General features: G+C 70.4%; 56 protein-coding genes, 1 tRNA gene and 1 pseudogene (2 of these 58 cut by a window edge). 26 read left to right on the forward strand and 32 right to left on the reverse strand.

Annotated features, from left to right (window positions below; all coding sequences use genetic code 11):
- Positions 1-213, reverse strand: partial view of a helix-turn-helix domain-containing protein gene (locus RJT50_RS09620; RefSeq protein ID WP_313691036.1) — the beginning only. Its footprint begins 510 nt before the window's first position; the window shows 213 of its 723 coding nt (coding positions 1-213); it begins with the start codon at positions 211-213; its stop codon lies off the left edge, out of view.
- Between the two features lie 80 nt (positions 214-293).
- On the opposite strand from RJT50_RS09620, the gene RJT50_RS09625 reads away from it, so the two are divergent.
- Complete coding sequence (locus RJT50_RS09625) at positions 294-938, forward strand: metal-dependent hydrolase (protein WP_313691037.1); 645 nt, start codon at positions 294-296, stop codon at positions 936-938.
- A gap of 78 nt (positions 939-1,016) precedes the next feature.
- On the forward strand, positions 1,017-1,508 hold the full coding sequence (locus RJT50_RS09630; RefSeq protein WP_313691038.1) for a GNAT family N-acetyltransferase: 492 nt from the start codon (positions 1,017-1,019) through the stop codon (positions 1,506-1,508).
- A gap of 7 nt (positions 1,509-1,515) precedes the next feature.
- Here RJT50_RS09630 and RJT50_RS09635 read toward each other — a convergent pair whose 3' ends face one another.
- On the reverse strand, positions 1,516-2,091 hold the full coding sequence (locus tag RJT50_RS09635) for a DUF7978 family protein (RefSeq protein ID WP_313691039.1): 576 nt from the start codon (positions 2,089-2,091) through the stop codon (positions 1,516-1,518).
- Positions 2,092-2,191: 100 nt separating this feature from the next.
- Between RJT50_RS09635 and RJT50_RS09640 the strand changes: the two genes are divergently transcribed.
- On the forward strand, positions 2,192-3,424 hold the full coding sequence (locus RJT50_RS09640) for a metal-dependent hydrolase family protein (RefSeq protein WP_313691040.1): 1,233 nt from the start codon (positions 2,192-2,194) through the stop codon (positions 3,422-3,424).
- 392 nt (positions 3,425-3,816) lie between these two features.
- On the opposite strand, the gene RJT50_RS09645 is transcribed toward RJT50_RS09640, so the two are convergent.
- A complete protein-coding gene (locus RJT50_RS09645) occupies positions 3,817-4,452 on the reverse strand; it encodes a GNAT family N-acetyltransferase (RefSeq protein ID WP_313691041.1) in 636 nt (211 codons plus the stop codon).
- Positions 4,453-4,610: 158 nt separating this feature from the next.
- Here RJT50_RS09645 and RJT50_RS09650 point away from each other — a divergent pair, with 158 nt between their 5' ends.
- The gene (locus RJT50_RS09650) at positions 4,611-4,868 is read left to right on the forward strand and encodes a glutathione S-transferase N-terminal domain-containing protein (protein WP_313691042.1); all 258 of its coding nucleotides are present in this window, start codon (positions 4,611-4,613) and stop codon (positions 4,866-4,868) included.
- A 22-nt stretch (positions 4,869-4,890) separates the two neighbouring features.
- Here the strand turns inward: RJT50_RS09650 and RJT50_RS09655 are convergent, their stop codons facing one another.
- Entirely contained in the window at positions 4,891-5,877 is a 987-nt protein-coding gene (locus RJT50_RS09655; protein WP_313691043.1) for a transcriptional regulator, read from the reverse strand.
- 158 nt (positions 5,878-6,035) lie between these two features.
- Here RJT50_RS09655 and RJT50_RS09660 point away from each other — a divergent pair, with 158 nt between their 5' ends.
- Entirely contained in the window at positions 6,036-7,364 is a 1,329-nt protein-coding gene (locus RJT50_RS09660) for a TiaS agmantine-binding domain-containing protein (RefSeq protein ID WP_313691044.1), read from the forward strand.
- A 21-nt stretch (positions 7,365-7,385) separates the two neighbouring features.
- Here RJT50_RS09660 and RJT50_RS09665 read toward each other — a convergent pair whose 3' ends face one another.
- From RJT50_RS09665 to RJT50_RS09675, 3 genes are all read right to left on the reverse strand, one after another.
- Positions 7,386-7,907, reverse strand: coding sequence for an NUDIX domain-containing protein (locus tag RJT50_RS09665; protein WP_313691045.1), 522 nt, complete (start codon positions 7,905-7,907; stop codon positions 7,386-7,388).
- 92 nt (positions 7,908-7,999) lie between these two features.
- Positions 8,000-9,085: a pyridoxal-phosphate dependent enzyme gene (locus RJT50_RS09670; protein WP_313691046.1), complete on the reverse strand. Its 1,086-nt coding sequence runs from the start codon at positions 9,083-9,085 to the stop codon at positions 8,000-8,002.
- A gap of 234 nt (positions 9,086-9,319) precedes the next feature.
- On the reverse strand, positions 9,320-10,279 hold the full coding sequence (locus RJT50_RS09675) for a succinylglutamate desuccinylase/aspartoacylase family protein (RefSeq protein WP_313691047.1): 960 nt from the start codon (positions 10,277-10,279) through the stop codon (positions 9,320-9,322).
- A 161-nt stretch (positions 10,280-10,440) separates the two neighbouring features.
- Between RJT50_RS09675 and RJT50_RS09680 the strand changes: the two genes are divergently transcribed.
- The 9 genes from RJT50_RS09680 to RJT50_RS09720 all read left to right on the forward strand — a co-directional run bounded on the left by RJT50_RS09680 (position 10,441) and on the right by RJT50_RS09720 (position 22,867).
- Positions 10,441-11,535 carry a M24 family metallopeptidase gene (locus RJT50_RS09680; RefSeq protein WP_313691049.1) on the forward strand — a complete coding sequence of 365 codons (1,095 nt, stop codon included), beginning with the start codon at positions 10,441-10,443 and terminating at the stop codon, positions 11,533-11,535.
- Positions 11,536-11,644: 109 nt separating this feature from the next.
- Positions 11,645-12,919 carry a DUF7544 domain-containing protein gene (locus RJT50_RS09685; protein ID WP_313691050.1) on the forward strand — a complete coding sequence of 425 codons (1,275 nt, stop codon included), beginning with the start codon at positions 11,645-11,647 and terminating at the stop codon, positions 12,917-12,919.
- 45 nt (positions 12,920-12,964) lie between these two features.
- Positions 12,965-15,217 carry an NADP-dependent malic enzyme gene (locus RJT50_RS09690; RefSeq protein ID WP_313691051.1) on the forward strand — a complete coding sequence of 751 codons (2,253 nt, stop codon included), beginning with the start codon at positions 12,965-12,967 and terminating at the stop codon, positions 15,215-15,217.
- Positions 15,218-15,386: 169 nt separating this feature from the next.
- On the forward strand, positions 15,387-17,033 hold the full coding sequence (locus RJT50_RS09695; protein WP_313691052.1) for an ABC transporter substrate-binding protein: 1,647 nt from the start codon (positions 15,387-15,389) through the stop codon (positions 17,031-17,033).
- Positions 17,034-17,040: 7 nt separating this feature from the next.
- Positions 17,041-18,030, forward strand: a complete 990-nt coding sequence (locus RJT50_RS09700; RefSeq protein WP_313691053.1) for an ABC transporter permease — start codon at positions 17,041-17,043, stop codon at positions 18,028-18,030.
- Positions 18,030-19,103: an ABC transporter permease gene (locus RJT50_RS09705; protein WP_313691054.1), complete on the forward strand. Its 1,074-nt coding sequence runs from the start codon at positions 18,030-18,032 to the stop codon at positions 19,101-19,103. The genes RJT50_RS09700 and RJT50_RS09705 overlap by 1 nt, the downstream gene beginning before the upstream one ends.
- A complete protein-coding gene (locus tag RJT50_RS09710; protein ID WP_313691055.1) occupies positions 19,104-20,396 on the forward strand; it encodes an ABC transporter ATP-binding protein in 1,293 nt (430 codons plus the stop codon).
- On the forward strand, positions 20,389-21,834 hold the full coding sequence (locus RJT50_RS09715) for an ABC transporter ATP-binding protein (protein WP_313691056.1): 1,446 nt from the start codon (positions 20,389-20,391) through the stop codon (positions 21,832-21,834). Before RJT50_RS09710 ends, RJT50_RS09715 begins: the two co-directional genes overlap by 8 nt.
- 82 nt (positions 21,835-21,916) lie before the next feature.
- Positions 21,917-22,867 carry a DMT family transporter gene (locus RJT50_RS09720; RefSeq protein ID WP_313691057.1) on the forward strand — a complete coding sequence of 317 codons (951 nt, stop codon included), beginning with the start codon at positions 21,917-21,919 and terminating at the stop codon, positions 22,865-22,867.
- A gap of 43 nt (positions 22,868-22,910) precedes the next feature.
- Here RJT50_RS09720 and RJT50_RS09725 read toward each other — a convergent pair whose 3' ends face one another.
- Complete coding sequence (locus tag RJT50_RS09725; protein ID WP_313691058.1) at positions 22,911-23,894, reverse strand: asparaginase; 984 nt, start codon at positions 23,892-23,894, stop codon at positions 22,911-22,913.
- 378 nt (positions 23,895-24,272) lie between these two features.
- Here RJT50_RS09725 and RJT50_RS09730 point away from each other — a divergent pair, with 378 nt between their 5' ends.
- Positions 24,273-24,506 (forward strand): DUF8028 family protein, encoded by a 234-nt coding sequence (locus RJT50_RS09730; RefSeq protein WP_313691059.1) that lies wholly within the window; start codon positions 24,273-24,275, stop codon positions 24,504-24,506.
- 109 nt (positions 24,507-24,615) lie between these two features.
- On the opposite strand, the gene RJT50_RS09735 is transcribed toward RJT50_RS09730, so the two are convergent.
- The 5 genes from RJT50_RS09735 to RJT50_RS09755 form a co-directional block, all read right to left on the reverse strand.
- Positions 24,616-24,753, reverse strand: coding sequence for a hypothetical protein (locus RJT50_RS09735; RefSeq protein ID WP_313691060.1), 138 nt, complete (start codon positions 24,751-24,753; stop codon positions 24,616-24,618).
- A 239-nt stretch (positions 24,754-24,992) separates the two neighbouring features.
- Positions 24,993-25,067: transfer RNA gene (locus RJT50_RS09740), tRNA-Val, on the reverse strand.
- An 85-nt stretch (positions 25,068-25,152) separates the two neighbouring features.
- A complete protein-coding gene (locus RJT50_RS09745) occupies positions 25,153-25,425 on the reverse strand; it encodes a ubiquitin-like small modifier protein 1 (protein WP_313691061.1) in 273 nt (90 codons plus the stop codon).
- 23 nt (positions 25,426-25,448) lie between these two features.
- Positions 25,449-26,645 (reverse strand): DUF8167 domain-containing protein, encoded by a 1,197-nt coding sequence (locus RJT50_RS09750; protein ID WP_313691062.1) that lies wholly within the window; start codon positions 26,643-26,645, stop codon positions 25,449-25,451.
- Positions 26,642-27,937, reverse strand: a complete 1,296-nt coding sequence (locus tag RJT50_RS09755; RefSeq protein WP_313691064.1) for a potassium channel family protein — start codon at positions 27,935-27,937, stop codon at positions 26,642-26,644. The genes RJT50_RS09750 and RJT50_RS09755 overlap by 4 nt, the downstream gene beginning before the upstream one ends.
- Before the next feature lie 134 nt (positions 27,938-28,071).
- Here RJT50_RS09755 and RJT50_RS09760 point away from each other — a divergent pair, with 134 nt between their 5' ends.
- The gene (locus RJT50_RS09760) at positions 28,072-29,271 is read left to right on the forward strand and encodes an NAD-binding protein (RefSeq protein ID WP_313691065.1); all 1,200 of its coding nucleotides are present in this window, start codon (positions 28,072-28,074) and stop codon (positions 29,269-29,271) included.
- Between the two features lie 35 nt (positions 29,272-29,306).
- Here the strand turns inward: RJT50_RS09760 and RJT50_RS09765 are convergent, their stop codons facing one another.
- The 3 genes from RJT50_RS09765 to RJT50_RS09775 all read right to left on the reverse strand — a co-directional run bounded on the left by RJT50_RS09765 (position 29,307) and on the right by RJT50_RS09775 (position 33,454).
- Positions 29,307-30,032 carry a guanosine phosphorylase gene (locus tag RJT50_RS09765; protein ID WP_313691066.1) on the reverse strand — a complete coding sequence of 242 codons (726 nt, stop codon included), beginning with the start codon at positions 30,030-30,032 and terminating at the stop codon, positions 29,307-29,309.
- 91 nt (positions 30,033-30,123) lie between these two features.
- Positions 30,124-32,685: a polyphosphate kinase 1 gene (gene ppk1, locus RJT50_RS09770; protein WP_313691067.1), complete on the reverse strand. Its 2,562-nt coding sequence runs from the start codon at positions 32,683-32,685 to the stop codon at positions 30,124-30,126.
- On the reverse strand, positions 32,672-33,454 hold the full coding sequence (locus tag RJT50_RS09775) for a metallophosphoesterase family protein (RefSeq protein ID WP_313691068.1): 783 nt from the start codon (positions 33,452-33,454) through the stop codon (positions 32,672-32,674). Before RJT50_RS09775 ends, ppk1 begins: the two co-directional genes overlap by 14 nt.
- 153 nt (positions 33,455-33,607) lie before the next feature.
- On the opposite strand from RJT50_RS09775, the gene map reads away from it, so the two are divergent.
- The 3 genes from map to RJT50_RS09790 all read left to right on the forward strand — a co-directional run bounded on the left by map (position 33,608) and on the right by RJT50_RS09790 (position 36,182).
- Positions 33,608-34,501 (forward strand): type II methionyl aminopeptidase, encoded by an 894-nt coding sequence (map, locus tag RJT50_RS09780; RefSeq protein ID WP_313691070.1) that lies wholly within the window; start codon positions 33,608-33,610, stop codon positions 34,499-34,501.
- 113 nt (positions 34,502-34,614) lie between these two features.
- On the forward strand, positions 34,615-35,160 hold the full coding sequence (locus RJT50_RS09785) for an HIT family protein (protein ID WP_313691072.1): 546 nt from the start codon (positions 34,615-34,617) through the stop codon (positions 35,158-35,160).
- An 89-nt stretch (positions 35,161-35,249) separates the two neighbouring features.
- Entirely contained in the window at positions 35,250-36,182 is a 933-nt protein-coding gene (locus tag RJT50_RS09790) for a winged helix-turn-helix domain-containing protein (protein ID WP_313691073.1), read from the forward strand.
- A 19-nt stretch (positions 36,183-36,201) separates the two neighbouring features.
- On the opposite strand, the gene RJT50_RS09795 is transcribed toward RJT50_RS09790, so the two are convergent.
- Positions 36,202-37,788, reverse strand: coding sequence for an amidohydrolase (locus RJT50_RS09795; RefSeq protein ID WP_313691075.1), 1,587 nt, complete (start codon positions 37,786-37,788; stop codon positions 36,202-36,204).
- 211 nt (positions 37,789-37,999) lie between these two features.
- On the opposite strand from RJT50_RS09795, the pseudogene RJT50_RS09800 reads away from it, so the two are divergent.
- Together RJT50_RS09800 and hmgA are read left to right on the forward strand one after the other, a co-directional pair.
- Positions 38,000-38,428: pseudogene (locus RJT50_RS09800) on the forward strand (outer membrane protein assembly factor BamB family protein); the annotation flags it as partial.
- A 91-nt stretch (positions 38,429-38,519) separates the two neighbouring features.
- Complete coding sequence (gene hmgA / locus RJT50_RS09805; RefSeq protein ID WP_313691076.1) at positions 38,520-39,743, forward strand: hydroxymethylglutaryl-CoA reductase (NADPH); 1,224 nt, start codon at positions 38,520-38,522, stop codon at positions 39,741-39,743.
- Between the two features lie 42 nt (positions 39,744-39,785).
- On the opposite strand, the gene RJT50_RS09810 is transcribed toward hmgA, so the two are convergent.
- Together RJT50_RS09810 and RJT50_RS09815 are read right to left on the reverse strand one after the other, a co-directional pair.
- Positions 39,786-40,148, reverse strand: coding sequence for a hypothetical protein (locus tag RJT50_RS09810; RefSeq protein WP_313691077.1), 363 nt, complete (start codon positions 40,146-40,148; stop codon positions 39,786-39,788).
- 60 nt (positions 40,149-40,208) lie between these two features.
- Positions 40,209-40,736, reverse strand: coding sequence for a DUF5817 domain-containing protein (locus RJT50_RS09815; protein WP_313691078.1), 528 nt, complete (start codon positions 40,734-40,736; stop codon positions 40,209-40,211).
- 113 nt (positions 40,737-40,849) lie between these two features.
- Between RJT50_RS09815 and RJT50_RS09820 the strand changes: the two genes are divergently transcribed.
- Entirely contained in the window at positions 40,850-41,194 is a 345-nt protein-coding gene (locus tag RJT50_RS09820; RefSeq protein ID WP_313691080.1) for a cupin domain-containing protein, read from the forward strand.
- 69 nt (positions 41,195-41,263) lie between these two features.
- On the opposite strand, the gene yciH is transcribed toward RJT50_RS09820, so the two are convergent.
- Positions 41,264-41,551 carry a stress response translation initiation inhibitor YciH gene (yciH, locus tag RJT50_RS09825; RefSeq protein WP_313691081.1) on the reverse strand — a complete coding sequence of 96 codons (288 nt, stop codon included), beginning with the start codon at positions 41,549-41,551 and terminating at the stop codon, positions 41,264-41,266.
- 105 nt (positions 41,552-41,656) lie between these two features.
- Positions 41,657-42,919 carry an isocitrate dehydrogenase (NADP(+)) gene (icd, locus tag RJT50_RS09830; protein ID WP_313691082.1) on the reverse strand — a complete coding sequence of 421 codons (1,263 nt, stop codon included), beginning with the start codon at positions 42,917-42,919 and terminating at the stop codon, positions 41,657-41,659.
- A 278-nt stretch (positions 42,920-43,197) separates the two neighbouring features.
- Between icd and RJT50_RS09835 the strand changes: the two genes are divergently transcribed.
- On the forward strand, positions 43,198-44,055 hold the full coding sequence (locus tag RJT50_RS09835) for an isoaspartyl peptidase/L-asparaginase (RefSeq protein WP_313691083.1): 858 nt from the start codon (positions 43,198-43,200) through the stop codon (positions 44,053-44,055).
- An 88-nt stretch (positions 44,056-44,143) separates the two neighbouring features.
- Here RJT50_RS09835 and RJT50_RS09840 read toward each other — a convergent pair whose 3' ends face one another.
- Positions 44,144-44,956 (reverse strand): DUF63 family protein, encoded by an 813-nt coding sequence (locus tag RJT50_RS09840; protein WP_313691084.1) that lies wholly within the window; start codon positions 44,954-44,956, stop codon positions 44,144-44,146.
- Positions 44,957-45,072: 116 nt separating this feature from the next.
- Between RJT50_RS09840 and deoC the strand changes: the two genes are divergently transcribed.
- The gene (gene deoC, locus RJT50_RS09845; protein ID WP_313691085.1) at positions 45,073-45,708 is read left to right on the forward strand and encodes a deoxyribose-phosphate aldolase; all 636 of its coding nucleotides are present in this window, start codon (positions 45,073-45,075) and stop codon (positions 45,706-45,708) included.
- Between the two features lie 38 nt (positions 45,709-45,746).
- Here the strand turns inward: deoC and RJT50_RS09850 are convergent, their stop codons facing one another.
- Positions 45,747-46,904 carry an outer membrane protein assembly factor BamB family protein gene (locus RJT50_RS09850; RefSeq protein WP_313691086.1) on the reverse strand — a complete coding sequence of 386 codons (1,158 nt, stop codon included), beginning with the start codon at positions 46,902-46,904 and terminating at the stop codon, positions 45,747-45,749.
- Between the two features lie 172 nt (positions 46,905-47,076).
- Between RJT50_RS09850 and RJT50_RS09855 the strand changes: the two genes are divergently transcribed.
- Both RJT50_RS09855 and RJT50_RS09860 read left to right on the forward strand, forming a co-directional pair.
- Positions 47,077-48,363, forward strand: coding sequence for a tRNA (N(6)-L-threonylcarbamoyladenosine(37)-C(2))-methylthiotransferase (locus tag RJT50_RS09855; RefSeq protein ID WP_313691087.1), 1,287 nt, complete (start codon positions 47,077-47,079; stop codon positions 48,361-48,363).
- Positions 48,364-48,480: 117 nt separating this feature from the next.
- Complete coding sequence (locus tag RJT50_RS09860; protein ID WP_313691088.1) at positions 48,481-48,858, forward strand: hypothetical protein; 378 nt, start codon at positions 48,481-48,483, stop codon at positions 48,856-48,858.
- A 50-nt stretch (positions 48,859-48,908) separates the two neighbouring features.
- On the opposite strand, the gene RJT50_RS09865 is transcribed toward RJT50_RS09860, so the two are convergent.
- From RJT50_RS09865 to RJT50_RS09905, 9 genes are all read right to left on the reverse strand, one after another.
- Positions 48,909-49,679, reverse strand: coding sequence for an SDR family oxidoreductase (locus RJT50_RS09865; RefSeq protein ID WP_313691089.1), 771 nt, complete (start codon positions 49,677-49,679; stop codon positions 48,909-48,911).
- A gap of 50 nt (positions 49,680-49,729) precedes the next feature.
- Positions 49,730-50,656 (reverse strand): cation diffusion facilitator family transporter, encoded by a 927-nt coding sequence (locus RJT50_RS09870; protein ID WP_313691090.1) that lies wholly within the window; start codon positions 50,654-50,656, stop codon positions 49,730-49,732.
- Positions 50,657-50,699: 43 nt separating this feature from the next.
- Positions 50,700-50,972, reverse strand: a complete 273-nt coding sequence (locus RJT50_RS09875) for a DUF7314 family protein (RefSeq protein WP_313691091.1) — start codon at positions 50,970-50,972, stop codon at positions 50,700-50,702.
- A complete protein-coding gene (locus tag RJT50_RS09880; protein WP_313691093.1) occupies positions 50,965-51,432 on the reverse strand; it encodes a DUF7315 family membrane protein in 468 nt (155 codons plus the stop codon). Before RJT50_RS09880 ends, RJT50_RS09875 begins: the two co-directional genes overlap by 8 nt.
- 140 nt (positions 51,433-51,572) lie before the next feature.
- A complete protein-coding gene (locus RJT50_RS09885; RefSeq protein ID WP_313691095.1) occupies positions 51,573-52,331 on the reverse strand; it encodes a cytochrome b family protein in 759 nt (252 codons plus the stop codon).
- A gap of 4 nt (positions 52,332-52,335) precedes the next feature.
- Entirely contained in the window at positions 52,336-53,142 is an 807-nt protein-coding gene (locus tag RJT50_RS09890; RefSeq protein WP_313691097.1) for a cytochrome b, read from the reverse strand.
- A gap of 1 nt (position 53,143) precedes the next feature.
- Positions 53,144-53,530 (reverse strand): DUF7318 family protein, encoded by a 387-nt coding sequence (locus RJT50_RS09895; RefSeq protein ID WP_313691099.1) that lies wholly within the window; start codon positions 53,528-53,530, stop codon positions 53,144-53,146.
- A gap of 2 nt (positions 53,531-53,532) precedes the next feature.
- Positions 53,533-54,168 (reverse strand): plastocyanin/azurin family copper-binding protein, encoded by a 636-nt coding sequence (locus RJT50_RS09900; RefSeq protein ID WP_313691100.1) that lies wholly within the window; start codon positions 54,166-54,168, stop codon positions 53,533-53,535.
- A 78-nt stretch (positions 54,169-54,246) separates the two neighbouring features.
- Positions 54,247-55,007, reverse strand: partial view of a DUF7319 domain-containing protein gene (locus RJT50_RS09905; protein ID WP_313691101.1) — the 3' portion only. The gene runs 178 nt beyond the window's last position; 761 of the gene's 939 nt are visible here — the last part of the coding sequence; its start codon lies beyond the right edge, outside the window — the gene reads right to left on this strand; its stop codon occupies positions 54,247-54,249.

Consider the following 55,007-nt stretch of genomic DNA (forward strand, 5'->3'; position numbering starts at 1 on the left):
GATGCCGGGCGATTCCCGGCGGCCGCTCTCGTAGTCCGAGACGACCGACGAGGAGACGTCCATCGCGTCCGCGAGCGCCGTCTGTGAGACGTCGAAGTCGGTCCGCCACTTGCGAAGCGTCGCGCCCGGATCCGACGAGAGCGCGATCTCGCCGGCGATGCGGCGGGCGAGTTCGGCCCGCGGGCCGTCGCCATCGCCGGCTCCCGGATTCATGCTCCCCCGTCCGGTCACCTGCCCGATAAGCGTGTCGGAGGCGGGGAAAACGCCTTGCCCGACGGGAACCAAGATGGGGTGTGCCGTCCACGCTCGTCCACGTCGCGCTCGCCGGCCTCCTCGCCGCGGCGCTGCTGCCAGACCGGTACGCGACGCGCGGCGCGATGCTCGCCGTCCTGCTCGCCGCCGCGCTGCCGGACCTCGACTCGCTCGTCTCGCCGGTGCTCGCGGGCGCACACCGATCGCTCGGGCACAACGTCCTCCTGCCGGCCCTCGTCACCGTCGCGCTCGGATACGACCTCCGCGTCCGGGACTCCTCGCGGCTCCGCGACCGGTTCGGGACCGCCGCGAGTCCCGTCGCCTGGACCTGCCTCGCCGCGTTCCTGCTCGCGGGCGTCGGCCTCGATTACGTGAGTAACGGCGTGAACCTGTTCTGGCCGGTCCACGATCGGTTCTACTCGCTGAACGGCGACCTGCTCCTGTCCAGTCGGCGCGGCGTCGTCCAGAGCTTCGTGGACCTCTCGCCCCCGACCGAGTCCGAACCGGTACGGACGACCGAGAACCTCCACTACAGCACGGGCGTCGACCCGTCCCCGGGGGTCGAATCCGGCACCGTCGACCGCGTGTTTCCGGTCGTGAGCGCCGGCTGGCAGCTCCTGCTGGTCGCGGTCGGAGCCCTCGCCGTCGCGCTCAAACTCCGACGGGGGCCCACGGTTCGTGACTGACCGACGGCTCCGTCGCTCCCGACGGTCGCGGCCCGCCGACACCGGCGGATTGAACCCGGGCCACCTCGACCGTCCCGCATGGACGTGCGACCGTTCGAGGACGGCGACGGCGACGCGCTCTGGGAACTGAAGCGCGGGTTCGAGACCGGCCTCGGCGAGGGCACCGGCGGCCCCGACAAGGCGGCGACATACGAGGAAAAGCTGACCGACGAGTACCGGGTTCGCTGGCTCTCGTGGGTGAAACGCTGCGTCGCCGAGGACGCCCGGACGGTGTCGGTGGCCGCGGCCGGGGACGGGGCGGAACTTGTCGGGTACGCGTTCCTGCTCCCGGAGTCGCTCGCGTTCGTCTGGGACGCCGCGGTGCTGAACGAGATCTACGTGCTCCCCGAACACCGCGGGACGGGCGTCGCGGACGACCTGATGGACGCAGCGCTCGACGCCGCGAGCGCCCAGGACCTGCCGCTCGACCGGCTAGTGCTCGACGTGGATCGGACGAACGAACGGGCGCGGGCGTTCTACGAGCGGTACGGCTTCACCCACTGGGGCGAGATAGTCGCCCGCGACCTCTGAACCGCGGCTACTCCAGCAACGAACCGATCGCCCCGCCGGCGGCCCCGAACACCGCGGGGTAGACGATCCCCGCGAGCAGGACCCCCGTAACGTAGTCGGGGTGGACGCTGCTTCCGTCGCCCGTCCCGTACGCGAAGAGGAACGTCCCGACGAGCGCGAGCAGCGCGTACGCCGGGACGACCGCGAGCCCGGCAACCGCGCCCCCGCCCGCGTCGCCCGCGTTCGCGTACGCCGAGGCCGCGAACCCCGCGAGCAGCAGTGCGAGCGGCGGCAGCACGTACAGCAGCGTGAGCGACCCGCCGTCGGCGCTGGCGATGAAGTTCTCCGCCCGCCGGCCGCCAAAGCCCGGGATCAACACGTCGACGAAGTGGGCGTTGTAGAAGTACCAGCCTACCCCGGTCCAGACCGGGATCGGATCGCCCCCGAACAGGTCCACCAGCGCGTTGATCCCGCTCAGTCGCTCCCTGACCGACCCGGACTGCCAGACGTACGTGACCAGGTAGCCGAGGACGTACGCCCCCAGGCCGGCCGCCGTGCCTATCGCAAACGGTACGCGATCGCTAATCCCCCCTGAACGTGCCATGCCACCTCCTGGTCGGCACCGGGACAAATTCTTTCTGGCAGCTGTCACTGAATGATAACGAGTCGCAACCGTCTTGGTGGCCACGCCCACAGCATCGGGTATGCTCCTCCGGGAACTCACGCTGGTCGACGGAGACGGCAGCAGACGGGGGGACCTCCGGGTCGCGGACGGCGAACTCGTCGCCGTCGGCGACCTCGAAGCGCGTGACGACGAGAGCGTCGTCGACCTTCCCGACGTCGTCGCCCTGCCGGGGCTCGTGGACGCACACGTCCACTTTTCCCTGTCGGGCGAACGGACCGTGGACGAGGTCGCGGCGATGGGCGACGCCGAACTCGCGCTGGTCGAGGCCCGAAACGCGCGGGCGACGCTCGAATCCGGCGTCACGGGCGTCCGAGCGATGGGCGCGCGGGACGTGGACGTCCGGGTGCGCGACCGCATCGACGACGGCGACGTGCCGGGCCCACGCACGGTCGCCAACTGCCGCTCGATCACCGCCACGGGCGGTCACGGCCACCACCTCGGGCGGGAGATCACCGGCCCGACCGACGCCCGCCGCGCGGTCCGCGAGCAGTCGAAGCTCGGCGCGGAGTTCATCAAGTTCATGGTCACCGGTGGGGTGACGACCCCCGGAACGGATCCGGACGCCGTCGCGCTCACCGACGCCGAACTCGACGCGCTCGTCGACGAGGCGAACCGGCACGGGATGCACACCGCGACCCACGCTCACGGCGCCGCCGGCGTGAAAGCCGCGGTGGGGGCGGGGGTCGACACGGTCGAACACGGGACGTTCCTCGACGGGGAGGCGATCGACCTCATGCTGGCCGGGGACGTGACGCTCGTCCCGACGCTTTCGGCACCGTATCACATCGTCCGGAACGTCGAGGCCGCGACCGAGGACGTCCGGCGAAAGACCGAGCACGTGTACGAGCGCCACATCGACTCGTTCCGCCGGGCCGTGGAGGCCGGCGTCCGAATCGCGGGCGGGACCGACGCGGGGACGCCGTTCAACATGCACGGCGGCAACGCGGCGGAGGTCGCGTTCATGAGCGAGTACGGAATGACGACGTCGGAGGCCATCGAGGCGATGACGGCCACGGCCGCCGACGTGATCGGTCTCGACGGACAGGGGACGCTCGAACCGGGAACGGACGCGGACCTCCTGCTCTGTTCGACCGATCCCGTCGAGGACCCGACGGCGCTCAACGACCCGAGCGTCGTCATACAGGGCGGGGAAGTCGTCGCCGGCGGCGACCCGGAACTGCGTCGCGCCGTCGCCGACGCAGTCCGGGGCGAGGCCGACTCGGACCGGGAGCCCGTGACGACGCGACCCTAGTCGGGCACGGCGGTCCCGCCGTCGGTGGCGTCGAGCCATTCGTCCCGCAAGGGGAGCATCCTTCCTCCTCCGAAACCGACCCGTCTTCCTCCGTGAGCCGGTTCCGGTAGCGGCTCTCGCGTACGCCGCCGAGTCGCTCGAGTAGTTCGTGATCGCCCGTTCGCTCCTTCCGTTCTCGGGGTCGTGGCCGACGGTGACGACGTCGGGGGCGAGCCGGTCGAACTCGCTGTTCGACCAGGGCGGTCGCACGTTCGCCGGGGGAGCCCCGGCTTCCGAACCGCTTCCTGAGCCAGCGGTCCAAACAGACACGGTACGGTGCGGCGAGGTCGACGGAGTCGGGCGACCGGTGCTCGGACCTGAGCCGCTCCGTCTCGATGGCCGCCGGGAACGGGCTACTCGTCGAGGTTCTCGACGAACCGCGCGACCGCCCCGTCGCCGACGGAATCGCGCCACTCTGCCTGCGACACCGAAAAGCGGAGGACGTCGCGAGGGTCCTCGCCGTCCGGGACGATCTCGTTCCGGAGGCGCCCCTCGCGGCGACCGCCCATCCGGTCGACGTACTTCTCGATGGCCCTCACCGACTGCTCGTTCTCCGGGAACACCGAGACGGCGAGCAGTTCGAGGTCGAGTCGGGCGAACGCGAGTTCGGCCAGCGCGAGCGCCCGTTCGCCCGAGTAGCCCCGACCCCAGAACGGCTTGCGGAGCCAGATGCCGAGCGTCCCGGTTCGTTTCTCCCAGTCGAGGTGGAGCCCGGTGTTGCCCGCGTACTCGCCCGCGCCGGCCTCGCCCTCGCGCGGGAACACGGCGTAGGCCGCGCTCTCGCGCTCCTCCCAGCCCTCCCGGAACCCCTCGAGCACGTCGTGTGACTCCTTCGGGTGCCGATGTGGCTGCCACGAGAGGAACTCGCACTCCTCGGCGACGGTGCCGCTCCGTCCCGCTCCGGCGTGTTCGTAGAACGCCAGCGGGTTGACGGCGGCGTCGTGGCGGTCGAGGCGGAGGCGATCGGTGAGGATGCGCTCGGGGAACATACCGGGGTGGTCACGTCCGGGGACAAAAGACCTTCCTCGGGTGTGTCACGACGGGGCGCGGCGGGGGAGCAGTTATCCGACGCCGCGTCGCCTCGGCGGTCCCGACACACGACCGCTCCGAGGTTTAAGTGTCATCACCCCCTACGCGACGGTGACGCATGTCCGACATCACGCTGTACGAACTCGAAGGGTGCCCGTACTGTGCGAAGGTGAAGAACAAGCTCGCCGAACTCGACATCGACTACGACTCCGAGATGGTCCCCCGTTCACACGCCGAACGGACTGAAGTGGAGGAGGTGAGCGGGCAGACCGGCGTGCCCGTCATCGTCGACGAGGAACACGACGTGGACGGGATGGCCGAATCGGACGACATCGTCCGGTACCTCGAGGAGACATACGGGTCGGGTGCGGCGTAGCGCGGAAACCGAAACCCGGGGCTCAGGCTTCCTGCGGTTCCTCTGAGCGCTCCCGGATGAGTTCGCGGACGCGCTCGGGGTCGTCCGTCTCGGCGAGTTCCTCGACGGAAACGATCGCGGTGCCGTCGAGCGACTCCCGCTTCGAGCGTTCCTCGGTGAAGTAGACCGCCCGCGTGCGGGTGACCCGCCCGAGCGAGGCCATCAGCCTGGCGCGCTTGGCGGCCGTCTTGGTGAACGACGAGTGGCCGGTGAGCAGCGTGAACGGGACCTCCGGCCGGTCGTCCTCCTCGGCGTTTTCGCTCACCGCCTTGAACGGCGCGCGCTGGGTGGGGTGGACGACGAAGCCCGCGCGCGAGAGCACGGCGTGGACGTGTTCGTCGTCGGGGTCGACCGCCGGCGGCTCCGGGGTCGGGTCCGCCTCGCGGACCTCCTCTGCGCCCTCCATGACGTTCACCGGGTCCGAGAACGGGCGGTCGAACAGCTCCTCAAGCTGGACTGCGACCTCGACGGAGGCGTTCATCCCGTCCTCGTACTTGGCGACCGTGCGCCGGGAGACGCCGAGTTCGTCGGCCAGGCGGCCGAGGCTCCAGTCGCGCTCCTTTCGCTCGTCCGCGACGAGGCTGCCGTCGATGTTGACGTAGAGGCCCCCTGGCGCGGCGTAGATGAGCGGCGGCACCTCCTCGACGAGCAGGTCGTACAGCGTGTCGGGGTGGATGGCCGGCACGCCGTGTCGGAAGTACACGACGCCCGGATTGATGTCCTCGTCGCGGGTCCGGAGCCCGACCACCATCGGCGTCGCCGAGAGGTAGCTGCCGAGCCGACGCATCTCCGCGCCGGTCGGGCCGTCGAAGGCGTCGACGTTGCCGAGCACTTTCAGGAGGAGCAGGTCCTCGCCGCGACGGGCCGCCAGGTCGAAGCTCTTGGGTCGAACCGAACAGCGCTCGCTGACGAGGAACCCAGCGTCGCTGAGCATGGCCGTGACGTTGCCGACCACCGCCGTTCGGGACATGATGTATGGTAAGTCAACGCGCCCATATATGCGTTGTGCCGCGCTGGTCCCACCTGTTCCCGACGCCGTCCTGCCTTCGCGGCGTTCCGTCGGCGGTACGACTAAATACGAGTAATCGACGCGAAAGCCCCATGCCCGACCGCCGTCTCACTCCGTCCGTGACGGTCATCGGCCTCGACGACACGGACTCCCGTACGGCGGGGATGTGCACCACGTACCTCGCCGCGCTCGTCGCCGAAGCCATCGCTGACGCGGGCGGCGCAGTCGAGCGCCGCGTCCTCGTCCGCCTGAACCCCGCCGTCGAGCACAAGACCCGCGGCAACGCCGCCCTCGCGGTTCACGCCGACGTCGCCGCCGACCGCGCGTTCGAGATCGCGGCCGACCTCGTCGACGAGTACGCCGTCGCCGAGGACGCACGGACCAGTCCGGGTCTCGTCGTCGCCGACGCGGACCCCGAGTCGATCCCCGACCGAGTCGCCGAGTTCTCGCGGGCGGCGGTTCGGCGACGTCACGACCTGCCCGACGCGCTCGAACTGGCTGACGACGCCGGCTTCCGCCACCGCGGCTGGGGAGCGAAGACCGGAGACGGGACGCCGGGGCGCGGCCGGATCGGCGCCCTCGCGGCCGTCGGTGCCTGGCCGGCCATCGCCGACCGAACGGTCGAGCACATCAGCTACCGCGAGTTCGACCGCTGCGGGACGCCACGCGACGTCGACGTCGATTCCGCGTTCGCGGCCGCCGACCGGGAGTATCCGGACGCCTGGGACACCGTGGACCGCGGGACCGACGAAGCCGTCTGCGTGCCGAACGCGCCCGGCCCGATCCTCTTCGGCGTCCGCGGGGACGACGACGACGCTGTACGACGGGTCGCGGACGGCATCGACGCCGAACCCGTCGAGCGGACCGCGCTGTTCCACACGAACCAGGGAACCGACGCCCACCTCGCCGACGCCGGCCTCCACGAGGTCCGGGACGGACGGGGCTACCGAGTGACGGGCGAGGTCGTCGAGGCGCCGGAGACGCGACGGGGCGGCCACGTGTTTCTCACGCTCGGCAGCGGCCGTCCCGCCGGCGCGTCCGACGGCGATGACGGGGGGGACACCGTCGAACTCGACTGCGTCGCGTTCGCGCCGACCGGTCGGTTCCGCTGGCACGTTCGGAAGCTGATCGAGGGCGATCGCGTCACCGCCTGCGGGGAGGTCGACGAGGGGACGCTGAAACTGGAGAAGTTCGCGGTCCGCTCGCTCGTCGAAACGGAGCGGGTCGTCCCGTCGTGTCCCGACTGCGACCTCTCGATGGAGTCAGCGGGCGCGGACCAGGGCTACCGATGTCAGGACTGCGGGACGGCGCGCGCGGGGAAGGTGGAACGGGACCGGCCCCGCGAACTCGAACTCGGCTGGTACGAGGTCCCGCCGACCGCACGACGACACGTTTCGAAACCCCTGATCCGCGGCGGCTTCGACGCGCCGACCCACCCCGAGCGATGACGGCACCGCCGCCGGCGAGCGTCAGTCGAAGTGGCCGCTCGCCTCCCACAGCAGGTCGCCGTCGAGCGGGGCGACGCCACTCTCCGTCCCGACGAACCAGTCCGGTACGGCAAAGCGCGCGTCGCTCACTTCCCGGCCGGCGGTCGGGTCGCCCTCCGTGTCCGACCGGCGGACGACGTACCTGATCGCCACGACGCCCGTGCCGCCGCGTTCGACGTGGTCGGTGCGGAGCAGTTCCAGGTCCTCGACGTCGACGCTGACGCCCGTCTCCTCCCGGAGTTCCCGGGCCGCGCCGACGGCCGGCGGCTCGTCGTACTCAATGTTGCCGCCCGGGATCCCCCAGGTCCCGAAGTCGGGCTCGGTCGCGCGCTCGACGAGGAGCACGCGCTCGCCGTCGGCGACCGCGACGCCGGCGACGGGCTTGCTGTTCTGCCAGACGACGCGGTCGCAGTCGGGACAGTGCCGGCGGTCGCGGTTCTCGACGCGCACCCGGTCGAGTTCCGTCCCGCAGACCGGACAGTGGTCCCCGGGGACCGTGATCACGAGTCGTCACCCGAGGCCCGGCGCATACCATCCCCTGACGGTCGGAGCGAGCGGCTCATCAGCGGTCCCGTCGGGTGCCGCCGCCGAAAAGGCTACTTCTTCAGGCCGCTCCCGGTGAGCGGCACGACCACGTCGTCCCCGCGGTCGAGGACCCCGCGGTCGCGGTACTCGGCCAGGGCCGCGGGCGCGACCGCCGACGTCGGCTCCACGTAGAAGCCCGCCGAACGCAACCGGTCGAGTTCGCGTTCGACGGGGCCGGAACCGAGCGCGATGGCGTCGCCGTCGGTGTCCTCGATGGCGTCCAGGATCTGCCCCTTCCGAACCGGGTCGTCGATCCGGATGCCGTCGGCCGCGTCGTTCTCGCCGGCGACCGCGTCGGTCCCGTGGAGTTCCGCCGCGATGGGTGCGTGACCCGCCGCCTGCGCGCCGAACAGCCGCGGCATCGAGTCGGTCCAGCCGGCGTCCCGCAGCGCCCGGAACCCGCGATACGCGCCGAGGAACAGCGTGCCGTGCCCGAGCGGGAGCACCACGGCGTCGGGGACTGCCCAGTCGCGCTGGAGCGCCGTCTCGTATGCGAACGTCGCGGTACCCGCGAAGAACGCGGGGTTCCAGGCGTGGCTGGCGTACCAGCCGTCGCCCGCTTCCACCGCCTCGATGCAGGCCTCGGTCGTCGCCCGCCGCGGCCCCTCGGTCTTCACCGGCCTCGCGCCCGCACGGCGGATGGCGCGCAGTTTCGCGTCGGTCACCGACGCCGGGACGTAGATGTCGGCGTCGATTCCGGCCCTCGCCGCGTAGGTGGCGATGGCGGCACCGGCGTTCCCCGAGGAGTCCTCGACGAGCGTGTCGACCCCGAGCGCGGCCGCGCGCGAGACGGTCACGGTCGCGCCGCGGTCCTTGAACGACCCCGACGGGAACACGTACTCCAGCTTGAATCCCGCGTCCCAGTCCGTGGCGTCGACGAGGGGGGTCATCCCTTCACCCAGCGTCGCCGCCGGCGACTCGGGGATGAACGCCGAGAAGGACCAGAGCCCGTCGCGGGCGTCGAACGACGCCGGGTCCGGCGCGGGGCCGTCGGGGAGCGGTCGGTCGGCGTACTCCAGCGGCTGGCCGCACTCGCAGCGCCAGCGGTCGGCGTACTCGGTGCCGCAGGCGGGACAGCGGAGCGGCGGAGCGGTCATGGCGGTGGCTCGTGTCGGAGCGAACCAGTAGGTGACGGTTCAGGCTCGGGCAGCCGAATCCGGCATTCGACGAGCGACCGAGTCGGTTCTCCGTGAACGAGGCGTGGCGAAGCCACGCCGAGCGACCGAGCGGCATTTTGCACGGACGGTGGTTGGGGGGTCCGGCCGCAGCGCGTCGACTCCGCCGACGCGCGAGGAGATGGCCCCGAAAGGAGGTTCCCGCGAGCGGTCCGTTCAGAACTGGTCGACGTCGGTCCCGACCGAGCAGACGTACTCGCCGGTCGCGACCTGGGGCAGGCGACGCGTCCGCCAGAACACGCCGTCGCTGTCGGCGGTGACGCGACCCTTGACGGTGCCGAACGGGTCGCTCACCTCGAACAGGCTGTCGCCCGACTCGACGCGCTCGCCCAGTTCCGCCTCGAAGGTGACCAGTCCCCCGGAGGGCGACCCGTACTGGTCGAAGCCGTGTGCGCGGGTCTGCTTCGAGAGGGACACGTCGCCGTCGAGGAAGCCGTAGAACCGGAGGACGCGGAACATCCCCTCGACGCCGCGCTGGATGCTGGACTCGTCCCAGCCGACCGCGCCGCCGAGTTCGGGGTCGATGGTGGGAATGCCCTCGTCGGGAGCGACGCGGGCGAGCTGGCCGTCCGGGCCCTTCTGGTCGAGGACGTGGCCGACGCCGAACGCCTTGGCGAGTTCGAGACACTCGCGGTGGAGGCCGTGGCGGGGGCCACACCGGACCCTGACCTCGTCGATCATCCGGCTGGTCGACCCCTGGTGGAGGTCGACGACGAGGTCCGCGCGCCCTGCGACCTCGAACGTCGCGGCGGCGATGCGCTCGGAGGAGGTCCCGTTCGCGTCGCCGGGGTACGCCCGGTTCATCTTCGTGTCGTCGATGGGGTTGCGGTGCTCGGCGACCTGGAACGCGTGGTAGTTGACGATGCCGACGACGAGGATCTCGCCCGCGAGTTCCGTCGGGTCGACCCCCGGCACGAACCGGTTGAGGACGCCGAGGCCGTTGAGTTCGTCGCCGTCGCTGACCGCCTGCACGTACAGCGTCTTGCCGTCCGCGGCGCCGTTGAGCACCGCGACGGGGAGCCCGACCGTCGAGCCGTCCCGGGTCTCGCCGACCTCGAGCCGGCCCGTGTCGAACTCCCCGGGGGCCGCGCTCGCGGTCCCGAGCGTGGTTGCCATTACACGCGTTCTCACACCGGCCCGCCTTGAGGGGTTCGGTCCGCGAACGGGGTCGCCCGAGGGAAGCCCACTCCGCGGGTCAGCCGCCCGCGTGATCCTGGCGTCGGGCAGTCCCGATCGACCGCCGGGATTCAAGCCGACGGCGACGCCAGTTCGACCCGATGGTCGACATCGACGACCGCGAGATGCGGCTCGACCGGTACCTCGAATCCGACGGCTACGACGCGGTCTGGTTCGCGCGCCCGAACGCGTTCGCCTGGGCGACCGGCGGGCGTAACTGGGTCGACGCGGCGGCGGACGTGGGCGACGCGGCGGTCGGCTACCTCGGTGACGGCGAGTGGACGGTCGTCACGAACAACATCGAGGCCGAACGCATCGCCGCCGAGGAGCTCCCCGCGGAGCTGTCGATGAGCGTCGCGGCCGACGACTGGTACGAGGCGGGGCTGGCCGACTCCGTCGCCGCCCGCTCGCCGACGCCCGCGGCCGCCGACTTCGACGTGCCCGGCCTCGACACGGTGAACTCCATGCGCCTTCGGCTCCGCCTCGCCGCGGAGGACCTCCGCCGGTACCGGGAACTCGGACGCGAGGCCGCGCTCGCGCTGGAAACCGTCTGCCGGGAACTCGAACCGGGAGACACCGAGCACGAGGTGGCCGCGGGGCTCCGCATCTCGCTCGCGTCACGGAACATCGACGCGCCGGTCGTCCTCGTCGGCGGCGGCGAGCGCGCACCCGAGTACCGGCACCCGACGCCGACCGACGCCGCGCTCGGCGACTACGCGGTCGTCATCGTCACCGCCCGGCGCGCGGGGCTCCACGCGTCGCTGACCCGGACGGTCGCGTTCGATCCGCCCGAGTGGTTGGCCGAGCGCCACGTCGCCGCCCAGCGCGTCGAGGCGAGTGCGCTGGCTGCGACCCGGGCGGCCGCACGGAGGGGGGGAACCGCCGGCGACGTGTTCGCGGAGATCCGGGACGCCTACGCCGACGAGGGGTTCGAGGGCGAGTGGCGGCGCCACCATCAGGGCGGCGCGACCGGCTACGCGGGGCGCGAGTGGTTCGCGTCCCCCGGAAGCGACGCGCCGGTCGTCCCCGGGGCGGCCTACGCCTGGAACCCCACGGTACGGGGGGCAAAGAGCGAGGACACCGCGTACGTGACCGCCGACGAAGTCGAGGTGCTGACCGACACGGGGCGCTGGCCCACGGACACGGTCGAGGTCGACGGCCTGACGCTCGAACGGCCCTCGGTGCTTGAACCGTAGCCGGACCGCGAGCGGCGTGGCAGCGTTCGAAGGGGTCCGTTTCGACCGGGAATCGCGTCCCCACGGCGCGAGGGGAAGCTTCATTGTGCCGTGGTGAACGTCTGTAAACATGTCGTGGTACGCAATCGACGCCATCGACGACTCCCTGGACGCCACGCGGGCGTTCCTGTTCCCGTTCTCGCTCGGGCGCTGGGCCCGGCTCGCCCTCATCACGCTGCTGATCGGCGGCGGCGGAGCAGGGGTACAGAACGTGTCCCAATCCGCGAACTCCGTCGGCCAGTTCGCCGGCTCCGGCACCGGGCCGGGAGGCCCGGGCGGCAGTTCCTTCGCGCTCGCGACGCTGTTCGGCGGCGCATCGCCGGGCGGCGGCCCGCTCGGAGCGAACGCGCTCGCGCAGGTCGGCCAGCCCGTCTCCGGCGCGTTACCGGCCGCGGTCGGCATCGTCGGACTGCTCGTCATCGCGGCGGTCGTGTTGCTGGCGATACTCGTCGCGATCGCCTCGCCGGTGCTCGAGTTCGTGTTCGTCCACGCCATCGCGCGGGACGAGGTGCGGATCCGCGGCCCGTTCAAGCGGCACTTCTGGAAGGGGATCCGGCTGCTGTTGTTCCGAATCGGACTCACGATCCTGTTCGCGCTCCCGTTCGTCATCGCGGGCGCGGTGTACTACTTCGGGTTCCACGGGACGCCCCCGCTCGGGCTCGGCCCGATCCTCGGCATCGTCTTCCTGGTAGTCCTCTGGTTCCTGCTGTTCGCGCTCGTGATGGGGTTCACGACCCAGTTCGTCGTCCCGGTCATGTACGTCGACGACTCGGGCGTGCTGGCAGGCTGGTCGGAGGTCTGGTCGCTGCTGGGCGGCGAGAAGGTCCAGACGGTCGTCTACCTGTTCATGCACCTGCTGGTGGGAATCGGCGTCGCGATCGTCCGCGGTCTGCTCACGCTGCTCGGACTGATCCCCGTCGGCATCATCTCGGTGATCGTCGGACTCGCTGCGGGGACGGTTGTCGGCGGGACGGTCGCGCCGGACCTCGGCATCGGCATCGGGTTCCTGGCGGGACTGGCCGTCGGGGTCCCGCTGTACTTCGTGTTCGTCTTCCTCCCGCTGAACGTGTTGACCCAGACGTACATCCGCACGTTCGAGCTAGCCTCCCTCGCCGGCTTCTCGTCCCGATACGACACGCTGGGTCGGTACCGGGACGGCTCGAGCGACGACGAAGGCGGATCGAACGACGACGGTGACGGGTCCGACGGCGACGGCGGAACCGCCGCCACCGGTCGGCCCGACGACGAGGACGACTTCGACGAGTTCGTCGCCGCCGAGGACCTCGTGGACGACGAGGGGGAGTCCGACGGCGTGCGGGATAGTGGAACGACCCCCGCTGCGTGAAGTCCGCTCGGTAGCTTTTTCCGCGGTCCGGCGGTCCCTCGACCCATGGGACTGGACGACGACGCACGGGAGTACCATCGCGAGGACCCGCCGGGGAAGATAGAGATCTCGACGACGAAACCGACGAACACGCAGCGTGACCTCTCACTGGCCTACTCGCCCGGCGTCGCCGCGCCGTGTCTCGACATCGCCGAGGATCCCGAGGCGGCCTACGAGTACACCGCCAAGGGGAACCTCGTCGGCGTCGTCTCCAACGGTTCTGCGGTGCTCGGCCTCGGCGACATCGGCGCGCAGGCCTCGAAACCCGTCATGGAGGGGAAGGGCGTCCTGTTCAAGCGCTTCGCCGACATCGACGTGTTCGACATCGAACTCGACCAGCAGGACCCCGAGGACATCATCACCTCCGTCGCGGCGATGGAGCCGACGTTCGGCGGCATCAACCTCGAAGACATCACCGCGCCCGAGTGCTTCGAGATCGAATCGCGCCTGCGCGAGGAGATGGACGTGCCCGTGTTCCACGACGACCAGCACGGCACCGCGATCATCTCCGGTGCCGCGCTCATCAACGCCGCCGACATCGCGGACAAGGCGCTCTCGGAGCTGAAGATCGTCTTCTCGGGCGCCGGCGCGTCGGCGATCGCGACCGCGCGGTTCTACGTCTCGCTCGGGGCCGACCCGGACAACGTCCTCATGTGTGACTCCTCGGGCATCATCACCGAGTCGCGCGCCGATGAGGTCAACGAGTTCAAGCGGGAGTTCGCCCGCGACGTCCCGGAGGGCGACCTCGCCACGGCGATGGAGGGCGCGGACGTGTTCGTCGGGCTCTCGGTGGGTGGCATCGTGGACGGGGAGATGGTGCGTTCGATGGCCGCGGACCCGATCATCTTCGCCATGGCGAACCCAGACCCGGAGATCGCCTACGAGGACGCGAAGGACGCACGCGAGGACACGGTCATCATGGCGACCGGCCGCTCGGACTACCCCAATCAGGTGAACAACGTGCTCGGCTTCCCGTTCATCTTCCGGGGCGCGCTCGACGCGCGGGCGACCGACATCAACGAGGAGATGAAACGCGCGGCCGCCGAGGCGCTCGCCGACCTCGCCCGACAGGACGTCCCCGACGCGGTCGTGAAGGCCTACGGCGACCAGCCGCTCCAGTTCGGCGCGGACTACGTCATCCCGAAGCCGCTCGACCCGCGCGTGCTGTTCCAGGTCGCCCCCGCCGTCGCGGAGGCGGCGATGGACTCGGGCGTCGCGCGGAGCGAACTCGACGCCGACGAGTACGCCGAGCGGCTCGAAGCGCGGCTGGGCAAGAGCCGCGAGATGATGCGCGTCGTGCTCAACAAGGCCCGGTCGGAGCCGAAACGCGTCGCGCTCGCGGAGGGGACCGACGAGAAGATGATCCGTGCGGCCTACCAGCTACGAGAGCAGGGCATCGCGGAGCCGGTGCTGCTCGGCGATCAGGATAGCATCGAGGCGACGACCGAGGAACTGGGGCTCGGGTTCGACCCCGAGGTCGTCGACCCCGACGCGGACGGGATGGCCGACCGCTACGCGGACCGCCTGCACGAACTCCGCAAGCGGAAGGGCATCACCCGAACCGAGGCGGGCGAACTCGTCCGCCGTGACACTAACTACTTCGGGAGCGTCATGGTCGAGGAGGGCGACGCGGACGCGCTCCTGACGGGGCTCACCCACCATTACCCGTCGGCGCTCCGCCCGCCGCTGCAGGTCATCGGCACCGCCGAGGACGCCGACTACGCGGCCGGCGTGTACATGCTGACGTTCAAGAACCGGGTCGTGTTCTGTGCGGACGCGACGGTGAACCAGGAGCCCGACGAGGAGGTACTCGCCGAGGTGACCAAACACACGGCCGAACTCGCGCGGAGCTTCAACGTGGAGCCGCGCGCGGCGATGCTCTCGTACTCGAACTTCGGCTCCGTCGAGAACGAGGGGACGGCGAAGCCGCGCCGCGCGGTCGATCTGCTCCACGGCGACGCCGCCGTCGACTTCCCCGTCGACGGCGAGATGCAGGCCGACACGGCAGTCGTCGAGGACATCCTCGAGGAGACGTACGACTTCTCGGAGCTCGACGGGCCGGCGAACGTGCTGGTGTTCCCGAACCTCGAAGCCGGGAACATCGGCTACAAGCTGCTCCAGCGGCTCGGCGGCGCGGAGGCGATCGGCCCGATGCTCGTCGGCATGGACAAGCCGGTCCACGTCCTCCAGCGCGGCGACGAAGTGAAGGACATCGTCAACCTCGCCGGCGTCGCCGTCGTCGACGCACAGAACGAGTAGGCCGGGCGTCGAACGCTCGGCCGGGCGGCCCCGGAAATTTATTTCATGATTTTTCGTTCTGAATCAGCAAGCGGCTGCCACGACGCCGGGAGAACCCCCTCACTGGTGGCCGATATCGGCGGACGAACATACCCAAGTATATAAGTCACCGTCCCACTACTTGCCACCCATGTCCGACAGTGACACGACGAGGCGACGGTTCCTGACCGCTGCGGGTTCGGCTGCCGCGGCAGTATCGCTCGCCGGCTGTTCCGAGGGCGGCGACACGACGCCGACGCCGGGCGACGACGGGACGCCCGAGCCGACCGCGACCGACTCGCCGGAGGGGACGCCGACCGAGCGCCCGGAGCCCGAGACCCGCGAGGGCTACCTCCAGCGGGCGAACCGACTGATCCACGACGAGGCACCGTGGGTGTTCCTCAACCGCCAGTACTCGGTGTACGGCCAGTCCACGGACATCGAGTGGTCGCCCCGGCGCGACGAGCGCGTGGCGGCGTACGCCATCTCGCCCGCGAACGACGATGGGGAGGACGTCGTGATGACCCAGTCCCAGATGGACTCGGGAGTCGACCCGCAGGATCACCGCGAGACGCCGACCGACAACATCGTCCTGCAGGCCTACGAGGGGCTCCTGGAGCGTGACGCCGAGGGTGCCATCGTCCAGAAGCTCGCGACCGACTACACCCGACTCGACGAGACGACCGTCCAGTTCACGGTTCGGGACGACGTCTCGTTCCACAGCGGCGACTCGCTGACGCCCGAGGACGTCTCGTTCTCGATCAACCGCATCGTCGACGACGAGGTCGGCATCGTCAGCCCCCAGTCCGACCAGCTCATCGGCGTCACCGGCGCCGAGGTCTCGAGCGAGAGCGACCGCACCGTCGACGTCTCGCTCAGCGGACTGAACCCGATCGTCTTCCAGTCGTTCGCCACGTACTGTGACGTCATGAACAGGTCGTGGGTCGAGGAGAACGAGAACGCCTACGTGAACCAGAACATGGACGGGACCGGCCCGTTCGCCATGACCAACTACGAGCAGGGCGTCGAGGTCTCCTTCGAGCGCTACGAGGACTACTGGGACGAGCCGGCGGCCATCTCGACGTTCACGATCAACTCCGCGGGCGAGTCGTCGACGCGCGTCAACCGGCTCATCAGCGGCGAGAGCGACATCGCGGTGAACGTCCCGCCCCAGGAGGTCTCCCGCGTCGACGGCAACGACGGCACGGCCGTCTCGGCGGTGCCGTCCACCCGCGTGCTGTTCAACGGGATGCGCTACGACCTGGAGCCGTTCAGCTCCCCCGAGTTCCGGCAGGCGATCAACTACGCGATCGACCTCGACTCGATCATCCAGAACGTCCTGCAGACGTTCGGCGACCCGACCGGTCAGCCGACCCTCGAGGGGTTCTTCGGCTACAACGGCGATCTGGACCCGTACCCACAGGACCAGGAGATGGCCGAACAGCTCATCGAGGAGTCCGGTCACGCCGGCGCGGAGATCGAACTCGTGACGCCCATCGGCCGCTACCTCCGCGACGTCGAGATCGCACAGGCCGTCGGCGGGCAGGTCGACGAGCTCTCGAACGTCAGCGCAACCGTGCGGCAGGTGGAGTTCTCCACGCTCGTCAGCCAGGTGACCACGGGCAACATCGAGGACAAGCCCCCGTGGTACCTGCTCGGCTGGGGGAACGCGACGTTCGACGCGATCCAGACGATCCAGCCGCTCCTCGCGTCCGACGGCTCGCTGACCTCATACAGCAACGAGGAACTCGACCGGCTCCTTGAGGAAGCACAGAGCCTCCCGAGCGAGAGCAACTGAGTTGGCCATGGCGTACGGCCGATTTTTACTGAAACGCGGACTGCAGGGTATCGGCGTCGTCTGGGGAGTCGTGACCGTCGTGTTCATGCTGCGGTTCATCACGCCGGGGAGCCCGGTGGACACGGTCGCGCCGCTGGACGCCGACCAGGAGACCCGACGGCGGATCGCGGAGGATCTCGGGCTGAACGAGCCGCTGTACGTCCAGTACGGCAACTACATCTGGGACCTGCTGCACGGCGACATGGGCTACTCGTACATCTCGAGCATCCCCGCGAGCGCCCAGGTGTTCAGTAAGCTCCCGGCCACGATCGAGCTCGCGGTCGCGGCGAGCGTCGTCGCCATCGTCATCTCGATCCCGCTGGGCGTCGTCAGCGCGACCCGCCGGCACCAGCCCGCCGACTACGGCGCGACGACGTTCTCGCTCGTCGGCATCTCGACGCCGAACTTCTGGCTCGGCATCATGCTCGTGCTGGTGTTCGCGGTCGAGTTGAACGTGTTCCCGACCAGCGGACGGGCCTACGGGTTCGCCGACTCGGTCGCCGCGATCTACGGCCCCGCGCCGTTCTTCGAGGTGGCCACGGCGTGGCTCGCGTCGCTGTTCCTCCCGGCGATCACCCTCGGGACGTACTTCACCGCGCTCATCACGCGGCTCACCCGCTCGGGGATGCTCGACGAGCTCGGGAAGGGCTACGTCACGGCCACCCGGGCGAAGGGGCTGCCCGAGTCGCTCGTCAAGTACAAACACGTGCTTCGGAACACGCTCGTGCCCGTCATCACGGTGCTCGGGCTCCAGCTTGGCACCCTCATCGGCGGGGCAGTCATCACGGAGGCCGTGTTCGCGTGGCCCGGACTCGGCACGGAGATCATCCAGGCCATCAACGCGCGTGACTGGCCGATCCTCCAGGGGAGCCTCATCGTCATCGGCACGGCGTTTGTCGTGGTGAACATCGCGGTCGACGCGCTGTACGCGTACCTCGACCCGCGGGTGGTCGCATAATGAAGCTCGGACCGCTCTCGATCTCGCCGCGGACGATCCGGAACCTTCGCGGTGAACTGCGATCGAGCGCGCTGGCGAAGGTGGGGATCGTCCTCATCGTCGGCATCATCCTCGTCGCCGCGCTCGCGCCGTTCGTCGCGCCACACAACCCCCGAACACAGGACCTTGAGAACGCAAGCACGCCGCCGCTCGGCTTCACGTCGACCGAACAGCGGACGACCTCACAGATGGTGAACGGAAGCGTGGAGATCGTCAACGAGTCGGTGACCGTCAACGCGACCGCCGAGCACCCGCTGGGGACGAACTCGCTCGGACAGGACATCCTCTCGCGTGCCATCTACGGCGCGCGGACCTCGCTGCTCGTGGGGCTGCTCGGGACGATTCTGGCCAGCGTGCTCGGGGTCACCGTCGGGCTGACCGCGGGCTACTACCGCGGACGGACCGACGACCTGCTGATGCGGCTCGCCGACGTCTCGCTCGCGTTCCCGTCGCTCGTGCTCGCCATCGCGCTCATCGGACTGTTCAGCCGGTTCCAGGCGGCGGTGGCCGTGAGCTTGGGTGATCCGTTCGTGACCTCCGGGCTCGCCGCGTCGTTCCGCGAGGCGGTCGGCTTGCCGACGCCGATGCCCGGCAGCGTGACGCTCCCGACGGTCGTCATCCTCGTCGTCGGCTTCGTCAGCTGGGTGTGGTTCGCACGGATCGCGCGGGGGGAGGCGCTCTCCATCCGCGAGGAGGAGTACGTGAAGGCCGCACGCGCGCTCGGTGCCAGCGACGCGCGAATCGTCTTCCGGCACGTCCTCCCGAACGCGATCACGCCCATTTTGGTGCTGGCGACGATCCAGATCGCGTCGATCATCCTGCTGGAGTCGTCGCTCTCGTTCCTCGGCTTCTCGGGAACGACGCTCTCGTGGGGCTTCGACATCGCGCAGGGGCGCGACTACCTCTCGTCCTCGTGGTGGATCGCAACCGTCCCCGGCGTGGCCATCGTGCTGGCCGTGGTCGGCATCAACCTCGTCGGCGACTGGCTCCGCGATGCGCTCGACCCCGGCATCGAGGGCGAGGGGGGGATGTAGATGTCCGCCGATCGAAACCACGGCGGACACGTCGACGGTCACCCGGACGACGTGCTCCGCGTCAGGAACCTCTCGACCCGATTTTTCACCAGCGACGGGCAGGTGAACGCGGTCGAGTCCGTCGACTTCGACGTCCGCGACGGCGAGGTGTTCGGCATCGTCGGCGAGTCCGGCTCGGGCAAGTCCGTCACCGCGCTCTCGGTCGTCGACCTCGTCGACTCGCCCGGGCGGATCACCCAGGGCGAGGTGTGGTACCGCGACGCCGACCTCGCGGCGGCGTTCGAGGACGACCGGTCCGAAGCGGTCGACGGCGAGTTCGTCGACGTCCGGCGGCTGCCCGAGGGCGCGCGTCGCTCCCTGCGGGGGCCGTCGTTCTCGATGATCTTCCAGGACCCGATGTCGTCGCTGAACCCGTCGCTGACCGTCGGCGAGCAGATCGCCGAGGCGGTCGAGGTCCAGCGCCGGGCGAACGCGAACCCCCGGCGCACCCGGTCGCGCACCCAGGGGTACGGCATGGCCCGGTTCCTCACCGACGCGCTGCTCCCGAGCCGGAGCTACGCGAGCACGGCGAGCCACGAGCGAGCCGTCGAACTGCTCGACCAGGTCGGCATTCCCGACCCCGCGGAGCGAGCCGAGGAGTACCCGCACCAGTTCTCCGGCGGGATGCTCCAGCGTGCGATGATCGCGCAGGCGCTCGCCGGCGAGCCGGACGTGCTCGTCGCCGACGAGCCGACGACCGCCCTCGACGTCACCATCCAGGCGCAGATCCTCGACCTGCTCCGCGAGCTTCAGGAGGAAGAGGACATGTCCGTCGTGCTCATCACGCACGATCTCGGCGTCATCGCGCGGATGTGCAACCGCGTCGGCGTGATGTACGCCGGCGAGATCGTCGAGCGCGGCACGCTCTCGGACGTGTTCGAGTCGCCGATCCACCCGTACACGCGGGGGCTGCTGGGTTCCATCCCGGACCTCGAGGACCCCGCGCCGCGGCTCCAGCCCATCGAGGGGAACGTCCCCTCGCTGCTGGATTCCGAGATGGGAGAGCGGTGTTACTTCGCGGACCGCTGTCCGAAGGCCATGTACGACTGCCTCGACCCGGTTCCCGAGTACGACGTCGACCGCGGGAGCGACGAACACGCCGCTCGCTGTGTCCTCGCCGAGCGCGAGTTCGACGAGGCGGACGCGCTGCCCGCGGACCACTTCGCCGCGGCAGGCAGCGTCGCGGAGACGGAGGAAAGCCCGGCCGACGGGTCCGCCGGCGCGGCCGAGGAGGGGGTGTCCGTCGATGACTGAGCCCGATCCGCTGCTTCGGGTCCGGGGCCTCCGGAAGTACTACTTCGAGGACGACACGCTGCTCGACCGGCTGATGGGCCGGGATCCGACCAGCGTGAAGGCCGTCGACGGCGTCGACCTCACGGTCGAGAAGGGCGAGACGCTCGGGCTGGTCGGCGAGTCCGGCTGCGGTAAATCGACCACGGGCGAGACGCTGTTGCGCCTGCGCGATGCGACCGAGGGTGAGATCGAGTTCGACGGCGAGGACGTGCTCGGGATGTCCAGCGGCGAACTCCGCGAGTTCCGACAGCGCGCCCAGATCGTCTTCCAGGACCCGTTCTCCAGTCTCGACCCGCGGCTGACGGTCGGACAGATCATCTCGGAGGGGCTCTCGATCCACGGGCTACCCGAGGAGTCGCCCGACGACGGCCGCTCCAAGCGGGAGTGGCGGCGCGACCGGGCGACCGAACTGCTCGAGCGGGTCGGCCTCTCCGCCGGGCAGATCGACCGCTACCCGCACGAGTTCTCGGGCGGGCAGCGCCAGCGGGTCGGCATCGCCCGCGCGCTCGCGCTCGACCCCGAGTTCGTCGTGCTCGACGAACCGGTCTCGGCACTGGACGTGAGCGTCCAGGCGCAGATCCTCAACCTGCTCGACGACCTGCAGGAGGAGTACGGGCTGACGTACCTGTTCATCGCCCACGACCTCTCGGTGGTGCGTCACATCTGCGACCGCGTCGCGGTGATGTATCTGGGCGAGGTCGTCGAGAGCGGCCCGACCGACTCCATCTTCGAGGAGCCGAAACACCCGTACACGAACGCGCTGCTGGAGTCGGTCCCGCGCGCGGACGTGAGCGAGCAGGGCCGGCGCGTCGACCCGCTCTCGGGCGACGTCCCGTCGCCGCGCGACCCGCCCTCCGGCTGTCATTTCCGGACGCGCTGTCCGGAGATCATTCCCCCGGCTGGCGTCGAAATCGACCAGTCGGACTACCGGAGCGTGATGGACCTGCGTGAGCGCCTCGAACGCGGCGACTACGATGCCGAGACCGTCCGGGAGCGGATGGACGACCCGGACGCGAACGCCGCGGCGTTCAAGGAGGCGGTCCGGGCGGAGTTCGGGCTCGACTCGATCTCCGGCGCGAACATGGACACCGTCGAGGACGCACTGGAGATCCTGGCGAACGACCGGGCCGAGGAGGCCGCCGACCGCCTCCGCGACCGGTTCGAATCGGTCTGCGAGACGCAGGCGCCAACCCTCCCCGACGGGGAACACCCGGCTGCCTGCCATCGGTTCCGCGAGGGGGTCGCCGATCACCTCGACGACGGGGACGATGCCGACGACGGCCCGGTGACCGAGCCGGACATCGGCGGGCCGGCCGGGATGGCGATGGGTCCGACCGGCGCCGACGACGCGGCGGTCGACATCGATCGGGCCGAAGAGTCCGCCGACCGGGGACGCTGAGCGGATCAGTACGGCCGCGCAGTCGTCCACCTCCGGTGACCGGAACCGTAACCCTCACCGTCGCCGGCGGGTACCTCACGACGTGACCCGCCATCGAACCCTCCCGCTGTTCCTGTTTCTCGCCGCCATCTGGGGCTCGGCGTTCATGGCCATCAAGGCCGGCCTGGGCACCCCGAGCGCTCCCGGCGGCTTCTTCGAGACGCCGGTCCTCTTCGCGGCGATCCGCTACGACGTCGCGGGGGTCCTAATGTTCGGGTACGCAGCCTACGCCCTCGAGGATCCCGTCCCTCGGGGTCGCGCGGAGTGGGCGACCGTCGGCGTGGGAGCGACGCTGCTCATCGCGGCGTATCACGCCTTCCTCTTCGTCGGCGAGACCGACCCGGCGGTCACGAGCGCAGCGGCCGCAGTCATCGTCTCGTTATCGCCCGCGCTCACGACGGGGTTCGCGCGGGCGATGCTCCCCGACGAATCGCTCACCGCGGTCGGACTCGCGGGACTGGTCCTCGGGCTCGTCGGCGTCGTGGTCCTCACGGATCCCGATCCCGCGAACCTGCTCTCCGGGGGCGCGCTCGCGAAGTCGTTCGTGTTCCTCGCGGCCGCGTCGTTCGCGCTGGGCTCGGTTCTCACCCGTCGCATCGACGCCGGCATGCCGGTCGAATCGATGGAGGCGTGGTCGATGCTCGGCGGCGCACTCCTCATGCACGGCGTCGCCGTCGGCCGCGGCGAGCGGCTCGCACAGGTCGCGTGGACGACAGACGCGCTGGTCGCGCTCGCGTACCTCTCGGTCGTCGCCTCGGCGCTGGGGTTTCTCGTCTACTTCGACCTGCTGGACCGGCTCGGCGCGGTCGAGATCAACCTCGTCTCCTACGTCGCCCCGCTGTTCGCGGCGCTGTCCGGCTGGGCGTTCCTCTCGGAGACGCCGACGTCGACGACCGGCCTCGGCTTCCTGCTCGTCTTCGCCGGCTTCCTCCTGCTGAAGCGGAAGGCCGTCCGGGCGAAACTCTCGCGGGTACGTGGAGCACCTGGCGGGTAGGTAACCCCGGGCAGTTAATCGGACCCCGGTCCCGGCGCCCCCATCAGTGGTCGAGCGGGGCGGGCGAGTCGAACACGTCGTCCGGATCGACCCCGCCCGCGAGCGCGAGACGGAGCGCGACTCTGGCTTTCGAGACCGACAGGTCGCCCGCGAAGCGGACGCCTGCCTCGGCGAGCGTGACCGCGCCGCCGGCGGTCCCGTACACCGGTTCGGTCGGACCCGCGTGACAGCGCGTCCCGACCACCACCGGGACCCGGCTCGTTGCCTCGGCCAGCGCCCCACCGAGCGCCCCGGTGACGTTTCCGAGTCCGGTGCCCTCGACGACGATGCCGTCCGCGTCGGTCGCGAGGGCCCGTTCGACCGGTTCCGAGCCCACGCCGGTCCCGGAGTGCACGACCGGCACGGAGACGTCGTCGGCAGCCGCGGACAGCGGCAGGGACACGGCGGACTCGCGCGGCTCGCGGTGGATGGCGATGCCGCCGCGGGTGACCGTCGCCGTCGGTCCCTTTCCGGGCGATCCGAACGTCGAGAGCGCGTTCGTGTGGCGCTTGACCGCGTCCCGTGCGGGGTGCAGTTCGTCGTCGAACGCGACGTGAACTCCCGGCTCGAACCGGTCGTCGGTGGCCGCCCTGACCGCTGTCAGGAGGTTGGCGGGCGCGTCGGTCCCGGGCTCGTCGAACCGCCGCTGGGAGCCGGTCACGACGAGCGGGACCTCGAGGTCACAGCCGAGCGAGAGCGCGAACGCCGTGTCCGCCAGCGTGTCCGTGCCGTGTGTCACGACGAGTCCGTCCGCGCCGTCCGCGACCGCTCGCTCGGCGGCCTCCGCCAGGTCGGTGACGCTGGCAAAGTCCATGTCGAACCCCGGCCGCGACGCGACGTTTTCGGCCGAGACGTCCGCGTAGGGGGCGAGTTCGGGGACGCGCTCGACCAGTTCGTCCCCCGCCTTGGCCGGTGTGGCCCCACCCTCGCCCGGCTCGGACGCGATGGTTCCGCCGGCCGCGAGGACGCGAACTCGGAAGTCGGCCACTACCGACCACGCTCCAGGCGGAGGTCCTCACACATGTTCGCCGTTAGCTTCCGGTCGGATCCGTCGGGTCGCCCCCTAACTCGAGTCATGGATCCGATATCGAGACGGCGAACGAAAGCCCTTCGCTCGGCTGTGACCGCCATCCGAGTCGCGGGTCACTGCTGAACGGGACGAAATCGGCTAACTACCGGAGAATTATACCACGGATGGAATCGGGAGAAGAAGAGTTAACTCTCGGCATGAACGGTATCGGAGGCTCTCGTGCCGTCGTGAAACGAGATATGAACACGGTATCGACCGTGAAACGTCCGAAACGTGGCGAACGCTCAACCCCCTATATGCCCCCGGCAGCCCTTGGGGGGAACAGATACCCGGCCAATGACGCCCTCCACTCCACTCCGCGAGTTCGTTCGGCTTACCAGAACCGTGCAGGACCGGAACGCGGTCGCATCGATCCGTGCCGTCGCGTTCTACTCGGCCATCGCGCTCCCGCTGCTCTATCTCCCGTTGCTCGTCGACGGACTCAGCGTTCAGGAAGGCCCGCTGTTCGCGGCGCTGGTCTGTGCCAACTTCGGCGCGCTGCTTGCCGGCCACGGCTACCAGGAACGGTAGGGCCGGCGTTCTCGGGACGAGATCGGATCCGCCAGCGAGGGTTCTCGACGGTCACGGCCGTCGTCGGGTTTCGGTTCTGTCCCACCGGCCTCGCACCTGGCACCAGCAACTAGTCGCTGAACCGGTACACGTCGACCTGGATTCGACCGTGTTCGGAGCAGGTGACCCTCGTCCGGTACGGTTCCGCCTGCTCGTCCAGCTCGCTCCCACAGAGCGGACAGTGCGTCGCGTACGTTGTTTCGCCCATCCACGCGTCCCCTCGTGGTACTCGGTATTCATTTTTCCCCCGCGACCCCGATCGACCGCCATGGAAACCGACCGACGACGAGACCCCCAACGCGGTCTTCGCCCCGGATGGGCCTGTTCGACGGGCGGTCCCGACCACGCGGAGTTGAGGCGCCCGAGCAGTCGGCTGATCGGGATCGGTAGCACCGCTCCGCCGAGGCGGGGAACTGCGTCGGACGTCGATTTCGCCGAAAACGCGAGTGGGTTGGGGCAGATTTGAACTGCCGGCCTCCTCCATGTCAAGGAGGTGTCATAACCAGACTAGACCACCAACCCGTCCGGCTTTCCTTCGCGTCCCAACGTATCGCAGGTACGTAATTGAACCTTTCGACTCGGCACTCGACCGCCACGCCGTCCCACACTATCCGCCGCTGACGGGGGGAAACAGCGCGAGTTCGTCGCCGGAGGCCACGGGCGTCTCGAGGCCCGTCTCACGCACCGGTTCGCCGTTCCGCAGGACGTTCACGTGGTCACGGAGTTCGCCCTCCTCGTCGAGCACTCTGTCGGCGAGCGCGGGATGGGTATCGAGCAGCACGTCGAGCGCCCCGGCGAGCGTCTCGGCGTCGCCGAGGTCGACGTCGGGTTCGCGCGTCCCGGCCGCCTCGGCGAGGTCGGCGAACAGCTTCCAGCCCATGCCGACTACTCCAGACCCGCCGGTCAAGAGCGTTCCGCCCCGACGGGGTCCGTCTCCGCCCCGGCCCGGTTCGCCCGCCGCTCTATCGCGCGGAGTTCCTCCGGTCGGGCGAGCACGTAGAGCGTCTCGCCGGCGGCGAGTCGACGCGAGTGCCCCGGAATCGTCTCAACTGGGCCTTCGACCGGCCGGACCGCGACGACGGTGCTCCCGACGGCTTCGATCGTGCCGCCGGCCAGTTCGCTCCCCTCGTCGAGGGCCACGACGTTCATCGTCTCGTCCGCGGCCCGCAGGAGGGACGCGAACTCGCGGTCCGCCCGCGGGTCCGCCGGCAACGTGACGAGCCGGTAGGACCGGGCCGGGTCGAACGACCCCGCCTCCGACTCGTCGACGGCCAGCGTCACCACGTCGCCGGCGGTCCCGCGGAGTTCGGCGCTGCCGACGCGTTCCGGCTCCGGGCCCTCCGTCCAGACCTGGACGCTCTCGCCGGGCGTCGCGCCGTTGGGCGGGTCGGCCCGCACGGCCACGGCGCACGTTCCGGGGCCCAGCGTCGGCCCGAGTCCCGCGACGCGTGCGCCGACGGCGAGCCTCGTGACGGTCTCGCCGTCCATCTCCACGTCGACGTGGCCGACGCCGTACTCCTCCTTGAGCCGATCGAGGAGGCGGTCACGGAGCGTCCCCGCTCCCCCGCGACGGGGGAACAGCAGCGTCGTCCCGGCGAAGCGGTCGACGGTCGCGGCCGGGACCGGGTCGTAGCCGTCGATGGTCCCGACGTCCTCGGGCAGTTCGACCGCCGTGACCCGGCCCAGGATCCGGACGACGCGGCCGACCTCGCCCTCGACCCGCTCTGCACCCGCGACCGCCACCGTGTCGGTGATCGCCCGGTCGGTGATCCGACGGCCGACGGGCGCGGCCAGCACCGCCGCGAAGAGGCTCACCACGTTCACGAGCACCGTCCGCGTGGCGAACGGGTCCGTCCCGCTCGTCCCGCCGATGACTTCGCCGAACAGCCCGACCGTGTTGAGATAGAACGCGACGACGGCGACGCCGACCAGCGTCGCCAGCCCCCGCGGGATGGGCTCGCGGACGTACCACCGATAGACGACCGAGACGACGGACGCGGCGAGCAACGAGACCGCCGCGAAGCCGACGATCCGGCCGAGTTCGACCGCTGTGAGTGCGGCCGGCGCGCCGGCAGCTTGCAGGGGAAGGAGGACGCTCATCCCGCCACCTCCGTCGTGAACTCCGCGAGTCGGGCGGGCGGGCCGACGACGATGAGGTCGCTGCCCGCGTCGAGTCGGGCGTCGCCGTCGGGCGCGACGGTCCACCCCCCGTTCCGCCGGGTCGCAAGGACCGCGACGCCGTACGTGTCTCGCACCGAGGCCTCCCCGAGCGAGCTGCCGTCGAGCACGCTCCCCTCGCCGACGGTGAGGCGGCGGAACTGATCGCCGGCCCGCCGGAGCACCGAGACGAGTTCGAACTCCCGCCGCGTCCCCCGTGACCTGACGATCAACCGTCTCGGCTCGGAACGGAGCACTGCGGTCGCGGACTGTCGGTCGAGCGCGACCGTCACCCGGCCGACCCCGCCGGTCGTCGTCGGCGATGCGGGAGGGGAACCCGACGGGGCCGTCCCGGTTTCTCCGTCGTCGGTGCCGCCGTCGGTCGCAGGAGTCCCGTCCCCGACCCCGTCGCTCCTGCTCCCGTTCACCCGATGGCCGGCGGCGGCGCTCGTGTCGCCCTCGGGCGAGGAGCGGGCGGCGACGACGGAGCCCCGGTACTCGCCGCCGTCGGTCACGACCGTGACGGCCTCGCCCCGGGCCATCCCGGTCGGCACGAGTCCCGAGAACGACACGGCCCGTTTCCCCGGGGGGACGCGCTTCGAGACGCTCCCGACCGGCGGGGCGGCGGCGACGGTCGCGCGACCCCGCTCGTCGAGGCGAACGGTCGCGTCCGCGAGGTCGAACTCGGTGCGGAGTCGCGCGGTCACCCTCGATTCGAGTTCGACTACCGGCAGTTCCGCCGGGAACGTGTCGGCGAACTCGCCGATCGACGCCCGGAGATCGGTCGGAAGCGAAGGGTAGCCCTCCATGTCGGCCACCTCGCCCGCGACGGTGACGCGAACCTGCCCGCGACCGCCGACCAGTTCGACGACGTCCGTGGAGATGGTCCGCTCGGTGAGCGCTCGCAAGGAGAGCCGCTTTGGCACCGACGCGCCCATCGCGTCGCCCTTCGCGTGGGCGTACAGCGACAGCATCAGGATGACGACGATGCCGACCAGCAGCGCCGTCTCGTTCGCTGAACTGGCGACGCTCTCGTCGGTGAGCGCGAGCAACCCGCCGTTGACCCCGGCGATGGCGAGCGCGAGGACCACCACGCCAAACCCCGGGATCGTCACCCCGGTGAAGTACTTGAACGTGAACCCGAGCCCCCACGCGACGAGCGCCGGGATGATCCCCGTGAGCAGGCCGAGATAGACGCCCAGAAGGACCTGCACGGGGAACGATGGTGCCGGCATACTCGGGGGTGTTCGCGGGGGACCAAATCCCTACCGACACTCCGATCGCCTCCCGACCGGGGAGGCGGTGTCGCCGCCGGCCCCGCCGTTCCGAAGGGGCGAGGTTTAAAGCGTCGGCACCGGTCCATCGGGACATGGCGGAGTGGCGGGACCGGCTCGGCGGGCACGTGACGGTGATGCTCACCGGCGTGACGGCGCTGCTGTCGGTCGGCATCGGCATCCTGAACATCACGACCCAGCCGAGCGGACCGCTCGTGGACGTGCTCCCGCCGACGGTCGTCCAGACGGCCGGCTTCACCGGCGCGCTGACCGGCTTTCTCCTGCTCGGGTCGGCGTACGGACTCCGTCGGGGCTACCGCGGCGCGTGGTACTCGACGATCCTGCTGTTGCCGCTCTCGGCGGCCCAGGGACTCTTGCAGGCGAGCGCGTACTCGTACCCGCTCGTCGGCCTCTCGCTGCTTTCGCTTCCGATCGTCGGGCTCAACCGTCGACTGTTCGAGCGGGACGTCGACCTGAGCCTCACCCAGTGGGCGTCGCTCTCGGCGCTCGTCGGCGCGCTGGGCTACAGCACCGCCGGGACGTTCGCGCTACGCGAGCAGTTCAACGGCGTGGACACGCTCCTCGACGCGCTGTACTTCTCCATCGTGACGGCGACGACGGTCGGCTACGGCGACGTGACCCCGGCCTCGGGGGCGGAGGGGCAACTCGCGAAGTGGTTCGCGCTCTCGGCGCTCGTGCTCAACGTCGCCGCCTTCGCCGTCGCGCTGGGGGTCCTCATCACGCCGGCCATCGAGGCACGACTCGCGACCGCACTCGGACGCATGACAGAGACAGACATCGACATCCTCGAACGGCACGTCCTCGTGCTCGGCCACGGGGAACTGACGGAACCGATCGTCGAAGAACTCACCGAGGCGAACGTCGACTTCCTCGTCATCACGCCCGACGAGGACGTCGCGCGCGGCCTCCGCGAGCGCGAGTTGAACGTGTTGACCGCCGACCCCTCAGACGAGGGGACGCTCGAACGCGCGAAGGTCGGGGAGGCCCGCGCCGTGGTGACCGCGACGAACAACGACGCCGAGGACGCGCTCTCGATCCTGACGGCTCGACAGCTCAACCCCGAAGTCGCCATCGTCGCCGCCGCGAGCGACCGGGAGAACGTCAACAAGCTGAAGCGGGCCGGCGCGAACACGGTCATCTCGCCCGCGAGCATCGGGGGACACCTGCTCGTCGAGTCGGCGCTCCAGCGCGGCGACTCGGAGGCGCTGGCGCGTGAACTCCTGGACCAACCGGACGAAGCGACCGAGGGTCCGGGCGGCGACGACGGGGAGTAGGACGACCGCGGTGAGCGGGACGGCGGAACCGACTGCTACAGGCTAGCGACTGCCTCCAGCGTGAGCGCGATGGCGCGGCCCACGTTGTTCCTCGCCTTCTCCGGGAGTTCCTCGTCCGAGTCGGCCCCCTTCTGGGTGCCGGCGACGAGGTTGCCGTCCGCGGTACAGATCGCGCCGGCGTCCATCCCGCGGCGGCGTGCGAGCGAGAAGACCGCCGCCGCCTCCATCTCGATGGCGAGCAGGCCGGCCGCCTCCCAGTCCTCGACGTACTCGTCGGACTCGTTGTAGAACGCGTCGTCGGAGACGATCGGGCCGACGTGTACCTCCTCGCCGCTGGCCTCCGCGGCGTCGACGAGCGCGGTCAGCGTGTCGTAATCGGGGACGGCCGGGTAGGTCGCGGACTCGTAGCGCTTGCTCGTTCCCTCCTCCTTTGCCGCGCCGGTGGCGACGACCATGTCGCCGACCTCGACGTCCGTCTGGAGGCCGCCGCAGGTGCCGACGCGAATGACCGTCTCGACGCCGACGTTGGCGAGTTCCTCGATGGCGATCGCGGCGGACGGACAGCCGATGCCGGTCGAGCAGATCGTGAGCGGCCGGCCGTCGTACTCGGCGTTGACGATGCGGTACTCGCGGTTCTCCGAGACGAGCTCCGCGTTCTCACACTGGTCCGCGATGCGGTCGACGCGGTCGGGGTTCCCCGGGATGAGCGCGACGTCGTGGACGTCGCCCTCCTCGACGAGGAGATGGGGCTGTTTTGCCATACCGACAGGTCCGGCGGTCGGGGCAAAAAGACCGCGGATGGCCGGCGAGTGACGCGAGCAAACTCGGAAATCGGCAGGAGGGAGCAGCTCGTTACAGGTCGCCCGGCTCGGTGAACACGTCGTCCAGGTCGACCTGCGGGTCGCGGCGTCCGTCGGCCTTCGCCGGCTGGGAGTCGGGCTCGGGGGCTGCCGCCCGTGCCCGTTCCTTCAGCCGCTCGTGGGTGTCGACCGTCGGAGCGTCCGCGCGCGGCTCGATCTGGACGTAGCTCCCGTCGGGACACATCGCCCAGCGCCGGCGGTTGTCGCCGAGCATCGTGCCGAGGACGGTCGCCAGTTCGGCCCGGACCTCGTGATCCTCGACGGGGACGACCGCCTCGACGCGCCGGTCGAGGTTCCGGGTCATCGCGTCGGCCGAGCCGAGGAAGTACGCCGGCTCGCCCTCCCCGTCGCCGTTGGCGAAGTAGAGGATCCGCGAGTGTTCGAGGAACCGGCCGACGACGCTGTGGACGCGGACCGTCTCCGAGAGGCCCTCGACGCCCGGCCGGAGCCGACAGATGCCCCGGACGATCAGGTCGATTTCGACCCCGGCGCGCGAGGCCTCGTACAGTTCGCGGACGATTCCGGGGTCCTCGAGCGCGTTCATCTTCATGACGATCCGTGCGTCGCCGCCCTCGGCCGCGACGGCGGCTTCGGTCCTGATCAGGTCCGTCAGACCGTCACGGAGGTTCTCGGGCGCGACCAGCAGCCGGTCGTACTCGCGTTGCCGCGCGTGGCTGGTGAAGGAGTTGAACAGCTTGACGAGGTCGCCGCCGATCTGCTCGTCGGCGGTCAACAGCCCGAGATCGACGTACTCCTTGGCCGTCTCGGAGTGGTAGTTACCCGTGCCGACGTGCGAGTACGTCTCCACCTCGCCCGACTCCTCCCGCACGACGAGCGCGACCTTCGAGTGGGTCTTCAGTCCGATCGTGCCGTACGCGACGTGGATGCCCTCCTCCTCGAGGCGCTTGACCCAGCGGAGGTTGTTCTCCTCGTCGAAGCGCGCCTTCAGTTCGACCATCACCGCGACCTGCTTGCCGTTCTTGGCCGCGTCGATGAGGCTCGCCACGACCTTCGAGTCCGGCGCGGTGCGATAGATCGCGGCCTTGATCGCGAGCACGCTCGGGTCGTGGGCGGCGGCGTCGAGGAACGTCTGGACCGTGCCCGAGAACGAGTGGTACGGGTGGTGGACGAGGATGTCGTCGTCGGTCACGGTCCGGAACAGGTCCTCCGGGTGGTCGGCGTCGATGCCCTCGAACCGGGGATGTCGCTGGGGCGTCCAGGGGTCACGCTTCAGCGCCGACCGATCGAGGTCCTGGAGCGCGCCGAACCCGTCCAGCGCGAACGGTTCCGGGCGCTCGAACGTCTCCCGCTCGCCCACGTCGAGATGCTCCACCAGGAGCTCCCGGACCGTCTCGGGCGTGTCCGCCGCGACCTCGACCCTGACCACCGTCGCGAACCGGCGCTGGCGGAGCACGTCCTCGATCATCTCGATGAGCCCCTCCGCGACCTCCTCGTTCCGGCGGACCTCGGCGTTTCGCGTGACGCGGAACGTGGAGCTGTGGAGGACTTCCACCTCGGGGAACAGCGTGTCGAGGTTCGCCTCGATCAGCCGCTCCAGCGGGAGGAACCGTGCCGTCCCGTCGTCGACGGCGGACTCGTCGCTGGTGGTCGAGGACCCGTCTGTGTCGCCCCCGTCGCTCGCGCCCACGGTGACCTGATCCACGCGGATCAGCCGCGGCCGGTTCTGGGGCACCTTGATCCGTGAGAACCGCTCCTCGCCCTCCTCGTCCCTGGTTACCACGGCCACGGACAGCGAGAGGTTCGAGATGAACGGGAACGGGTGTGCCGGATCGAACGTCAGCGGCGTCAGCGTCGGCATCACCTGTCGCTCGAAGTGGTCCCGGAGTGCCCCGCGCTCGTCGTCGGTCAGGTCCGCCCAGGACTCGATCTCGATGCCCGCCTCGCGCAGCGCCGGCCCGACCTGGTTTTGGTAGCAGCGCGACTGCCGCTCGAAGATGTCGCGCGCGTGTTCGAGCACCGCCTCCCACTGCTCCCGGGGGGTCCGACCGTCGGGGGTCGACTCGGTGACGCCGGCGGCGAGTTGCTGTTTCAGCCCGCCGACCCGCTTCATGAAGAACTCGTCCAGGTTCCGGGTCGTGATCCCGAGAAAGCGCATCCGATCGAGCAGCGGGGTTCGCTCGTCCTCGGCCTCGTGGAGGACGCGCCGCTGGAAGGAGAGCTCGCTCAGTTCGCGGCTCAACTGGAACGCCGGATCGGTCGGGTCAGGCTCGGCCTCCCCAGCGCCGTCGACGATGATCGGCGGGGTCTCCGCGCCGAACCGCCCCCAGAGGACGGATGGCTCCCCCGGCGACGACGGCGCCGGTACCCAGGGTCTCGGCGGGCCGTTTCCGTCGGGTTCCGGGTCGAACGACTCGACCGACTCCGACCGCCCGGCCGACGAACGGTCCTCTCGGCCCTCGCCGTCGCCATCCCGATCGACGCCGTCGTCGCCATGCCCGGGCGGCGCATCGGCCGCCCCCGACGAACGATCGGCCGCCGCGGTGGACTCGTGGGGCGCCTCCTCGGCCACGACGGTCTCGTCACCGTCCGTCATCGTGGGTCACCGCCCGGCTCAGTCCGCATGCGTTCTCCGGGCCGGCGGCCCCGGGGTCGTCGACGGGCGGTGAGAGCACCTTCGCGTCGGCGCGCGCCCGGGCTGGCTCGTCCGAGTCGACCGAGACGAAGCGGTCGCGCCGGAGGTCGTAGGCGGTCAGCTCCCCGCCGTAGACGCAGCCGGTGTCGAGCCCCACGGCGTGCTCGCGGACGACGGGTCGATCCAGGACGGTGTGACCGAAGAAGACGCGCCGGGGGCCCTCGTACCGTTCCCACCAGTAGGGGCGGTCGCCGTAGCTCCCGTCCGGGACGAGCGAGCGGGTCGTCTGGAGAGTCTCGACGGCGTGCTCGGCGAGCGTGATCCGGGGGTCGACGCCGCCGTGAACGACGAGGCCGGCCCGGACCTCCCCGGTCGCTTCCCACGAGATCGCGACCGGGAGGGAGGCGAGCCAGTCGAGGTCGTCGTCCGCGAGGTCCGGGAGCGATTCCTCGCCCCGCACCAGCTTCTCCTCGTTGTTGCCCCGGACCGACAGCACGTTGTCGGCCGCGCGGACCCGATCGACCACGCCTTCGCTGTCGGGACCCTTGCGGACGAGGTCGCCGACGACGATGACGAGGTCGTCGTCGGTGACACCCAACTCGGCGAGCAGCCGGTCGAACGCCCCGGGACAGCCGTGGACGTCGCCGACGACGTACACGCCGGCCCAGTCGTCGAGCGCCACGCGGCGATGCGGCGGGTCGAGTTCGGACCCCGGCGTCGGCGCTGTCATCGGAGGGAGCAAGACCCTACCGCCGGAAAAGGGGTGCTATGGGGACTATTGTGTGATCGATTGACATGGCTTCGGGGCTATGACCCGAGCGGTTCCCCCGACGGGCGGGCCACGAGCGCAACCCCTTTGCCGAGGTCGGCCGAACGCGCCGACATGAGCGCGCTGGCCGACGACGAACTCGAGAAGTACCGCGAGGCGGGCGAGATACTCACGACGGTGATGACCGAAACGAGGGAGCTGGTCGAACCCGGCGCGACCCACCTCGAGGTGGCCGAGTACGCGGAAGAGCGCATCCGGGAGGAGGGCGCGGGCATCGCCTTCCCGGTCAACATCTCCGTGAACGAGGAGGCCAGCCACGCGACGCCGAGCCGCGACGACGGGACGGAGTTCGGCGAGGACGTCGTCTGTCTCGACGTCGGCGTCCACGTCGACGGTTACATCGCCGATTCGGCGGTGACGGTGGACCTCGCGGGCGAGGTCGAGTTGGTCGAGGCCGCCGAGGAGGCGCTCGCGGCCGCAGTCGAGGCCGCCGGGCCGGGCGTTCCGGTCGGCGAGATCGGCGAGGAGATCGAATCCGTGATCGACGCGTACGGCTACACGCCGGTCTACAACCTGTCCGGCCACGGCGTCCAGCGGTTCGACGCACACACCGGCCCGAACGTTCCGAACCGGGGCGTCGACCGCTCCGTGGAACTCGAACCCGGACAGGTCGTCGCCATCGAGCCGTTCGCCACGGACGGCCGCGGGAAGGTCGGCGAGGGCAACGAGGAGGAAATCTTCGAGCTGACGAACGACCGGTCCGTGCGGAACCGCGCCGCGCGGCAGACGCTGGAGGAGGTCCGCGAGTTCGACGGCCTCCCCTTCGCCGCGCGCTGGCTGGAGTCCTCGCGCTCGGAGATGGCGCTTCGCCGCCTGAAGACGAACGGCGTCGTGAAGGGGTACCCGGTGCTGAAAGAGGAGGACGGAAAGCTCGTCAGCCAGGCCGAACACACCCTCGTCGTCACCGAGGACGGCATCGAGGTCACGACCGCTGGGCTGTTCGAGTAGCCCGGCCGTTCGACCGATACCCGGATCCCTCGATCCGACCCGAGGTGGCGGAAAACGGGTACCTCGTCACCGGAGCGCGGGGGTTGAAGACCCGCGCTCCCCTCGCCGGTCGTATGGATCAGGTGTTCGCCCCCTGGCGCATCGACTGGGTCGAACGCGAGGACCGCGACGGCGGCATCGACGGCTGCCCGTTCTGCGTGCTGCCCGAGCGGGACGCGGACCGGGAGTCGCGCATCGTCGCCCGCTCGTCCCGGTCGTTCGTCATCCTCAACAACTACCCGTACAACCCCGGCCACGCGATGGTCATCCCGTACGACCACGAGGGCGACTACGCCGGACTCGGCGAGGCCGACCTGCTCGATCACGCCTGCATGAAACAGCGGACGTTCGAGGCGCTCCGCGTCGCGCTCGGTCCGGACGGCTTCAACGCCGGGATGAACCACGGCGGCGCGGCCGCGGGCGGGTCCATCGACGACCACGTCCACACCCACGTCGTCCCGCGCTGGGGCGGCGACACGAACTTCATGCCGGTCGTCTCGGACACGAAGGTGATCGTCGAGGCGCTCGATGACACCTGGGAGCGCGTGCACGACGCCTTCGCGGAACTCGAGGGGGCGACCGTCGAGGGCGAGGACGACGCGGTTCGCTTCGCCGACTGAGCCCGGCACGCCCGTCTCGGACGCCGAGCCGCTGGGATCCGGGGCCGGGGAGCCCAACGATTTTACCGTCCGACGAGAAAGCCCCGCCCATGAGCACTCCCGCCGAGGACGCCCCCGATGCCGTCGAGGAGGCCGGCCTCACCCCCGCCGAGGCGTTCGCCCTGCTCGGAAACGAGACGCGCATCGACATCCTCCAGGCGCTCCACGAGGCGACGGTCGAATCCGGCCACGAGGCCGTCCCGTTCTCGGAACTGTACGAGCGCATCGACCTCGAGGACAGCGCCCACTTCAACTACCACCTGAAGCAACTGCTCGAACACTTCGTCCGCAAGACCGACGACGGCTACGCGTTCCGGACGGCGGGCTGGAAGGTGGTCCGCTCCGTCTTCGCCGGGACGTTCACTGGTCGGGCCGAGGTCGGGCCGTTCGACGCGCCGGGCGACTGCTACGCCTGCGGCGGCGACCTCTCGGCGAGGTACGGCAACGAGGTGCTGACCATCACCTGCGACGACTGCGGCCGGACGGCGGTCGACTACCCGTTCCCGCCGGGCGGCCTCGACGACCGCACGGCCGAGGAGTTCCTCGACGCCTTCCACCACCACGTTCGTCACCACTACTGTCTGGCCGCCGACGGCGTCTGCCCCGAGTGCATGGGTCGGATGGAGACGACGCTCGACGCCGAGACGAACGTGCCGGGCCGCGAGCTCGAAGTCCACCACGTCTGCGAGCGCTGTGACAACCGGCTCAACTCCGCGGTCGGCCTGAACCTGCTGGATACCGCGCCGGTGTTGAACTTCTTCTCCGAGCGCGGCCACGACCTGACGACCGAGCCGTTCTGGACGTTCGACTGGTGTGTGAGCGACGCCCGCACGACGGTGCTCGCCGAGGACCCGCTCCGCATCCGGCTGGACCTGCCGGCCGACTGTGACACGCTCTCGGTGACGCTCGACGGGACGCTCTCGGTGCTGGACGTCTGCAAGCAGGAAGCGGGGGCGGACGTGGAAGCGGAGGCCGGCACCTGACGGGACGGGGCTCCGACACCTACCGGCCGTCGTACACCAGTTCCCCGCCGACCGCCGTGAACGCGACGTCGATGTCCTCGATCCCGTCCTCGTTCTCCCAGGGCGACGAGCCGAGCGCGACGAAGTCGGCCCGCTTTCCGGGTTCCAGCGTTCCCAGCCGGTGCTCGTCGAAGCCGGCGTAGGCGGCCCCGCTCGTGTAGGCCCGGAGCGCGTCAGTGACGCCGACCGCCTGCCCGTCGCTCGGCGCGTTGACCGCCTGGTGGACGCCGAGCAGCGGGTCGAGCGGCATGCAGTCCGAGCCGAAGGCGAGCGGCGCGCCCGCGTCGAGATACGCCGGAAGCCGGTTCGCGTCGGTCCGCCGGTCGCCGAGTCTGGCGTCGTACAGCCCTCCCTCGTGGCCCCACTTGTGGAAGTTCGGCTGCATCGACGCGACGACGCCGAGGTCGGCGAACCGCCGGACGGCATCCTCGCCGGCGAGTTCACAGTGCTCGACGCGGTGGCGCATTCCGCCGGGGTCCTCGGTCTCGGCGTAGGCGTCGAGCGCGAGGTCGACCGCCTCGTCGCCGATGGCGTGCAGCGTCACCTGGAAGCCGGCGTCGTCGGCGCGGGAGACCAGGTCGTGGACCTCCTCCGGCGGGACGACCCACTGGCCCGTCTCCCCCTCGTCGGTGCCGTCCGCGGCGTCGGTGCCGTCCGCGGCGTCGGCATAGGGCGAGGAGAGCTTCGCCGTCCGTCCGCCGAGGCTGCCGTCGGTGAACGACTTCACCGCCCCCACCCGTACCATCTCGCTCCCGTGGTTCGTGCGCAGGCCGAGATCGATCAGTTCCGCAAGGTGGTCCGACCAGTAGTTGAGTCGCACCCGGAGCGTGAGCTCGCCCGCGAGGTCCAGTTCCCGGTACACTTCCGGTGCCTTCGACTGCCGGACCATGTCGTGGACCATCGTCACCCCGCGCGCGTTCGCCTCGCGCTGGGCGGCCTCGGCGAGTTCCCGCGCCTCGGCCGCGTCCGGCTCGATCGCGTCGTACACCGGATCGACGGCCGTCTCGACGAGCACGCCGGTCGGCTCGCCGCCGTCGGTCGCGTTCCCCGTGTCGGTCCGGACGTCCTCGTCGGGCATGGCGTCGCGGTAGCGGTCGAGCACGACCCGATTCACCGAGGCGACGTGCATGTCCTCGCGGAACGCGGCGACCGGTGCGGTCTCCGAGACGGCGGCGAGGTCCGCCGCGGTCAGGTAGCGCGACTCGGCCCAGGTCGACTCGTCGTAGCCGAACCCCAGCACCCACTCGCCGTCCTCGACCGCGGCGGCGCGCTCGCGGAGCAGCGAGACGGCCTCGTCGGGTCCATCGGCGGCCGAGAGGTCGGCGTGGACCAGCGACCGGCCGACCGCGAGCAGGTGGGTGTGGGCGTCGATGAACCCGGGAAGGACGACGCGGCCGCCGGCGTCGACGACGTCGGTGTCCGCGCCGGCCAGGAACTCCACGTCGTAGGCCGCGCCGGTGCGGACCACGTCGCCGTCGCGCACCGCGACCGCCTCGACCGTCTCGTCGGGGTCGGCGAGCGTGTGGACCTCGGCGTTCGTGACGACCAGGTCGGCGGCTTCGGTCATGCGTTCGACGGGGTGTGGGAGGGGGAAAACGGTTCGGGAAGCCGAACGAGGTCGGGGGCGACGCCGGGAACGAACCGAACCCCGGGAGGCGGCGAACGGTCGGTGAAATCGACGCTACCGTTTCGCCAAGGTACTTGCCGGCCCCTCCGGAACGCCCCACCATGGTCCCCGAACGCACGACGCGACGAGCGGCGCTCGCGCTCGCCGGCGGTGGAAGACCGAGTGGCCCGGCAACGCCGTCGTCCGGCCGCCGGTCGCCGACGGGGTCGCGTACGTCGCGGGACTCACCGGCCACGTCGCCGCCTTCGACCTCGCGGACGGCGGCGAGCGGCTGTGGCACGAACGCCTCACACCGGAACGGTACGCGCAGGGGACCGTAGCCACCGTGACCGAGCGGGCCGTCCACGTCCTCCGCGTCGACGCCGACGCCCGCGAGGTCCGGGCCGTCGCGCTCGACCGGGCGGACGGGGCGATACTGTGGGATCTCCAAACGGCCGGCACGCGTGCACGCGGCGTCGTCCCCGCCGGGGGAACGTACCTGTTCACGTCTGAGTCAACGCCCGAGGAGCAGCGCCGGGAGTCGACGCTGGGTGCGGGACAGGACACGACCGCGACGCTGTGGGCGTACGAACCCCGGTGACGCCCGACCCGGACGCCGATCGCCCGGGATCCGTCCGGAACGGACCGTCCGAACCGACACGACTTAGCGGACGCCACCACCAGGTCGACCCATGACCGACACGGACCCCGAGACGCTCGCCGGCCGGGTTCGGGACGGCGACCTCCGACTGTACGAACTCGAGGACCACGCCGACGCCGACACCGCGGTCGCGGCGCGTCGGCTCCTCGTGGAGGAACAGTCGGGTGCGGAACTGGACGCGACCGGCGAGTACACCCTCCCCGCCGGGCAGGCGACCGACACGAACATCGAGAACATGACCGGCGCGGTGCAGATTCCCGTCGGCGTCGCCGGCCCGGTCCAGATCGACGGCGGCGCCGTCTCGGGCGAACGTTACCTGCCGATGGCGACGACCGAGGGCGCGCTGCTGGCCTCCGTCAACCGCGGCTGTGCGGCGCTGAACTCGGCCGGCGGCGCTGGCGCGCGGGTGCTGAAGAACCGGATGACGCGCGCGCCGGCCTTCCGCGTCGCGGGCGTGGCAGAAGCCGAGGCGCTCGCCTCGTGGGCCCGGGACAACGTCCCGGCGCTGCGGGACGCGGCCGAGTCGACGACGAGCCACGGCGAACTCCGCGAGGTGACACCGTACGTCGTCGGCAACAACGTCTACCTGCGGTTCGCCTACGACACCAAGGACGCGATGGGGATGAACATGGCCACCATCGCGACCGAGGCGGCCTGCGAGGTCGTGGAGGCGGAGACCGCGGCCAGTCTGGTCGCGCTCTCGGGCAACCTCTGTTCGGACAAGAAACCCGCCGCGATCAACGCGGTCGAGGGGCGCGGCCGGACGGTCGCGGCCGACGTGACAGTCCCGCGCGAAATCGTCGCGGAGACGCTGAAGACGAGCCCCGAGGCCGTCGCCGAGGTGAACACCCGGAAGAACCTCGTGGGCAGCGCGAAGGCCGGCGGCCTCGGGTTCAACGCCCACGTGGCAAACGCGGTCGCCGCGATGTTCCTCGCGACGGGCCAGGACGCGGCGCAAGTCGTGGAGGGCGCCAACGCCATCACGACCGCGGAAGTCGACGACGAGGGCGACCTGTACGTCTCGGTGACGCTCGCCTCGCTCGAAGTGGGCACGGTCGGCGGCGGAACCAAGCTGCCGACCCAGGCCGAGGGCCTCGACGTGCTCGGCGTCCGTGGCGGGGGCGACCCGGCCGGGAGCAACGCCGACGCGCTCGCGGAGGCGGTCGCGGTCGCGGCGCTGGCAGGGGAACTCTCGCTGCTCTCGGCGCTCGCGTCGCGGAACCTCTCCTCTGCGCACGCCGATCTGGGTCGGTAACGCGGGTCGGCGATCCGTCGGTCGGCGAGCCGCACTGCCCGCTCAGGAATCCGCTCCCGCCCGCTCGGCCACCGCTCCCACGAGCCGGCGAGTTCGCGGCCAGAGGCGGAGCGGATCGCCCCAGAGGCGGGCCGCGAGCGGGAACTGGAACGCGGCCGCGAGAAAGAAGAACCCGCCCAGCACCGGCTCGACGTACACCCACGTCACCACGCCCGCACCGCCCTCCCAGAGCAGGAGCGTGTACGCGGCGGCACCGTGGTTAGCGAGGATGAACCCGGCCAGCGCGAGGAACGTCGCCAGGAACAGCAGTCCCCGGTAGTCGGTCGCGCCGGGCTCGGCGCGAAGCTGGAGGACCGAAAGCTCGATGGCGAGCCCCAGCGTCGTCCCGGCGGTCGTCGGCGACACGCGCCCACCTGTCGCGGGAACCAGAATAAACCCATCGGGCGGCGAGCGGGACGAATCTCGCTACAGGAGGCGATACTCGCCGCGCGACTCGCTCACCTCTCCGCGTCTCGTGAGCCGTTCGAGCAGGTCCCTCGCGGCCGCCGCGGGCACGCCGTGTTCCGTGGCGTACTCGACCACGCTCGACTCCGTCGTGTTTCCCTCCCGGAGCGCGTCCCGGACCACCTGATCGCGTGACCGGGACCCGGACGACCCGCTGTCCTCGGTCGCGGCCGCGACCTCGTCCGCGTCGAGGCCCGAACCCTCCAGGTACTCCCGATCCGAAACCATCCGATCGGCGTCCTCGACGGCGCGCTCGTGGTCAGCCGCTGTGCCGACCGCGTCGAACGCGTCCGCGTCCCCCCGCTTCTCGGCGAGCAACTGGGCGCGAGCCCCGACGGCCGCCGACCGGTCCTCGGATTCGAAGAAGCGTCTGAGCCGCTTCGTCCGGTGGACGGTGCCACACCGGGTGCACGTCGCCGACTTCTGCTCGTCGGGGTCCGAGAGCAGCCAGTAGGCTCCACAGTCCGTACAGCCGACGACCGCGTACATGGTCGCGCTTCCGCGCTATCGGCCTTGAACCTGTCCCCCGAGGCCGCGGGAGCAGGACGGACGGGGACGGCAGCCCCCGTAGATGTAAGTACCGAGCCGACGCGAGTGGTCCCATGGAGCACGTTCCACACGGCCCGGACGAGGACGTCGAAGCGGTCGCTGGCGTCCACCTGTCGCAACTGGCCGCGGGCGAGGAGATGAACGTCCAGCACTTCACGATCGACCCCGGCGCGGAGGTGCCGTCACACAGCCACCCCCACGAGCAATCGGGCATCATCACCGCCGGCACGCTGACGTTCAGACTCGACGACGGCGAGACCGTCACCTGTGAGGCGGGCGACTCCTACGTGCTCGCGGGCGGCGAGACCCACGGCGTCGTCAACGACGGCGAGGAACCCGTCACCGGAGTCGACGTGTTCTCGCCGCCGCGGACCGACCCGGACTGGGCGGACTCGTAGCCGGACCGGGTGAACCCGCAGCCGGGCGGGAAAGCGGTCGTCCGGCTCGGTTTCGACGCGGGCCGGGACTCACTCGACGGCGAAGCCGCGCTCGCCCAGCAAGTCTCCCACCCGGTCGCGGTGGTCGCCCTGCAGTTCGATCGCGCCGTCGTCGACGGTGCCTCCGGTGCCGAGCGAGCGCTTCAGGTCCGAGGCGACCTCCTTCAGGTCGACGGCCGTCTCGTCGAACCCCTCGACGATGGTGACGGGCTTGTTGTACGTTCGACGCTCGACGCGGACGGTCAGCCGTTGTTCGGCGCGCGCGAGGTCCTCGGTCGGGTCGTCCGGCAGGTCGGCGAACGGGTCGTCGTCGCTCATGGGAGCCGTACGTGCCGCGCGCTGAAAAAGTGGGAGGCGAGTCCGGCGGGTCGGAGCGGGTCGGCGGCGACCCGTCCCGGTCAGTCGGCCGACGTGCCGCGTCGTCTACGCCAGGTCGTGGATCCGCTCGACGACCTCGTCGGCGAACTCGGAGGTGGCGAGCTTCGTGGCGCCCTCGCGCTGGCGTTCGAGGTCGTAGGTGACGCGACCCTCGGAGATCTGTGCCTCGACGGCGTCGCGGACGAGGTCCGCGGCGTCGGTCCAGCCGAGGTACTCCAGCATCTCGCGGCCCGAGAGGATCATCGCGGTCGGGTTCACCTTGTCCTCGCCGGCGTACTTGGGCGCGGAGCCGTGGACCGGTTCGGCGAGCGCCTTGCCGTGGCCGTAGTTGACGCCCGGCGCGATGCCGAGCCCGCCGATCTGTGCGCCGGCGGCGTCGGACATGTAGTCGCCGTTCAGGTTCATCGTCGCGATGACCGAGTAGTCGCTCGTCCGCGTGAGCAGCTGCTGGAGCATGTTGTCGGCGATGCGATCCTTCACGACGACGGTGCCGTCGGGCTGCTCGCCGTCGTGCTCCTCCCAGAGCTCGTCCTCGGTGATGACGTCCTCGCCGTACTCCTCGGCCGCGACCTCGTAGCCCCAGTCGCGGAAGGCGGCCTCGGTGAACTTCATGATGTTCCCCTTGTGGACCAGCGTGACCGAGTCCCGGCCGTTCTTGATCGCGTAGTCGATCGCCTCGCGGATGAGCCGCTTCGAACCGAACTCGGTGATCGGCTTGATGCCGATGCCGACCGGGCCGTCGTGGATGACGCCGTCCGCGCCCATCTCGTCCTCGACGAACTCGCGGACGCGCTCGACGTCGTCGGTGCCGGCCTCCCACTCGATGCCGGCGTACACGTCCTCGGTGTTCTCGCGGAACGTGACCATGTCCATCTCCTCGGGGCTCTTGACGGGCGACGGGACGCCCTCGAGGTGGTAGGTCGGGCGGACGTTCGCGTAGAGGTCGAGCCGCTTTCGGAGCGCCACGTTGAGCGATCGGAAGCCCGCGCCGACGGGCGTCGTCAACGGGCCCTTGATGGCGACGCGGTGCTCGCGGATGGCGTCGACGGTCTCCTGCGGGAGGTTCTCGTCGTAGCGGTCGCGCGCGCTCTGGCCGGCGTAGACGCGCATCCAGGCGATGGAGCGTCCGGTGGCCTCGGCTGCCGCGTCGAGTACCTTCTGGGCGGCCGGGCCGACGTCGGTCCCGATGCCGTCCCCGTGAATGATGGGGATGATCGGATTGTCCGGCACCGTGAGCTCGCCGGTGTCCTCGTCGGCGACCGTGATCCGTTCCCCGTCCGCGGGAACCTCGGTAATATCGTAACTCATTGGCGTGTCCCCGAGTTCCGACGGCGCAGTAAAATGCCTGCCGTTCTCCGGTGAACGCCCGCGGACCGCGACGAACGCGCCGAATCGCAGGGCGGCGGAACGACCAGTCGACAAACGGATGTCGACTGCACCCGTCCCCCCGTTCAGCATCGCGGGAGCGTGACGCCGTTCCCGCCGGGCAGTGCGCCACTGTTCACGCGCTCGGTAGCGCGCCAGGCGTCCCGGCGTGCCCGACCGATTCCCGGACGCTTTTCCCCCGACCGGCGAACTCACCGACGATGCGCATCATCTGTCACGGCGGTGCCGGCGGCACGCCCGAGGAACCCGAGCCCAGACGGGCGGTCCTCGACGAGGCCGCCGAAACCGGAACTAGGGAGGCGAGCGTCGTCGACGCGGTCGTCTCCGCGGTCGCGGTGCTGGAGGAATCGCCCCGGTTCAACGCCGGCTTCGGCGGCGCGGTCCAGTCGGACGGGATAGTGCGGACCGACGCCGGAATCATGACCGACGGGCGCGAGGCCGGCGCGGTCGCCTCGATGCCCGGCGTCGAACACGCCGCCGCCGCGGCCCGCGTCGTCATGGAGGAGACGCCCCACGTGTTCGTCTCTGGCGTTCACGCGGTCGACCTGGCCGACGACTTCGGGATCGACGTCGAGCGCGACCTGCTCACGGCGGAGACCCGGGAGCGGTACGAGGACGTCGATCCGCCCGACGGAGCTCCCGCCGAGCACCTCGCGTGGATCGAGGAGCGGTTCGGCGGCCACGACACGGTCGGCGCGGTCGCCCACGACCCGGACTCGGACGCCTTCGCCGCCTGTACCTCGACGGGCGGGCGGACGTTCGCGCTCGCGGGCCGCGTCGGCGACGTGCCCCAGATCGGCTCGGGCTTCTTCTGTGGGCCGGCGGGCGGCGCCAGCGCGACGGGCGCCGGCGAGGACATCGCGAAGGCGACGCTGACGCGCCGTGCGGTCCGCCACCTGGAGGACGGGCTGGACGCGCAGGCGGCGGCCGACCGCGCGATCGCCGAGTTCGGCGAGCTGACCGACTCGTCCGCGGGAATCATCGTGCTGGACGGGGCGGGGGCCGGGTCGGCGTTCAACTCCGAGGGGATGCAGACCAGCGTCGCGACGACGGAGTAAGCCGTCGCCGAAACCGGATTCCCGTGACGACTCTCGGCCGCCGGTTCGCGTCTCGACGGCGGCAACGTACGGCAGCGACACCGACCGTTCAGGGCGCGACGACCGCAAACAGCAGCGCGTTGTGGACGCCGGGGCCGAGCCCGACTGCCGTCACGAGCGCGAGGAGCGCGTTCCCCTCCGTCGGCTCCTCGCGAACGGTCGGCGCGATGGCGGCGACGACGAGGACGCCGACGGCGAGTTTCACGAGGACGAACAGCCAGCCGCCACCGAGGACGGCCGCGGTGGGAAGTCCGTGTGCGAACTCGATGATGAGCCGGGAAAGCGGCGTGCGCTCGCCGAAGCCGAGGAGGTCGACGCCGACGGCCGTCGTCACGCCGTCGATGCCGTGGGCGGCGACGGCGACGAGCCCGGCGGAACCGGCGGCGGTCGCGGGGCTGTACGCGCGGTAGAGGAGGAGCGCGAGGCCGACGCCGAGCCCCGCGCCGACGACGAGTCCGGCGGCCGGGAGCCAGGGGGAGAACGTGCCGGCGCCGGCACCGTACTCGAGCGTGCGGCCGACGCCGACGAGCAGCGCGAGCGTTCCCGCCGCACCGAGCACCCGCCGGTCGTCCGCGTCGCTCGCCAGCGCCGCGAGCCAGCAGGCGCCGGCGAGGGCGGCGGTCGTGAGGTAGGCCGACGGCGTTCCGAACAGCGGGTCGAGGGCGTCCGGGAGGACGCCGAGGACGAACAGGACGTGCCCGGCCGCGCCCGCACACATCCACGGGACGAGCGCGATGACGTGGCCCGTCGTGAACGCTGGCCTGCGCTCGGAGAGCCCGTACGCCACCCCGCCGAGCGCCAGCGCCAGCACGAGCAGGTACGGGAGAGGCGGGAGCGCGAACCCCTCCGGGAGAATCGTCATGTCCGGGACTCCGCCGTCGCGGGCAAAGATGTACCGAATCAGGCGAGGAGTCGGGGCGAACGGGACCGGGATCGAACGGTCGAAAGCGTGTTGACGGTGGGGGTGCGTCTCCGGGTATGGACCGAAGCGACCTCGCCGCGCGCATCGACCACACCGTGCTCGGCCCGGAGACGACGCTCGCGGGCGTGGAGACCGTCCTCGATGATGCGGCGCAGTACGGCATGAACGTCTGTATCCCGCCGTGTTACCTGACCGAAGCCGCCGAGTACGAGCCCGACGTGACGCTGGCGACGGTCGTCGGCTTCCCCCACGGGCAGAACGCGACCGCGGCCAAGCGCGAGGAGGCGGTGTGCGCCTGGGAGGACGGCGCGGACGAGCTCGACATGGTCATCAACGTCGGTCGCCTGAAGGCCGGCGACGACGACGCCGTGGAGGAGGACGTCGCCGCGGTCGTCGCCGCCGTTCCGGTCCCGGTGAAGGTGATCATCGAGACGGCGCTGCTGTCCGCGGACGAGAAACGCCGCGCCTGCGAGGCCGCCGCTGGCGCCGACGCCGCGATGGTGAAGACCTCGACGGGCTTTGCCGACGGCGGCGCGACCGTCGAGGACGTGGAGCTGATGGCCGAGTACCTGCCGGTGAAAGCCAGCGGCGGCGTCGGCAGCTACGAGGAGGCGCTCGCCATGTTCGAGGCGGGAGCCGAGCGGATCGGTGCCTCCTCGGGCGTCGACATCGTCGAAGGCGCACCCGAGTAACCCCGGCCGGACGGCCCGGGAGAGCGGGTCCCGGTTCCCTACTCCAGCGCGACGACGGTGGCCTCGTCGTCGAGGTCATCACACGCCGCGATCACGGCCCCGTCGGCCACCGCGGCGGCGCTGACGCTCGCCTCGTAGCTCCAGCGTTCGCTCCCGAACGAGAGTCCCTCGACGCCGGTTCCGCCGCCGAGCGCGAGCGCGCGGAGGGCCCCGTCGACGCCGACGTAGAGCGTGTCCCCCGCCGCTGCGGGCGCCGAGGGCTTCGAGGGAGCATCGACGGTCCGGCTCCAGTCGATTCCCCCGTCGCCCGCATCGACCGCGGTCGTCCGCTCGGCGTCGACGGTGAACGCCGCGTTCCCGGTCGCAACGATCGACTCGCTCGCCGTCGCCGCCCGCCGGGCGTGCCACTCCGTCCGCCCAGTCGCCGCGCCGCGCGCGAGTTTGAACAGTCCGCCGCCGAACGTGGAGGCGTACACGGCGTTGCCGTCGACGGCGAGGGCACGGACTGTCCCCGGGAGCTTGCGCCGCCAGAGCGGGGTGGCGTCCGCGCGGGGGGCGTGAAGCTGGTACGCCTCGCCGCCGGTGGTGCCGACGAACAGCGAGTCCTGGTCGGTCGCGAGCGAGTAGACCCCGGTGAAGGCGTCGAACCGCCACAGTTCCTCCCCCTCCCGAGTGCCGTACGCGGCGACGACGCCGCCGGTATCGCCGACGTACACGCGGTCCCCGGCTGGCGCGACGAGCGGTGCGGCACCGAACGACGATCCGTTCGAAACGCGCCAGCGTTCGGTGCCGTCCACGACGTCCCGCGCGACCGTCGCCGGCTCGTTCCGGAGCGTCGCGTACACCGTCCCCTCATGGACACAGACGCCGTACGTGTCTCCGCCCCCCGACCACCGTTGCTCCCCGGTCCGCAGATCGATCGCCACCAGTCCGTCGCCGGTCGGCACCAGCACGGTGCCGTCCGCGACGACGGGCCGTCCGGTCGCGGGGCCGACGGGCTCCCGCCACCGTTCGATCGGGGGCGTTCGGGGGGCGGCGGCGTCGGCGACGTAGCTCGTCGCCTCGGGGGTCGCGGCGGGTGCCGGCCACTCCGTGCCGCCGTCGCTGCCGGGCGAGAAGCTGTTCCCCGTACAGCCCGCGAGCGCGACGGTCCCGACGGCCGCCAGCCCGGACAGCAGGTCTCGTCGGGTTCCCATCGCCGGAGGGTGTTCCCGGCCGGGTTTAGCCGTTTCCCTCGGCCATTGGCGGTTCGGACGCTCCCGATCGCTCGGTCCGCGTGGCCCCACCGATCCGGAACCGGTCCCACGGGGCAGGCTCGCCCGCGACCGTACCCCTTAACCGCCCCTGCGAGTAACTCGGAGCAACCGCATGGCGACGTACCACATCGAGACGTACGGCTGTACGTCGAACCGGGGTGAGAGCCGCGAGATCGAGCGCCGCCTGCGCGACGGCGGTCACCGCCCCGCCGACGGCCCGGCCGACGCGGACGTCGCCATCCTGAACACCTGCACGGTCGTCGAGAAGACCGAGCGGAACATGCTCCGCCGCGCCGAGGAACTGGCCGCGGAGACGGCGGACCTCGTCGTCACGGGCTGCATGGCGCTCGCCCAGGGCGAGCAGTTCCGGGAAGCCGACGTCGACGCGCGGGTGCTCCACTGGGAGGAGGTGCCGACCGCCGTGCTGAACGGCGAGTGCCCGACGCCGACGGCCGACACCGAACCCGTCCTCGACGGCGAGGTCGGCATCCTCCCGATCGCTCGCGGCTGTATGAGCAACTGCTCGTACTGCATCACGAAGTTCGCCACGGGCCGGATCGACTCCCCGCCCGTCGCGGAGAACGTCGAGAAGGCCCGCGCGCTCGTCCACGCCGGCGCGAGCGAGATCCGGGTCACCGGCCAGGACACGGGCGTCTACGGCTGGGACGCGAGCGAGCGGAAGCTGCCGGAGCTGCTCGAACGGGTCTGTGCTATCGATGGCGAGTTCCGGGTCCGCGTCGGGATGGCGAACCCGGGCGGCATCCACGGCATCCACGAGGAACTCGCCGAGGTGTTCGCCGAGAACGAGAAGCTGTACAACTTCATCCACCTCCCGGTCCAGTCGGGCAGCGACGACGTGCTCGCGGAGATGCGCCGCCAGCACCGGGTCGGCAAGTTCCGCGAGATCGTCGAGACGTTCGACGAGCGGCTCGACCACTGGACGCTCTCGACCGACTTCATCGTCGGCTTCCCCACCGAGACCGACGCGGACCACGAGCGGTCGATGGCGCTGTTGCGCGAGGTACGGCCCGAGAAGGTGAACGTGACGCGCTTCTCGAAGCGCCCCGGCACCGACGCGGCCGAGATGAAGGGGCTCGGCGGCACGGTGAAGAAGGAGCGTTCGAAGGAGATGAGCGAGGCGAAGCGGGCGATCGTCGGCGCGGCCTACGAGTCGATGGTCGGCGAGATCCACGAGGTCCTGGTCGTCGAGCAGGGGACCGGTGACTCGGTGAAGTGTCGCGACGAGGCGTACCGACAGATCATCCTCCAGCACGCCGACGAGCACGGCGTCGAACCGGGCGACGTGCTCGAACTCGAGATCACCGGCCAGAACACGATGTACGCGTTCGGGGAGCCGGTCCGGACGGGCCGGCGGACCGCCGGAGCCGTGTCGTCGTAAACGGGCCGATCGGCCGACGGCTCCGGCGCTCGTTTTCACGTATATCACTCGTTTAACCGGCCGAAACGGTCGGAACGTCCGTCCCGATTGATACGTCCTCCGCGAGGAGACGCGCCCATGGTGAGTCCTGGGTGGGACGTGCCGGCGGACCTGGAGGACGTGAGGACGAGGACCACGCTGCGGGACACGCTCCACGAGCTTCCGATCGACGCGATCGTCCCGGACGGGTGGCGGGTCGGGACCACGGTCGTCTCGTTCCGCGACGAGCTCCCCGCGGACGGCGTGACCGTCTCGCACCCCGCGTCGGCCCGGGAGCTCCTCCTCACGGACGCCGGGACGGAAGGGGAGACGCTCGGCGTGTACGAGCGCGACCGGCGGACGGGCCGACGCGTCCGGGTGGCGTCGGTGGCCGGACGCGAGGACGACCCCGGCGCGGTGCGCGCGGGGCTGGAGGAGACGGCCGAGCGGGCAGCACGTATCGAGCCGGACGTCTGAGTCGGCCTGGTCACGACCGGTCCCGTTCGGATGCCCGACGTCGGCGGCGGCTACGTGCTCGACATGCCGCCGTCCACGACGAGCGACTCGCCGTTGACGTAGGAACTCATGTCGCTCGCCAGGTAGACGGCCGCGTCGGCGACGTCGCCGGGCGTGCCGAACCGGCGGCTCGGGATTCCCCGCTTCATCCGCTCGCCCTGCTCGGTGCCGACGACGTGGACGTCGTCGGTCGTCATCGCCGTCTCGACGAAGCCCGGGTGGATCGCGTTCACGCGCACGCCGTCGGGTCCGAGCGCGTCCGCGAGCGAGTAGGTGAGCAGGCGGACCGCCCCCTTCGAGTGCGAGTAGGTGACGAGCCTGCCGCTCCCCCGGATGCCGGCCGCGCTCGACATGTTGATGATGACGCCGCCGTCGGCCTCGACCATGCGCTTTGCCGCCGCCTGCGCCCCGAAGTAGACGCCCTTGGCGTTCACGTCCATGAGCCGGTCGTACTCCTCCTCCGTGACCTCGAGGAAGCTGTCGGGCTGGAGGATGCCAGCGTTGTTCACCATCACGTCGACCCCGCCGAACGACTCGGCCGCGGCGACGGCTCGCTCCAGCGCCTCGGGGTCGCTCACGTCACAGTCCACGAAGGTCGCCTCGCGGTCCGTTTCCCCGGCGATCCGCTCGTGGGTGGGGACGCCGCCCTCGCGCGGTTCCTCGCGGACGTCCGCGACGACCACGTCGGCCCCCTCCTCGGCGAACCGGACGGCGATCTCGCGCCCGTTCCCGCTCGCCGCGCCGGTCACGACGGCCGTGTCGTCCAGCAACAGTTCGGACATCACCCGCCCGCTCGTGCGGGGCTCGAAAAAGCGTTACTCGGCTGCAGGCGTCACTCCGGCGTGTCGTCGGGCGTCGTGACGCGCTCGTCCTCGGGCTTCCACTCGCCGAGTTCCTTCGGGTCGACGTGGACGAACACGTCGTCGACCGCCGGGAGCGCCCTGATCGACTCGACGACGTCGGTCTCGATGTCGTGGGCCCGGTTCAGCGACATCTCGCCCTCGACCTCGATGTGGATGCTCACGTCGACCTCGGGGCCGACGTAGTGGGCGACGACGTCGTGGGCGGCCCGCACCTCAGGGTGGTCGAGCGCGCGCGCGAGGATCTCCTCCCGGAGGTCCTCCGGCGGCGCTGCGCCGACGAGGTACGCGACGTTGTCCCGGACGATGTCCACGCCCGTGTAGAGGATGCCCACCGCGACGACCCCGGCCGCGAGCGGATCGAGCAGCGGATAACCCGCGGCCGCACCCAGCACGCCCACGAGCGCCGCGCCCGCGGTCAACACGTCGTTTCTGTTGTCCAGCGCGGTGGCGACGATCGCGGGCGAGTCCTCGCGGCGTCCCACGCGGAGGCAGTAGCGATACAGCGTGTACTTGACGAGGCCGGCGACGACGAGGATGGCGACCGAGAGCGTTCCGCCGGTCGTCGGCCGGACCGGCCCCGGGGCGAGCACCGCCGAGCCCGCGCTGAAGATCACCGCACCGCCCGCCGCGAACACGCCCGCGGCGACGAACAGCGACACGAACGGCTCGATGCGCTCGTGGCCGTGCGGGTGTTCGAAGTCCGGCGGCTGGGTGGTGACGTACAGCCCCGCGAGCACGACCGCGGAGTAGGCGGTGTCCGCGAGCGAGTTGACCGCCTCCGACCCGACCGCGAGGCTGCCGGTCGTCCGCCAGACGGCCGCCTTTCCGAGCGCGAGCGCCAGGTTGGCGGCCAGCAGCAGGACGCCGACGCGACGGACCGCGCTGCGGCGGCTCATGGCGACCGTGCGTGAACGACCGGGAAAATCGTGTCGGCTCGGATCAGGACTGCTGGCGATCCTGGTAGGCCGCGCCGAGTTCGCGTGCGGCGGGGACGAGCACCCAGAAGGTGAGCCCGCCCAGGATGGCCGTCCAGAAGAACACGTCGTTCAGGAAGATGCCGACGGCGCCGAACGTCGTCGACGGCTCCGGCGGCGGGGCGATCAGCTGGTTGCTGCTCTCGAACGACTCGGTGCGGTACCAGCTCGCCAGCACCATCCAGGCGAGCCCCGCGCCGGTGAAGAGTCCGAGGCCCTTGATGAACTCGTCAGCCATTGGTTGACTCTTCGGCGTCGTCGTCTTGAGCGTTTCCCATTCCCTCGGCCCGGAATCGGGTTCCGACGACGTAGACGCCGGCTCCGAAGGCGATGATCGCCAGCCCCAGCAGCGCGAACGTCACGGTGAGCGCTCCCGGGCCGGGCGAGAGACCGACGACCCCGATGAGGTCGACGAGGAGATCCCGGACGAGCGAGACCTGCAGCGTGGCCGCGTCCAGCAGCGCGAACCCGACGACGACGCAGCCGACGGCGATGAGCGTCGAGAAGACGGTGACCGTCTTGTAGAGGCGGAGCGGGACGACGACGTCGCGGCTCCCGCGCGTGTCGGTGGTCACGCGGACCCGACGGTCGTTCGCCCCGGCCCCCGAAGTGCTCCCCCCGTCGCCGGACTCCGTCGCGGGTTTCGGGCCTTCGTCCTCCCCCGCGGGTCCCGGAGCTTCGCCACCGTCCTCTGTCATGTCGGACGAATGGTGCCGGACCGACAACTATCCTGCGAAGGAGCATCGCCGGCGACGGTGCTGGAGGCCGTGCGTGAGACGGGTCGGTCGAAAGGAGACGGGACGACGAGCGGCGAACGAACGAAATCGGGTGTCGCCGGTTACTTCGGCGGGCGAAGCCGGTAGTAGCGCCGGTTGAGGTCATACATGTACCCCTCGCGCATCGTCTTGAGCACGGCGTAGGCGATACAGCCGGTGACGAACGGCGCGAGGAACGTCAGGTCCTGGAGGACCCGCAGGTCCATCGGGACGAGGTTCTGCACCGACAGCACCGAGATGGTCAGCGCGAACGTGATGCCGGCGATGCCGACCGCGCCCCAGAACGGCTGCTCGACGGGGCGTCGCGCGCTCCCCTTGTTGAGGAACGGCACCATCGCGATGAAGCCGACGACGACGACGTTCGCGAGCACCCCGTACGTCCGGTCGGCCATCAGCTTCTCGCCGCCGAGGATGGCCAGTTCGGGGTTGAGATAGCCCAGCTTCAACAGGCCGAACGACCAGTAGAGGTACCAGTCGGGGAGGATGACCGACGGCGTGACGTTCGGGTTCGCCGGGCTCCCGATGTGGGGCGGAAGCGTCGCCGAGAGGAAGATGATCATCCCGACGAAGAAGGAACTGATCGCCAGGTTTCGCACGATCTCGTGGGGCCAGGACGGGAAGCCGAGCACGTCGCGCTCGACGTAGTCCGACTCCCGGCGGAGGTCCTCGTCCTCGCGGCGGGCCCGCTCGAAGTACTCGTAGGTCAGCCGGGAGAGCCCCGTGGTGCGCTCCTTCCGCTCGCGCCACGTCGGCGTCTCGTCGTCCGGCGCGACGATGCCCGTTCCGCCGCCGTCCGTCCTGGTGGTGTTGTCGTCACTCATTGGCTTAGTGGGGTTCCGCGATGCCCTGCACCCAGACGATGCCGATGTGGAGCGCGATGAGCGCCGTCACGACGAACGGGAGCAGGAACACGTGCAGGATGTACATCCGTTGTAGCGTCGACTGGCTGAGCGAGAAGCCGCCGAAGATGAGCTGTGCGACCCACTCGCCCGCGAGCGGGATGGACAGCGCCATCTCGACGCCGATCTGGCCGGCCCAGAACGCGAGCTGGTCCCACGGGAGCAGGTACCCCGTGTACCCGAACACCATCGTCAGCGAGATGAGGACGATGCCCAGCAGCCAGTTCAGTTCGCGCGGCTCCTTGTAGCCGCCGGTGAAGTAGACGCGGAGCATGTGCAGGAACACCGCGGCCGTCATCACCTGTGCGGACCACCGGTGGATCGACCGCAGCATGAATCCGAACTGGAGGTCCTGCATGATGTACGCGATGGAGTTGTACGCGACCGACGCCTCGCCGGGGGCCGCCCCGGCGGACGCGGGACTGTAGTAGAAGCCGAGTAGCGCGCCCGAGACCGCCGCGACGAGGTACGCCAGGGTGCTGAAAAAGCCCAGCGTGTACAGCGGGTACCAGTACCAGAACTTGTTGTCCAGGTCGTACTGCTCGGTGTGGGACTTCGGCATCTGGAGGTTGACGCGGTAGTACAGCGTCTCGAGCAGCTCCAAGTAGTCGACGATGCGGAACCGCTGGTCCAGCCAGACGAGCGAGACGAGGAAGCCCCGTTCGACCGCCGTGAGATCCTTGTTCTGGAGCCAGGCGTCGTGGTCGTGGTCGTCTCGTTTTTGCAGGCTCATGCTATCTCTTGTAGTAGGGGTAGACGGCGCGTTTGACCTGTTCCCACGCGTCGACGCCGAACTCCGCGCCGTCGGCGTCCTCCTCGCGGACGTAGAGGTCCTCCCACTTGCGCCGCCGCTTCTTGACGATCATCACGTCGGGGAGGAACTCCTTGCGGTACAACACGAGGATGAAGGCGAGGTCGACGAACACCACAGCGAGAATGGCGCCCAGGAACATGTTCCCCGTGTCCGAGAGCCCCCAGCCGTTCACGAGTCCGTACGTGAACATGAATACGAACACGACCTCGATGACGGTGAGCAGCACGATGGCGAGCGTCGCCGCCGTGCTCTCGCGGGCCGGTTCGTACCGGTGGATGTCGCCGTAGGTGGAGCCGGAACTGGACATGGTCAGCGCCCCCTCCCGGTGTTGGCCGATTCACCGTACTTCAGCACGTAGAACGTGAAGATGATGCTGACGATGATGCCGAGCACCGTCGCCGAGCCGACCCAGTGGGCCTGAATCGGCACGCCGAGTTCGTGGAGCTCCTTCGGCCCGCCGCCGCCGGTCGACACCGTGGGGACGTCCTCGCCGACGGCGATGCCGCCGACCATCCCCGACTGGAGGTGCGGCTGGCAGTAGTACTCGTAGATGCCGCCGGTGTCGAACGTGACGGAGAACGAGAACCCTTCGCTCTCCAGCGGTTCGTGGCCGCTCACGCTCGCGTCCGAGGGCGCCGACTCGAACAGGACGTTGTGGCCGCCCGAGACCCACTCGAACGTCACCGTCGTCCCGCTGTCGATCCAGACTTCCGTCGGAATGAACGCGAGGCCGTCCCCGCCGCCGACGTCGATGGTGACCTCGGACTCGCCACGGAGGTCCTGGTAAGTGCCTCCCTTGGCGCCGTCGGTCCACCCGGCGAAGTCGGGTTTCTGCCCCCCGCCACCCCCTTCCTGTGCGGCGGCGGTGCCGGCGCTAGCGGACGCGCCGGCCCCGAGGGCGGCGGTCGCTCCGCCGGCGTTTCGAATAAAGTCCCGCCTCTTCATCTGTACTGTGGAGTCGGGGGTCGCTCTGCTTAAAGCCACCGACCTTTCCCGCCCGTCCGAACCACCAGCATCGAACCGCTATCCCTCGGTTTCGGCAGGTCCGTCGGCGTCCCCTCCGAGCCCGGAAGTCGTCCGGTCCTCGGCGCGGCTCTGGCGCTCTCGTGCCTCGGCAAGCGCCTCCTCCGCTACCTCCTCGAAGGACGCGAACTCGGGGCCGTCGCCGTCGGTGATCCCCGCCGCCCGCAGCCGATCGCGGTACTCCTCGGATCGGAAGCGATCCGAGAGCCGGGCGTTGGCGACGACCGCGAACAGGAACACGCCGACGACGAGGAAGAACGTCGCCATCACGGGTGCCACGATGGTCGTGAGGGAGAACTCCGGGAGGAACGGAATGAAAGCCAGTGGGCTGCCGGGCAGCAGGCTGACCAGCCACGCCGCCGCCAGCCCGAGGCCGGCGAGGATCTGGCCGGCCGCGACCGCCTGGAGCATCCGGTTCCCGAACTCGCCCGTTCCCGACTCCACCTCATCGGGCGTCGGCAGTTCGTACTCCTCGGGCGGCTCCCGGACCTCGTAGGAGTCCATCGAACAGAGGGCGACGGACGGCTTGACGTCCCTGAGGACCGTCCCCTCGCCCTCGACGCTGCCGTCGGGGTAGACGATCGCGTACCCCTCGTCGGAGTAGGCGACGATCGATTCGGGGTCACGTCGCCGCTCCAGCACGGCGAACACCGTCCGATCCGCGATTCGCAACTGGAGGTCCTTCTCGACGCGGTCGAGCAGGTCGCGCCCGGTGATCCACGAGTCCGCGTCGAACGCGGCCTCCCACTCCGCGCCCGTCA

The organism is Halobaculum sp. XH14 (genome assembly GCF_032116555.1).
Taxonomy (GTDB): Archaea; Halobacteriota; Halobacteria; order Halobacteriales; family Haloferacaceae; genus Halorarum; species Halorarum halobium.

Excerpts from the sequence above, each read along its gene's own strand:
- RJT50_RS09785 (WP_313691072.1), top strand. The coding sequence starts at position 34,615 with ATGGATCAGGTGTTCGCCCCCTGGCGCATCGACTGGGTCGAACGCGAG.
- RJT50_RS09820 (WP_313691080.1), top strand. The coding sequence starts at position 40,850 with ATGGAGCACGTTCCACACGGCCCGGACGAGGACGTCGAAGCGGTCGCT.
- RJT50_RS09855 (WP_313691087.1), top strand. The coding sequence starts at position 47,077 with ATGGCGACGTACCACATCGAGACGTACGGCTGTACGTCGAACCGGGGT.
- RJT50_RS09650 (WP_313691042.1), top strand. The coding sequence starts at position 4,611 with ATGTCCGACATCACGCTGTACGAACTCGAAGGGTGCCCGTACTGTGCG.
- RJT50_RS09635 (WP_313691039.1), bottom strand. The coding sequence starts at position 2,091 with ATGGCACGTTCAGGGGGGATTAGCGATCGCGTACCGTTTGCGATAGGC.
- RJT50_RS09860 (WP_313691088.1), top strand. The coding sequence starts at position 48,481 with ATGGTGAGTCCTGGGTGGGACGTGCCGGCGGACCTGGAGGACGTGAGG.
- RJT50_RS09675 (WP_313691047.1), bottom strand. The coding sequence starts at position 10,279 with ATGGCAACCACGCTCGGGACCGCGAGCGCGGCCCCCGGGGAGTTCGAC.
- RJT50_RS09880 (WP_313691093.1), bottom strand. The coding sequence starts at position 51,432 with ATGACAGAGGACGGTGGCGAAGCTCCGGGACCCGCGGGGGAGGACGAA.
- RJT50_RS09630 (WP_313691038.1), top strand. The coding sequence starts at position 1,017 with ATGGACGTGCGACCGTTCGAGGACGGCGACGGCGACGCGCTCTGGGAA.
- RJT50_RS09815 (WP_313691078.1), bottom strand. The coding sequence starts at position 40,736 with ATGTACGCGGTCGTCGGCTGTACGGACTGTGGAGCCTACTGGCTGCTC.
- RJT50_RS09760 (WP_313691065.1), top strand. The coding sequence starts at position 28,072 with ATGGCGGAGTGGCGGGACCGGCTCGGCGGGCACGTGACGGTGATGCTC.
- RJT50_RS09685 (WP_313691050.1), top strand. The coding sequence starts at position 11,645 with ATGTCGTGGTACGCAATCGACGCCATCGACGACTCCCTGGACGCCACG.
- RJT50_RS09735 (WP_313691060.1), bottom strand. The coding sequence starts at position 24,753 with ATGGGCGAAACAACGTACGCGACGCACTGTCCGCTCTGTGGGAGCGAG.
- RJT50_RS09745 (WP_313691061.1), bottom strand. The coding sequence starts at position 25,425 with ATGGGCTGGAAGCTGTTCGCCGACCTCGCCGAGGCGGCCGGGACGCGC.
- RJT50_RS09790 (WP_313691073.1), top strand. The coding sequence starts at position 35,250 with ATGAGCACTCCCGCCGAGGACGCCCCCGATGCCGTCGAGGAGGCCGGC.
- yciH (WP_313691081.1), bottom strand. The coding sequence starts at position 41,551 with ATGAGCGACGACGACCCGTTCGCCGACCTGCCGGACGACCCGACCGAG.
- RJT50_RS09670 (WP_313691046.1), bottom strand. The coding sequence starts at position 9,085 with ATGACCGCTCCGCCGCTCCGCTGTCCCGCCTGCGGCACCGAGTACGCC.
- RJT50_RS09690 (WP_313691051.1), top strand. The coding sequence starts at position 12,965 with ATGGGACTGGACGACGACGCACGGGAGTACCATCGCGAGGACCCGCCG.
- RJT50_RS09705 (WP_313691054.1), top strand. The coding sequence starts at position 18,030 with ATGAAGCTCGGACCGCTCTCGATCTCGCCGCGGACGATCCGGAACCTT.
- RJT50_RS09755 (WP_313691064.1), bottom strand. The coding sequence starts at position 27,937 with ATGCCGGCACCATCGTTCCCCGTGCAGGTCCTTCTGGGCGTCTATCTC.
- ppk1 (WP_313691067.1), bottom strand. The coding sequence starts at position 32,685 with ATGACGGACGGTGACGAGACCGTCGTGGCCGAGGAGGCGCCCCACGAG.
- RJT50_RS09775 (WP_313691068.1), bottom strand. The coding sequence starts at position 33,454 with ATGACAGCGCCGACGCCGGGGTCCGAACTCGACCCGCCGCATCGCCGC.
- RJT50_RS09680 (WP_313691049.1), top strand. The coding sequence starts at position 10,441 with ATGGTCGACATCGACGACCGCGAGATGCGGCTCGACCGGTACCTCGAA.
- RJT50_RS09700 (WP_313691053.1), top strand. The coding sequence starts at position 17,041 with ATGGCGTACGGCCGATTTTTACTGAAACGCGGACTGCAGGGTATCGGC.
- RJT50_RS09840 (WP_313691084.1), bottom strand. The coding sequence starts at position 44,956 with ATGACGATTCTCCCGGAGGGGTTCGCGCTCCCGCCTCTCCCGTACCTG.
- RJT50_RS09885 (WP_313691095.1), bottom strand. The coding sequence starts at position 52,331 with ATGAGTGACGACAACACCACCAGGACGGACGGCGGCGGAACGGGCATC.
- RJT50_RS09695 (WP_313691052.1), top strand. The coding sequence starts at position 15,387 with ATGTCCGACAGTGACACGACGAGGCGACGGTTCCTGACCGCTGCGGGT.
- RJT50_RS09710 (WP_313691055.1), top strand. The coding sequence starts at position 19,104 with ATGTCCGCCGATCGAAACCACGGCGGACACGTCGACGGTCACCCGGAC.
- RJT50_RS09645 (WP_313691041.1), bottom strand. The coding sequence starts at position 4,452 with ATGTTCCCCGAGCGCATCCTCACCGATCGCCTCCGCCTCGACCGCCAC.
- RJT50_RS09640 (WP_313691040.1), top strand. The coding sequence starts at position 2,192 with ATGCTCCTCCGGGAACTCACGCTGGTCGACGGAGACGGCAGCAGACGG.
- RJT50_RS09895 (WP_313691099.1), bottom strand. The coding sequence starts at position 53,530 with ATGTCCAGTTCCGGCTCCACCTACGGCGACATCCACCGGTACGAACCG.
- RJT50_RS09730 (WP_313691059.1), top strand. The coding sequence starts at position 24,273 with ATGACGCCCTCCACTCCACTCCGCGAGTTCGTTCGGCTTACCAGAACC.
- deoC (WP_313691085.1), top strand. The coding sequence starts at position 45,073 with ATGGACCGAAGCGACCTCGCCGCGCGCATCGACCACACCGTGCTCGGC.
- RJT50_RS09765 (WP_313691066.1), bottom strand. The coding sequence starts at position 30,032 with ATGGCAAAACAGCCCCATCTCCTCGTCGAGGAGGGCGACGTCCACGAC.
- RJT50_RS09900 (WP_313691100.1), bottom strand. The coding sequence starts at position 54,168 with ATGAAGAGGCGGGACTTTATTCGAAACGCCGGCGGAGCGACCGCCGCC.
- RJT50_RS09795 (WP_313691075.1), bottom strand. The coding sequence starts at position 37,788 with ATGACCGAAGCCGCCGACCTGGTCGTCACGAACGCCGAGGTCCACACG.
- RJT50_RS09715 (WP_313691056.1), top strand. The coding sequence starts at position 20,389 with ATGACTGAGCCCGATCCGCTGCTTCGGGTCCGGGGCCTCCGGAAGTAC.
- icd (WP_313691082.1), bottom strand. The coding sequence starts at position 42,919 with ATGAGTTACGATATTACCGAGGTTCCCGCGGACGGGGAACGGATCACG.
- RJT50_RS09655 (WP_313691043.1), bottom strand. The coding sequence starts at position 5,877 with ATGTCCCGAACGGCGGTGGTCGGCAACGTCACGGCCATGCTCAGCGAC.
- RJT50_RS09850 (WP_313691086.1), bottom strand. The coding sequence starts at position 46,904 with ATGGGAACCCGACGAGACCTGCTGTCCGGGCTGGCGGCCGTCGGGACC.
- hmgA (WP_313691076.1), top strand. The coding sequence starts at position 38,520 with ATGACCGACACGGACCCCGAGACGCTCGCCGGCCGGGTTCGGGACGGC.
- RJT50_RS09890 (WP_313691097.1), bottom strand. The coding sequence starts at position 53,142 with ATGAGCCTGCAAAAACGAGACGACCACGACCACGACGCCTGGCTCCAG.
- map (WP_313691070.1), top strand. The coding sequence starts at position 33,608 with ATGAGCGCGCTGGCCGACGACGAACTCGAGAAGTACCGCGAGGCGGGC.
- RJT50_RS09750 (WP_313691062.1), bottom strand. The coding sequence starts at position 26,645 with ATGAGCGTCCTCCTTCCCCTGCAAGCTGCCGGCGCGCCGGCCGCACTC.
- RJT50_RS09865 (WP_313691089.1), bottom strand. The coding sequence starts at position 49,679 with ATGTCCGAACTGTTGCTGGACGACACGGCCGTCGTGACCGGCGCGGCG.
- RJT50_RS09875 (WP_313691091.1), bottom strand. The coding sequence starts at position 50,972 with ATGGCTGACGAGTTCATCAAGGGCCTCGGACTCTTCACCGGCGCGGGG.
- RJT50_RS09835 (WP_313691083.1), top strand. The coding sequence starts at position 43,198 with ATGCGCATCATCTGTCACGGCGGTGCCGGCGGCACGCCCGAGGAACCC.
- RJT50_RS09870 (WP_313691090.1), bottom strand. The coding sequence starts at position 50,656 with ATGAGCCGCCGCAGCGCGGTCCGTCGCGTCGGCGTCCTGCTGCTGGCC.